Source organism: Microcoleus sp. PH2017_12_PCY_D_A, from assembly GCF_020738565.1.
GTDB lineage: Bacteria > Cyanobacteriota > Cyanobacteriia > Cyanobacteriales > Microcoleaceae > Microcoleus.
This window is the reverse complement of sequence record NZ_JAEQCI010000017.1, coordinates 1-57,671: the sequence shown is the minus strand read 5'-3', so window position 1 is coordinate 57,671 and position 57,671 is coordinate 1. Positions and strand designations below refer to the sequence as shown.

Genomic DNA, 57,671 nt, shown 5'->3' with positions numbered 1-57,671 from the left:
GGGCCTAGGGCATTGGGTAATTGGCAGGTTGTTATTTGTTAGTTGTTATTGGTTGGTGATAATTCCCCGCAAGGGCCAATGCCCTGGGCGGGCCTTCTTCCCAATGCCCTGGGCGGGCCTTCTTCCCTAGGCCTTCTTCCCTAGGCCTTCTTCCCAATTCCCAATTCCCTATCCCCAATAACTAATGACTGCTGACTAATGCCAGATTTTCTTCGGATTTTGTCAAAAAATTGTGAGCTTGCATAATCTCGTAAAGGTCAACATCTGTTTCTAACAAACAAGCATGACCGCTGTTAGCCAGCAGCACCATTTCAGCATTGGGAATTACCTTGACTAAAAGCTTCCCTTCTGCTATCGAAGGCAGCAGCCGATCGGCACCGCTAGCAATTACTAACGCCGGCTGTTCGATCGCACGCAACTTATTTTCATCAACATTGAACGATCGCACTAAGGCCAATCTCCACACAGATGTGTGTTGCGGTACCGCTTGCATCGCTTCCAGCAAAGCTCGCCGCTCGTCCCGCCCAATCTTTCCTAAGGATGCTAATATCGGCAACAGACCGATTACCGACAGCGGATAAAGATTCGCCGGCAGCCACTGAGTCAGGTAGGAACCCCACTGCACCCAAGGCTGTTGTCGGAAGGAAGAAGCTGGATTGACTAAAATTAGTCGATCGCACAATTGGGGAGCTTCTAAAACAACTTTGATCGCTAAACATCCCCCAAATGACTCGCCGCACAGATAAACCGGCCGCTGATTGGCTTTCTTTTCTGCTTCAATTAAGGCAATTGTTTCCTTAACCAGTACCTCCCAGCTAGCCATGTCGTCAGCCGGTATAGCTAAGCAGCGAATGTCGAAATGTGGAGCTAATTTAGGAATTTGCGATCGCAGCAGCAAACCTCCCCCGTCCATACCGGGCAGAAATACAAATAAAGGGCGATCGGCTTTCGGCGGTTTCGGGCTGAGAAAACGAACCTTATTGTTAGCAGTTGGCATGATTAAACTTAATCTGGTAATTGGTAATTGGTAATTGCTAATTGGTAATTGCTAATTGGTAGTTGGTAGTTGATAATTGGTAGTTGATAATTGGTCATCTTGCTAGCGAAGCCGAAGGGTGGCAATTGGCAATTTGTAATTGGTAATTTATTGCTCATTTTTACAACTGACTAATGACCACTGACTAATGACTAATGACCACTGACTAATGACTTCTTTACAAACACCCTCGATCGAGTAATTGTGCAATTTCCCGCTGACAGTGTTCTGTAAGTTCAGCAACAACCGCTTTGGCTTTTTTGCCTCGATATTGCTGCTGTCGATCGACTGTAACCCAGTAAGGGCGGCCGATTAAAACATTAACTCGTTGATAAACTATCACAGGATGCCACCCAGGGCGATCGAACAATGGTTCTGAAGGATCGAACAAACTCAACAACTTCAACGGTAAACCCGATCGCACCGACTCTTCTTTTATCGAAGCAATCGCCACCGGCAATACCGCCAAATCCCGTACCGGGGCCCGCAAAGCCAAATGAGCAAATCCCCGCTGAAATTTGCCCATGGTATCCGGTTGAGTAAATTTCACCATCGGTTCTGCACCCTCAGGAAACACCCCCACCATCTCCCTGCTTTGCAGCAGCGCCGTCGCTTGAGAGAAAAAATGCTGCTGTCTGTACTCCGGTGCTTCTAATGGAAAAGCGCCGAAAGTCGTGACAATTTCCCGAATTACCGGAACTTGACCCATGTAATGATGACATGCAAACCGGATCGATCGACCCAACGCCGCCGTCAACACGACAGGATCTAAGAAACTGCGGTGATTGCTCACCACCAGTACCGGACTTTCTTGCGGAATCCGCTGCTGGTGCTGTACAAACATCTGCGTTCCCAAACCAGCCAGGAAACAGCGCGAAATCATCAATGTGCGATCGAAAGACATGGGCTAAAACACAGGTAAAACGCTATAAACGTTGATTCCATACCCATGCAGCTTAACATTACTTTACAAAAATCGCGATCGGTCAAAAAGTAGACTTTCCCCTTGTACCTTTCTCTCGCAGTCATGCACGCACAGGGGATCAGAAACCGGGTTTTTGCCAAAATACACAGGTTACAGGCGCCAAAACAGTAAAAAACCCAGTTTCTTTGTCAGAGCGCCTAAGTCTGGTTTGAGCACAAATTCCCAGCCAAAAGCAAAAATTATAAAGTGTTGTTGCAAACTTCTATAAAAATGTTTAAAAGAACACCAAAACCAAGTCGCGGCAGCTAAAATTATAAATTTACAGTCAGCATTGACAGGCTGTCAAAGTATTTTTGGACAAGTCGTAATAGCAATCTCCCGAGGCATCAATGGATAACATTCACAACTATCGCCTTAAATGTACCCTCACCTTTGGCGACATTTACGGTCAAATCATTGTTTGGCTGATAGTCATCTTCCTGAGTCTAGCGTCCGCACTCGCCCTCTGGAGCAGCGCCCGCCAAATCTACGCCTTGGCTACAGTTGGCTTGATTTTAGTGCTGTCTCTGCCATTCTTGCTGTTTGCTTTCGTGACAACTCTGCTCAATAACATAGAAGTGCTTTCTGTAGACCCCACCACCGAAGATCAACCTTCTGCAACGGGAAATCAGTCCCATCAGAGGTCTGTCGAAAGCGTCGGCTAGTTCAATTTGAAATTTTAGACTTGGATTTTCAATTCAAATCAAAAGTTAAAAAACTTCCCGATGTTTTGGTAGGAAGTTTTTTTTTGCGTCACCATAAGTTGAGCAGAACACTCAAAATAATTCACAAAAATGCTAGAACACGACGTAATAATTGTAGGCGGCGGTTTAGCAGGTTGCCGCGCAGCCCTAGAAATTGCCCGGACTGACCCCAGTTTAAAGGTAGCAGTTGTTGCCAAAACTCACCCGATTCGATCGCACTCCGTCGCAGCCCAAGGCGGCATGGCCTCCAGCCTCCAAAACGTCGATCCCGATGACAGTTGGAAAGCCCACGCCTTCGACACAGTAAAAGGTTCAGACTATTTAGCAGACCAAGACGCCGTAGAAATCCTCACCCGCGAAGCACCCGGTGTCATCATCGATTTAGAACACATGGGCGTATTATTTTCTCGCCTCCCAGACGGCAGAATTGCCCAGCGCGCTTTCGGCGGACATTCCCACCGCCGCACCTGCTACGCCGCCGACAAAACCGGCCACGCCATCCTCCACGAATTAGTCAACAATCTGCGCCGCTGCGGAGTTCACATCTATCAGGAGTGGTACGTCACCCGCCTGATTTTAGAAGCAGGCCAAGCCAAGGGCGTAGTTATGTACCGCCTGTTAGACGGCGAAATTGCCGTCGTGCGCGCGAAGGCGGTGATGTTTGCTACGGGGGGTTACGGTCGGGTTTACAACACCACCTCGAACGATTACGCCTCGACTGGAGACGGTTTGGCGATGGCGGCGATGGCGGGATTGCCTTTGGAAGATATGGAGTTTGTGCAGTTTCACCCGACGGGTTTGTATCCGGTGGGAGTGTTGATTTCGGAGGCTGTGCGGGGCGAAGGGGCTTATTTGATTAATTCCGAGGGCGATCGATTTATGGCGAATTATGCCCCGTCGCGCATGGAATTAGCGCCCAGAGATATTACATCGCGATCGATTTCCTTAGAAATTCGTGCAGGTAGAGGAATTAATCTCGATGGTAGTGCAGGCGGCCCCTTTATCTACCTCGATTTGCGGCACATGGGACGCGAAAAAATCATGAGCAAAATACCTTTTGCTTGGGAAGAAGCCCACCGCTTACTAGGAATTGATTCTGTAAATCAGCCGATGCCCGTGCGTCCGACAGTGCATTATTCAATGGGCGGAATTCCGACTAATACAGGCGGACAAGTTCGCAGCAGTGCTGACAGTTTGGTAGACGGTTTCTTTGCGGCCGGCGAAGCAGCTTGCGTGTCAGTTCACGGCGCTAACCGTTTGGGCAGCAATTCGCTCTTAGAATGCGTAGTTTACGGCAAAGTTACTGGCGCAACCATAGCACAATTCGTGCAAAATCGCAAGTTACCCGCAGTAGACGAACAGCGTTACATCCAGGAAACCCAAGAGCAAATTCAAGCACTTGTAGACCGTCCCGGACAATACCGAATTAACCAAGTGCGCCAAAAGTTTCAAGATACCATGACTGAGTATTGCGGAGTATTTCGCAGCGCCGAATTGATGCAGGAAGGTTTGCATAAATTGGAGGAATTGGAAAAACAATATCAGGAAGTTTACTTGGATGACAAGGGTAAATCTTGGAATACGGAAATTGTGGAAGCTTTGGAATTGCGGAGTTTGATAATTGTCGGGAAAATGATTTTAACTTCCGCTTTGAATCGGCAGGAAAGTCGGGGAGCTCATTCGCGGGAAGATTTTAGCGATCGCGATGATGCAAATTTCTTGAAGCATACGCTGGCGTATTATTCGCCTGCGGGGATAGATTTGGCTTATATGCCGGTGGCGATTACGATGTTTGAGCCGCAGGAACGAAAGTATTGATTTTTCCGGACGCAATGTGCACCCAAGTCCTAGGTGTGCATTGCTTGCAAGTACCAGTCTACTCTTTTTTGCTGCGCCGATCGAGGTTAGCCTGGGTTCCCGATCGCTCTCTACCACGACGCACCCAAGCAATATCTCGCTCTGAATCCAGCGTCAGTTGGGTATCTCGCTCTACATCGCTTTGAAATCCACCACGGGTAGGAAATCCCACATTATTGCGAGGACTGGCGAACATATGATAAACAATAACTGCCTCAGTTCGCCCAAAAAGATACTGTTGTGCAAGGGTATCTGTACCTTTGGCATCCCCAACTACAAAACACTCATCTCGATCGATCGCGCGATCGAGCAAAGCACAGTAATATCTATCAAATTCTTCCTGAGTCAGGTCGATGTGTCCGCTAATAAAATTAACAACCTTTTTACTTGTCATAACCCCTAAAAAACTATGAGTAAAGCGATCGAGATATCTCAATTCCAGCAAGCTCTTGAAGCTGTAGAAATTTTATCATTTGCATTCTTTCTTAAAATTGGTGTTGGGAGCATCTCAGTTTTGCAATAAGCTTTTTTAAAGAGCGGACTGAAGTCCGTACTACGAACCTTTTTTGAGCGGGGGAAAGCACTATAAATGTAAAACTGAGGATCGAAAATTAAATAATTTGCACAAGTTTGTGGGATGGGCGTCCCGCCCGTCCTTTCTGTACGGGCGGGACGCCCATCCCACAAGAATCATCAAATTATAAGTTATTTAATTCTCATTCCTGAGATGCTCCCTTTGTGTCAACCAACCGTATTGAGATTGGTTGGGTTTAAAAATATTGAGAAACCCAGTTTTTTCACCAACCGGGTTTCTCAATGTTAGGTCAAATTGGGCGCATTAAATGCGCTGTGCTTTTTACTGGGAAAAAGTCACAAAATCCAGAGCAGTAATAGCATTATTAGCTCCCAAAATATTAGCCAAAACCTGGCCATTGGAGGCTATTTGCAGGACAGTGCCGTTGGCCGTGGAGTTAATTTGCAACTGATCGAAACTCAAGCCGCCAGCTAAAGCAAACTTGTCGCTTCCTACTTCAAAATTGAAGATTGTATCGATACCGCTGTTGCTGTCTAACACAAAGCGATCGCTCCCATTACCTCCAATTAAAGTATCTTCCCCGGCACCGCCAAACAGCCAGTCATCCCCTGCACCCCCGCTGAGAATGTCGTTATCTTGCCCTCCGTAGAGACTGTCGTTACCGTCATCGCCGTTGAGGGTATCTTGGCCTTCATTGCCATATAACAAGTCCTCGCCATTGCCGCCGTTCATGCACTCTTGCTGGCCGTTAGCACCCACCGAGACATCCTGGTTATCGTCGCGATCGCCATACATGGTATCGTTGCCATCCTCGCCGCACAAAATATCGCTGCCGCCATCGCCGTACATCAAGTCATCGCCGGCATCTCCGTGCAACAAATCGTCATCCTTGCCGCCGCGAACAGTATCGTTGCCAAAACCTCCGCCGAGAGAGTCGGAACTCTCACCGCCGTTGAGAAAGTCGTTACCGTTGCCCCCAAACAGCAAATCGCGGCCGTTGACATCGCTGACGAATTCATTTTGCAAGCCGCCGTAAAGCGAATCCTCTCCCTCGTCGCCGACAAGGGTGTCGGCACCGAGTTCGCCCCAAATCAAGTCATTGTCTTTGCCACCGTAAACTAAATCATCGCCTTTGCCGGCAAAAATGCTGTCGTTACCGCTGCCGCCGCCGATGATGTCGCCGCTATCGTTGCCGAAAATTAAGTCGCCTTCATCAGTAGCAATTGTGGTGCCAACAGCAGTACCGTAGTCGCCGACGAGGGTATCAGAACCTTGATTGCCGTAGAGAGTATCCGAGGCGGTTTCGCCAAAAATGCGATCGCCCCCTTTGCCTCCATAGGCCAAATCCCGGCCGTTGCCACCCAGCAAGGTATCGTCGCCTTCTTGGCCGAATAGTAAGTCATTGCCATTGCCTCCAAACAGCAAATCTTGCCCGTCTGGGTCGCTGTCGAAGGAGTTGAGGACGCCGCCGAACAGGGAATCGTTCCCGCTGTCGCCGTAGAGGGTGTCACGGCCCTTATCGCCAAAAATCGCGTCGTCCTCTTTGCCCCCGTAGGCGATGTCTGGGCCTTTGCCGGCGAAAACGATGTCTGGGCCTTGACTGCCAGCGATCGCGTCGCTTCCTTCGCCACCGAAAATCAGATCGGCCTCGTTACCAGTCAAGTCGATGTTGTTGCCGTTGTCGCCGACGATCGTATCCTCACCGCGATCGCCCGACAATAAGTCCGCACCGCGATCGCCAAAAATGCGATCGTTTTGTTTCCCTCCAAACACCACATCATTTTCTTTGCCCGCGTAAACGATGTCGTTGCCCTTATCCGCAGCGATGAAGTCTGCCCCTTGGTCTCCGAAGACGATATCGGCGCCGCTTTCACCTAAAACTATGTCATCCCCAGCTTCGGCAAGAAACAGTTCGTTAGTGTCGTTGCCGCTTAAAAAGTCGTCTTCGGGAGTGCCGAGGATCGTGTTTTGGATGTCGGTGAGTTCTACGGCGTTAGAGTCGAAGTTGAGTATTTGCCCTGCCTGCGGTTGGATAAATGTAATCGGAGGCACCAGGGGTAAGGGGGTGCAATCGCAGCCCGTATCAGGTTCCGGTACTGGCCCGAAAATAGGCGGGGGTGTGGGCGTCGGTGTTGGTGTCGGTGGCTGCGGGATTTCTGGTGTGGGCGTGGGCGTGAGTACCGGTGTGGGCGTGGGTGCCTGTATCGGCGTGGGTGTGGGCGTCGGTTGCCGAATTGGCGTGGGTGTGGGCGGTGTGGGTGTGGGCGGTGTGGGTGTGGGCGGGACCGGTACGGCCAAAATTGAGATAGTGGCAGCAGTGGGACTGTCTAGGCCGCGGCTGTCTTTGACGCCGTAGGTAAAGGTGGTACCGGTGAAGTTGCCCGATGCCTGGAAGAACAATTGGTTAATCGAAGCAGGCGTCAGGATCTGACCGATCGTAATTGCAACTCCGCCGCTGGCCGGATCGCCTAAGAACAGACGGCCTTGAGCTATTGGTGGCAGGGTTTCGATGTCGAAGGAGGCGATCGTATCGGTCGGATCTGGGTCTCGGCCGGCCAGTCCGGGCACGGTAATCGTGCTGCCCGGGGCTGCCGAGGTATTGGCATTAAACGGTACCGGCGGTTGGTTGAGTGCGATCGCCAGTGCGGAAACAGTAGCAACGGCAGGACTGCTAGCGCCGAGGTTGTCGGTGGCGCTGTAGGTGAAGTTTGCCCCTTTAAAATCGGTACCCGCCTGGAAGAACAACTGAGTAATTTGAGCAGGAGTCAGGACTTGACCGGCTGTAACTCGTACTCCCCCGTTGGCCGGATCGCCCAAGAACAGCACGCCTTCATTAGCTGGCGGCACAGTCTCAATTTTGAAGGAAACCACAGTGCCGTCGTCTGTGTCTCTTCCTCCGAGTCCGGGGATGTTGACAGCGCTACCGGGTAGCAAGCTGACGCTGGCGTTGTTAGCAACCGGGGGTAGGTTAACCGGAGGCGGGAACAGGGCGGCAGTAGCGGGGGCCGGACTGGGCAACCCGGTGGTGTCTGTCGCGCTGTAGGTAAAGTTTGCCCCTGTGAAAGCGCCTGTGGCCCGGAAGAATAGTTGGTTGATTTGCGTTGGGGTGAGGACTTGACCTGGTGTAACTGCCACTCCGCCGTTGGCCGGATCCCCCAAAAATAGGACGCCTTGGTCTGCAGGGGGCAGAGTGTCGATCTTGTAAGATGCGATCGGGCTATCCGGGTCGTTTGCGATCGGCCCCGTGAGGTTGATGGTGGCGTTCGGCGCCACAGGAGAGTTGGTATTAACTGGTACTGGCGGTTCCTTGAACTGCGGCGGAATTAGGGCAACAGTAGCTGCGGGACTGCGTGCTCCCGCATCGTCCGTGGTGCTGTAGGTAAAGTTTGCCCCTGTAAAAGTGCCTGTCGATCGGAAGAACAACTGGCTGATTTGAGCCGGCGTCAGGACTTGACCTGCTGTAACCGCTACTCCGCCGTTAGCCGGATCGCCCAAGAACAGTACGCCTTCATTAGCTGGAGGCAGGGTGTCGATCGTGAAAGACACCACAGTACCGTCTGTGTCTGTTCCTCCCAAGTTAGCGATCCTGGCAGCGCTGTTGCGCCCCAGAGTGAGGTTATCGTTGTTTGCTGTAGGGGGGGTGTTGCTGCGGGGCCTCGTGCTGACAGTGGTGGTCACGGTGGCATTAGGATCGGAACCGTTGTTGTTGCCCGGGGTGGGGTCAGGAGTGACTGAGCTGCTCCGAGCCGTGTTGCTGACGCTAGTCAGGGTAGCTGGGGCGACAAAGCCGATCGTCCGAGTGACTGTAAGGTTATTGGCGATCGCAATAGCAGGAAAGGTGACAATCCCTGTGGTTGGGTTGTAAATCCCGCCGTCGGATGCGGTGACTCCCGTCAAGCCGGGAATGATGCTGTCAGTAATCGTGACGCCTTCTGCGGGACTCGGGCCGTTGTTGCCGGTGCTAATTGTGTAGGTGACTGTGGTACCAGCGGTGGCGATCGTCTGCCCGCTTTTCTTAGTTACCACATCGGCAACAGCACCCAGCGCAGTGCTGACAGTGGCAGTAGGATCGGAACCGTCGTTGTTTCCCGGGGTGGGGTCAAGAGTCGTCGAGGTGCTTTTTGCGGTGTTTTTGACGCTAGTCAGGGTAGTTGGGGCGATAAAGCCGATCGTCCGATTGACTGTAATGCCATTGGCGATCGCAATAGCAGGAAAGCTGACAACCCCCGTAGCTGCGTTGTAGGTGCCGCCGTCCGATGCCGTGACTCCCGTCAAGCCGGGAATGATGCTGTCAGTAATCGTGACGCCTTCTGCCTGACTCGGGCCGTTGTTGGCCGTGCTAATTGTGTAGCTGACTGTGGTTCCAGGATTGGCGCTCGCGGGCCCACTTTTCCTAGTTACCACATCGGCCACAGCACCGATCGAAGTGCTGACAGTGGCATTCGGACTTGTGCCGTCGTTGTTACCAGGGGCTGGGTCTGGAGTCGTCGAGGTGCTTTTTGCCGTGTTTCTGACGCTAGTCAGGGTTGTTGGGGCGATAAAGCCGATCGTCCGAGTGACTGATACGCCACTGGCGATCGAAATACCCGGGAAAGTGACAATCCCTGTAGCCGCGTTGTAGGTGCCGCCGTCGGATACCGTGATTCCCGTCAAGCCGGGAATGATGCTGTCAGTAATCGTGACGCCTTCTGCCGGACTCGGGCCGTTGTTGGCTGTGGCGATCGTGTAGCTGACTGTGGCACCGGGAATCGCAAGTGCCGATCCGCTTTTGGTTGTCACCACATCAGCGCTGGGCGCGATGCTGGTGGCAACAGATGAGTTGGTGGGAGTGCCGTCTTGATTGGTAGTGCTGCCGTCGTTGTTGGTGCCGATCGGGTCGGGAGTCGTCGAGGTACTCCGAGCCGTGTTTCTGATTGAGGTCAGGGTACCTGGGGCGACAAAGCCGATCGTCCGACTGACTGATGCGCCACTGGCGAGTGCAATCCCGGGGAATGTGACAATCCCGGTAGCTGCGTTGTAGGTGCCGCCGTCGGAGGCCGTGACTCCCGTCAAACCGGGAATGATGCTGTCAGTAATCGTGACGCCTTCGGCCTGACTCGGACCGATGTTGGCTGTGCTAATTGTGTAGGTGATTGTGCGACCGGCCGTAGTAGCGGTGGGCCCGCTTTTGCTGGTAACAACATCGGCAATAGCTCCGAGCGTAGTGCTGACACGGGACTCAGGGTTTGTGCCGTCGTTGTTGCCTTGGGTGGGGTCGGGAGTGGCTGAGCTGCTCCGAGCCGTGTTGCTGATTGAGGGCAGGGTCGCTGGGGGTACAAAGCCGATCGTCCGATTGACTGTAATGCCACTGGCGATCGCCACAGCAGGGAATGTGACAATTCCGGTAGCTGCGTTGTAGCTGCCGCCGTCGGATGCCGTGACTCCCGTCAAACCGGGAATGATGCTGTCAGTAATCGTGACGCCATCTGCTTGGCTCGGGCCCTTGTTGGATGTGGTTATTATGTAGCTGACAGGGGTTCCGGGAGAGGCACCCGTCGGCCCGCTTTTGGTTGTTACCAGATCGGCGCTGGGCGTAATAGTCGTGAGGACGGTGGAATTCGTCGGAGTGCCGTCTTTATTGGTGGCGCTGCCGTCGTTGTTGAGGGGAAAGGGGTCGGGTGTGTCCGAGCTGCTGCGAGCCGTGTTGCTGACTGAAGTACGGGTCGGTGGAGCGACAAAACTGATGGTGCGGTTAACTGTACTGATGGCTAGGGATGGCAGCACCGGGAAGGTGACAATGCCTGTAACCGGATCGTAAGTGCCGCCGTCCGATGCGCTGACTCCAGTTAAACCAGGGACAATGCTGTCAGTGATAGTCGCGTTGAGAGCGGGGTCTGGCCCCAGGTTGGCTGTGGTCAGGGTATAGGTAATCGTTGACCCGGCAACAGAAGTGACGGGGCCGCTTTTGGTAGTAACGAGGTCGGCAACAGTAGGGCTCAGAGTAGTCTGTTGTTTGCCTAGGGGCCCTGAACCGTCGTTGTTGCGGAGGTCGGGGTCGAATGTCGCCGCACTGCTGAATGCCGAGTTGGTTAAAGTCCTACCACTAGCTAAACCTGCGGGTAAAGCAACTGACAAGGTGTAGGTGACGCTCTGATTGACATTGAGAACTGGAATTATCGGCCAGGTGACGTTCCGCGTCGTGGTTGAGTACAGGCCGCCGCCACTGATCTGGCGAGTGGGATCGGCTCCGCCTGCTGGAACGAGTTCCGGAGGCAATTCGTCTTGAACTAAAACATTTTGAGCCGGCGATGTCCCCTTGTTAGTAGTAGTGATGGTGTAGGTAATACTGCCAGCAGTTGGTTTGATGAACTGCGGGCCGCTTTTGATGGTGGCTACATCAGCAAAGCTGGTGGGAGTAGGATTGACTGTCTCCACTACCAGGTTTTGAAGTGCGTGAATGTTATTGGCTCTTCCTGTGGAACTGCCAAAACCAAATTTGAAAATTGTTGGTATTGGCCCATTCACGGCTGCCAGGTCAGTGATGCTGATCAGAGTAGTTTCGTAGATGCGGTCCAAATCCCGATCTAAGGCAACGATGAGACGATTTGGTGTTGCCGAATTAGACGGGTCTAATGTAATTTGAATCGCTCTTCTCGCTGAATTGCGATCCGTTGTGAACGTATTGCTGAAATTAAAAGCGGGGTTTCTAAAGTCAATACTCGTAGGAATGTTATCAATGCCTAATGGAGCGAAGGTCTGGCTTAACATCGGGTAATTATTACCTTCCCTACCTCTGAGCGTTACTGAATCAGGTCTGTATCCAATACGCTGACCCTCATTAGGATCGGGCGGAGGAACAGTGGGGTCAAAAGGAGATCCGGGAGGGGGACCAGGTTCGCCGGGAAAAGGAGGTGGAGTAGGACCCGATCTTCCTTCTGTGTCTGCTGAAAAATTCCCATACTCATCAAGTCCGATGCCTAAATAACCCCCACTAATACCAGGAATATTGTCACCGGGAAAAATGGGGCTAGGCGGCCGTATCAGAGGAGCATAACCGAGAGATCCACCGAATCCCCCAGCACTGGTTGGTGATGCCGTGCCGTCAATTAGAAAGAAACTAATGCCATCCCCAGGCTGCGGAGTAATAAAGGTTCCGCTTGGAGCGTTATTTTGCTCAGTTGAACCGTAGGAAAAAAAGTCAAACGTAACTTTGAGGCCGTCAGTGGAAGGAATAGGGTTGTTGTAGAGGACGAAAGCGTTTTTCTCTGCATCTGCTGGGGTTAACTGCAGAACGCCGTTTCCGGGAGTGTCGCCCCCCAAGGCTGGAATTATGCCCGATACAGTTCCGCCGGTGATGCCTGGAAGATTTTGTTGGGTAGGGGTAAATGGTAAACTTGGATCGTATACCCCGTTTTTTCCTCGGTAAGTCCAAGGCCCCCTGACTGTGGCGTTCCTAAATGTTTCGTTGACTAAGGTACCGAGGACTCCGCTGTATGCCTCCAGTACCTCTTGCTCAACGGCAATCCTCGCCCCTATTTCTCCTGTGGCAAATTCTAATTCCCAATTGCCACCGAGTGCCGCACTCCCTACCAAGCCTGTGGAAGCTGCAATATCTCTACCCGTAATTTCACTGAGTCGCCGCACGAAGGCTGCGCCGCTTTCCCCGGCTGCTGCACGGCAAGCCAATAATAAGATATTTCCTCTCTCGCTGAGGGAGTTTCCCCATTGCTGCAACAAATGGCTGTAGCTTTCTAAGTTGTCGCTGCACAGTTCTGCTGACCCCAGTTGTACTCTGGCTTCTTCACCGTGAGCAACTATTTGAACGCTGTCTAAATTGCTGCAATTAGTCAGAATTCTAGTAATTCGATCGACTCCATCCGCGATCGAGTCCAGTACAAATACCTCTGTACCCGCTGTTGCTCCTCTTGCCAAGCTGTCGCTATTCTCTACTTTGGCATCGATGAACAGTATATTTTTTACAGTTCGGGGGCCCACCGATTCGGTCGATCGCACCAATTCTCTCTCTAGGTGTTCAACTCCCGCGCCGCCACCGATTTTTGGGGACAGGAAAGACCAGTCTGCGTTTATTTTTTTTATTTGTTGTTGAGTATGAGTTGCTTTCGTTCGGGAATAATTCCCAGCAATGCTTGTGGTATCACCTGCTTTTTGTGGGTTCAGGAAAATTGGTTTGTTGCCAATGCTTTTCATGGTATGATTACCTCGCTGATTGTGTATAACATACCCATTTAAAGGTGATAATTATCACCTTTAAAAAAAGGTTTAATTGAGAGTTAGACGCTCTGTTTTTTGACTGTTAGAAAGCAAAACTGTTCAGCGATCGCTGTTTCTTACCCGGAGCTCCCTTGCAGCATCCCCATCATAGTTGGGGGACGAAAGAGAAGTTCTTTCCCTCCCTTTTTTTAAGGGGGGTTAGGGGAAGCTTTTTTAACTGAAACTGTATGGTGTTAGAAATAGCAACAGCCGGATTTTCCTCAGCAAAATTTTTGCTATCTTGCTATTGGATAGCATGGGAAATACAGCCGATTTAATGTCGATCGACTACACTTCGGAACCCGTCATTACCTGTACGGAGACACCGCCCAGGAGCGAAACCTGTTTTTTCTACTTCATTGACCAGCAAAAGTGCTGTATCGCCTGCGCGAGGGCTGGGACTGGACAGTTTAAACCCTCATAATCTATAGCGGTTATCAGAAAGATGAGGTATGTTGTTGGGATGCGAGCCCTGACAGCTTATATAACCCTTAAACCAATTCGTGTCATACCAATTTAATGGGGCGTTGCATATATTCCGATCCCCCTAAATTCCCCTGATTGTCGGGGGACTTTGAAATGACTCTTGTCCCCCCCTTATTAAGGGGGGTTAGGGGGGATCGGATTTCGGATTTCGGAATTCTATGCAGCCTCATAAAAAATTCGTGTCAGTCAATTTGAGATTTTAGACTTCGACTTCACTCCGTCGAACGATTTTAGATTTTAGATTGACTCTAAAGATGAATCTGGGAGCTTGAACTTTAGTCTAAAGTCTAAAATTTTGGGCTGCTCGCGACTTGAGTCGGGGGCTTGTCTGCATTGTTTTTGGGCGGTGTAATTTAATTGAAATCGGCATACCCTGTATCGACGAGGCGGATTAAAAATTTATGACTTGCAGTCTAGTTAGTGACAACAATCCAGGTTTGAGACTGCGTTCATCTGCGATCGCCAAAAATAGAATCTTGTCGCCCGCAAGCAACTTCTCAAAATTTCAATTTAGAGTCTTCGAGCGGATTTCTGTTTGAGGTAAATGCTGGAGACAATTGTTAGTGCTGAATTTTTCATGATGTTTTGGAGAAATCGATTTACAGATTTGCTGGTGAGCTACTTGCGATTTTCCTGGCTCTCCCTCAGTTACGCCCAAGAGAGTAGAAACCCGATTTATTCCTAGATTTTTTGCAACCCAACCAAGATTTACAATCTAAATCTGGTTTCCGAGCGCAAGTCCTCAACTAGAAAAACACCGATCGCCATCGGCTAGTTATGGCAAATTTAACCCAGCAATACTGCTCGATTAGGTTTTAATTGCTCCCTTTGGACGCGGCTCGTCCCCAAAAAGCTCCAACAACAACCCTTACACGTAAGTACATATTAACTGATGGATTACTACCTCAGCAAATCTTCGTAGATACAAGCCCCAATACAACCTATATCTTTTCACCGCGAACGTCAAGAGCTCGGGGTTGATAGTACCGACAATCTTGACAGGGCCCAGAAGGATTGACCGCGCAGCGGATGTAATTAGAGCGGGCGTTATACTCGCAAGTGATATCGCCGATCGGATAACCGAGGCCTTCTACGTAAGTGCGATCGCCCATTGCTAGTTGAGTAGGCAGGGGTCTATTTGCTACCGCCCGCCTGGCCGCTGCAATTCCCTCGCTAGCTTGCCTGCTTGCTGAGCGCATCACCCACAAAGACACTAGCGACGGAGCTAAACCTATGACAATAATCAGGAGAACTGTAAACACATTTTCAGAGCTTTTGTGAATAATCTTTTTTTTTATTTACATAATCCCGAAGCTAAAATCATCGGGCAACAGACGGTTTTAAATCAGGAAAGTTCCCAGTGAAATTTCAAACTATGCCGCCCGTGCGTTAACCGTTTGCTGGTAAGGTTCGTAGTGAGGACTTTAGTCCTCTCTAAATCAGAGGACTAAAGTCCTCACTACGAACGGGAGAGGGGTTACACTTGGGAGCATCTCATGTTTGTAAAAAGGATTTTTTTATTTGAGTGCTGTCCCCGCACAGCAAAGCGTGTATAAGCACGCGAGCTCGCGACAGCTCGCACTATAAATGCAAAACTGAGATACTCCCTTAAACTTTAGCAACCTGGGCCGCTAAATCCATCACCGCACTCGAAGCCTCCACCTTAGCAACATCAAGCAAAGTCTTCAACACCGAATCGGGATTCAAACTAATCGAATCAATTCCCAACTCAACCAAGAAGCGAGCAAACTCAGGATAATCGCTGGGCGCTTGGCCGCAAATGCCAATCTTGCGATCGTACTTCTTGGCAGCTTTAATGGCAATTTCCACCATCCGCTTCACAGCCTCATTGCGTTCGTCAAAGATGTGGGCGACTAAGGCAGAATCCCGGTCTAATCCTAATGTTAGCTGAGTTAAGTCGTTAGAGCCGATCGAGAATCCGTCAAAAACTTGGGCAAATTCGTCAGCAAATATCACATTGCTGGGCAATTCGCACATCACATAAACCTGCAAGCCATTTTCGCCCTTAACTAAACCGTGTTTTGCCATCTCGGCCAAGACTTTGCGCCCTTCCTCCGGCGTGCGGCAAAACGGAACCATCGGAATCACATTTGTCAAGCCCATTTCATCGCGAACTCGCTTCAAAGCAAGGCATTCCAAAGCGTAAGCTTCGCGGTAATTCGGGTCATAATAACGAGAAGCGCCGCGCCACCCGAGCATCGGGTTTTCTTCCTTCGGTTCAAACTGCCGCCCTCCCAGCAGATTAGCATATTCGTTGCTCTTGAAATCGCTCATCCGCACGATGACGGGATTGGGATAAAATGCGGCGGCGATGGTGGCAATTCCCCGCGCTAGTTTGTCGGTAAAGAAATCGGGTTTGTGTTCGTAAAGCGCTGTGAGTTTGGCAATTTGGCGCTTGACAGATTCGTCGGTCAATTCATCAAAGTGAATCAGTGCTAGGGGATGCGCTTTGATGTGGTTGGCGATGATGAATTCTAGCCGCGCTAACCCTAGGCCGTCGCAAGGAATTGCTGACAAACCAAAAGCTTCTTCTGGGTTGCCGACGTTCATTAAAATTTGAGTGCGGGTGCGGGGCAAATTGTCGATCGCAATTTCTTGAATTTCAAAAGGAACTAAACCGGAATAAACTTTGCCTTCGTCTCCTTCGGAACAAGAAACAGTGATTTCTTGATTGTTTTGCAAGACTTTGGTAGCGTCGCCGGTGCCGACAATGGCGGGGATTCCCATTTCCCGGGCAATGATCGCCGCGTGACAAGTGCGGCCGCCAGAATTGGTGACAATCGCCCTGGCTTTTTTCATGATCGGTTCCCAATCCGGGTCAGTTTTGTTGGTGACAAGAACTTCCCCTGCTTCAAAGTCAGCGATTTGGTGAACGTCTAAAATTACGCGGGCTTTACCTTGTCCGATGGCTTCGCCAACGGCGCGCCCTGTTGCCAAAATTGCGCTGGAACCTTGCAATTTGTAGTTCCGCAAAACTGTAGCGGATTTTTGTGATTGTACTGTTTCCGGCCGCGCTTGAACGATGAATAGTTCGCCTGTATTGCCATCTTTTGCCCACTCGATGTCCATTGGCGTGTAGGTGCCGCGGACTTGGGAGTAGTGTTCTTCTATTAATACTGCCCAACGTGCTAGTTGCAGAATTTCTTCATCGTTAAGGGCGTATTTAGCGCGTTCTATTGGCGCTACCGAGACGTTTTTGGTGTATTTGGAACCGCCGAGGTCGTACACCATTTTGATGTCTTTGGTGCCGAGGCGTTTGTCGAGAATTGGACGGAAACCTTGTTTTAATGTAGGTTTGAAAACTAGGTATTCGTCGGGGTTTACTGCTCCTTGAACGATGTTTTCTCCTAATCCGTAGGCGGCGGTGATTAAGGCGGCATTTTTGAAGCCGGTTTCGGTGTCGATGCTGAACATGACGCCGGAGGATGCTAAGTCCGATCGCACCATTTTTTGCACGCCGACGGATAAGGCGACTTCAAAGTGGTCGAAACCTCGCTGTTGGCGGTAAGAAATCGCTCTGTCGGTGAAGGTGGAGGCGAAGCATTTGTGGCAGCATTGGAGGACGCTGGTGCAGCCGTGGACGTTGAGGTAGGTTTCTTGCTGTCCGGCGAAACTGGCGTCTGGTAAGTCTTCGGCGGTGGCGGAGGAACGCACTGCTACGTCTGTATTGTCGCCTTCGCGATCGACTGTGCGATCGTAAGCGTGGGCGATCGCCGCTTGCAAGTCTCGCGGAAACGGTGTATTCAGAATCAATGCCCGTGCTTGCTTGCCTTTTTGTCGCAGGTTCTGGAGATCTTCTACGTCTAAATCTGCAAAAATTTCGCGCAATTTTGCTTCTAAACCCGCCGACTCGATGAAGTAGCGGTAAGCGTATGCTGTAGTTGCAAATCCATTGGGGACGCTGACTTTTTTGGAAGTTAACTGTTGGATCATTTCGCCCAATGAAGCATTCTTCCCGCCTACTAATGGGATGTCGTCGATGCCGACTTCATCAAACCACAACACCAAGGCTTTTTCTTTGGGAATTAAAACTTGTTTTTCTTGAATTGCTAATTTTTCGAGCATTGCTTTTTTCCTCTCAACTTCTGCTCAGTGCGGCCAGTCGATTTGAGATTTTAGCTTTGAGATTTACTCCACCACAGATGAATCTGCTAGCTTGAACTCTTAGTCTAATTTTTTGGGCTGCTGGCGACTCGTTTTGGGAGCTTGTCTCGGTTTTTGGGCTGGATCGAAGGACATTCAACAGTTGACAGTTGACAGTTGACCAGGGACAGTTTGAAGGCGACCTCTACCTAGAAGGAAGAGGATTAGAGTAATGAATAGTCTGATTTTAATTTCTCCCTCAAAGGCGGGCGGGCTTTCAACCAATTCTTTCTGGTAAACCCAGGAGGGTCATTTTTTTAATGTCGTTCTGTTGCGCCAATTATCGGATGTTTCCAGAGGCGGTCTCTACCCGAGTTTTTGATTGCCTCTATTTCAATATTATAACTTTTTTCCTAAATGGCAATACCCCGAGGGAAGATTTATTTAATTAATTGCAAATAGTAAAGAAATGGCAGCCTGGAGTTTTTGTAAGCTATCATACGAAAAACGAGTGGAAAGGTGAAGATCAAACATAATTCATACCCTTTTTTTGGGCGCGCAGCGGTGCGGGGATAGCGCTCGGATTGTGTTGGTACTGTAAAGGCAACCAAGGGGCCGTTGTCGGGGGCGATCGGCTGCCGGGGGCGATCGCCCAAAAAACACAACACAAAGCAGCTTCGTTTCCCTCAAAAAACCGAGCTGCTAAAAACCGTAAAAGTTTGACCTATAATTGAGTTTACCTACTTGCAGCAAAAACACAGCCGATGTAGAGTATTGTAGCTGTTGAACAAAAATATTTTATTTTTTGTAACCGACATTTTAGCGATTCAATTATTTATATGCTATAATAGTTAGCTCGACTGCCTTATGACAAAAAACAAGGTATATGATATCAGTTTTGAGCCCCACCGCAAAGCGAAACGGCTTTAAAGTTCTCCTGGTCGAAGACAATCAAGCCGAAGCCGATCTGATCGAAGAATTGTTATTAGAAACAAATGTCAGCAGAGCCGAGTCCCAAAGGCTGTCAGTAAGCCGTACAGAGCGTCTGAGTACAGCGCAGCAAATTTTGGTCGGCGAACATTTTGATGTGATTTTACTAGACCTTTCGCTGCCAGACAGCCAAGACTTAAGTACAATTGTCAAGATACAAGAATACAGCCTCAATACTCCGATCGTCGTCCTGACAGCCCGCAACGACGAACAACTCGCCGTGCAGTCAATCCAAGCCGGAGCTCAGGATTATCTAGTCAAGCGAAAAATCGACAGCGAAGTGTTAATGCGATCGCTCCGCTACGCAGTCGAGCGGCAGCACAACCAAGAAGCTTTGCAAAAAAGCGAAGAAAAATATCGCTCGGTAGTCGAGAATTCCCTCGTCGGAATTGCGATTATTGCTCCTCCAAATTCCCCCTCAGAACCCGAAAAATGCCAGTGGTTGGAAGTTAACGATGCTTTGTGCGATTTGCTCGGATACGATCGCCAAGAACTTTTGCACGGAAATTGGGAACAGTGGGGTTTTCCAGAAGACTGGCCCGCCAGTTTAGAGCAGTTAAATAAAATTTTGGCTGGGGAGAGCGAAGGCTATTTTTTAGATAAAAGGTGGCGCAGAAAAGACGGACAAATAGTTTATACTCGGGTTTCCATGCGCTGCATTCGCGGCCGGGATGGCTCGATCGACCGGATGATTAAAGTAGTCTTGGATGTGAGCGATCGCTACCGCTACGAAGCCGAATTAAAAGCATCAGAAGAGTTTTTAAATCACACGATTAATGCTACTCCCGACCCGATTTTTGTCAAGGACGAGCAGCACAGGTGGGTTGTATTAAACGATGCTTTTTGCGAATTGATGGGAAAAGGGCGATCGGAACTGATAGGGAAGTCGGGATATGAGTTTTTGCCCCCAGCACAAGCCGATTTTTTTAGACAACAAGACGAGCAAATATTGCAAACAAGCATCCCCGAGCAAACGGAAGAAACTTTTACAGTTGGCGGAGGTCAAGAAGGCATTATATCTACTAAAAAAACTGTTTTTAACAAACCCGACGGCACTAAAATGTTGGTGGGAATAATGCGAGATGTGACCGACTACAAGCGCCAGCAAATAGCGTTGCAGGAAAGCGAAGCTCGATTTCAAATAATCACCGCTAACGTGCCGGGAATGATTTATCAATATCGACTATCTGTTGATGGCAAAGCATCTTTTTCTTACGTTTCTTCTGGCAGTTGGCAGCTCTACAATTTACACCCAGAAGAAATAGAAGAAAATGCCGGCTTGGCTTTTGCTAAGGTTCACCCAGATGACATCTCAGACTTGCAGCGATCGATCGCAACTTCAGCGGCCACTCAGCAAGCTTGGCAACACCAGTGGCGGCAAGTTGTGGGAGAACGAGTGAAATGGCTCTCTGGCGCGTCGAGACCGCAAAAACAAGCCAACGGCGATATAATTTGGGACGGTTTGGTGATGGATGTCACCGAATTAAAACAAACCCAACAAGAGCGCGATCGATTTTTTAATATCTCGCTGGATTTACTTTGCATTGCAGGTTTTGACGGCTATTTCAAACGCTTAAACCCCGCTTGGTCTACTTTATTAGGTTACAGCAGAGCCGAACTTATAGCCCAACCTTTTCTAGAATTATTGCATCCAGAAGACCGAGCAAAAACTATAGCTGAATTAGAAAAAATCAAACAAGGCAACCCCGTTATTAACTTAGAAAACCGCTATCTTTGCCGAGATGGTACTTATAAATGGCTGTCGTGGACGGCATCGCCCTTTGCCGAAGAAAGTTTAATTTATGCAGTGGCCCGAGATATTACATTGAGCAAGCAAGCTGAAGCTGAATTGCGTAAAAGCGAAGCCACTAATCGCGCTCTTTTAAACGCGATACCCGATATGATATTTCGCTGTCGTGCCGACGGCACTTTTGTAGACTTCAAACCTGCAAAAGACCTCCAAACGCTTGTACCGGAAAACATATTTATTGGCAAAAAAGCACAAGACATATTACCTGCTGCTTTTGCTGAAAAAATCTTGTCCGGCAATCAACAAGCGAGCGACACCGGCGAAATTCAAGTTGTAGAATATCAACTGCAAATTAAGGAGGTACTGTGCGATTTTGAAGCGAGAATAGTCTTCTGCACGGATGACGAAATTATTGCGATCGTCCGCGACATCACCAGCCGCAAACGTTTTGAGTCAAAACTCCAGCGACAAGCAGTGGCAATGGCAAAAACTTCCGACGGTATCGCCATGCTCAATGCCGGCGGAGAAGTGATTTATGCCAACGCAGCCAGACTAAAAATCTACGGTTACGACTCTCTCGAAGAACTGTTAGGCAAAAGTTGGAAAGTATTCTACGAAGGTGCAGAATTGCAAAGGTTCGAGCAAGAAGTTGTGCCGGCTTTAGTGCAGAAAGGTTATTACATCACCGAAGCAGTAGGATGCCGCCGCGACGGCTCGAAAGTCCCTATAGATGTCTCGCTGACAATGCTACCAGACGGGGAAATCATTTGCATCGTTCGCGATATTGCTGCGAAAAAGAAAGCAGAAGCAGACTTGCAAGATAGCAAGCGGTTCGGCGATCGCATTGCTGAGGCAAGTCCTAATATTTTGTATGTTTACGACTTGATAGAACAAAAAAATATTTATGCGAATGCTTCTATCTCCCAGATTATTGGCTATACAGTAGATGAGATTGAGGCAATGGGGCCGTTGATGTCAACTTTAATGCACCCGGAAGATGCCCTCAAAATGCCTGATTATTTACAGCAAGTCGCAACGGGTACAGAAGGAGAGATCTTTGAAATTGAATACCGCGTCAGGCACAAGGATGGTTCTTGGCGCTGGATTGTCAGCCGAGATACTGTATTTGCCAAAACAGCAGACGGCAAGTTAAAACAAATTCTCGGCACGGGAACTGATATTACAGAAAGCAAGCAAGCAGAAGATGAAATTAAGCTGTTGCTGGCAGCAACTCAAGCCATTAGTCAGTCGGTTGATTTTCACAGCGCTCTCCCTGATATCCTGCGGTTGCTGTGCACTGCGATCGGCTGGGATTTTGCGGAAGCTTGGATGCCCGCTGCTAACGGTACTGTTTTGGAACACAGCGAAAGTTGGTATGCTAGCGATCGCGATTTAGATAGGTTTGGCCGCGAAAGTAAGAAAATTAGATTCGCGCCCGGATTGGGAGTGCCGGGACGGATTTGGTCAACCAGAAAGGTAGAATGGATTGAAGATGTTTCTGTAGTCAATTATTCATTTTTTGCCCGATCGCAAATGGCGGCAGCAGTCGGATTGAAAGCTTGTTTCGGAGTGCCAATCCGCGCTAAGAAAGAGGTTCTGGCAGTTTTACTGTTCTGCAAGCGCGAGCGATCGATTATGGAACCGCGTATAGTAGAGTTGGTCAAGGCGGTGGCGACTCAGTTGGGTTCTCACATTCAGCGCAAACAAGCCGAAGAAGAATTGCGTAAAAGCGAAGAACGCTGGCAGTTAGTTCTTAAAGGCAATCAAGACGGAATTTGGGACTTGAATCTTCAAACAGATGAAGCTTTTAGATCGGCCCGCTGGCAAGAAATTATCGGTTACGCAGAGGGCGAAATCGACAGCAGCAACAGCGAATGGATCGATCGCATCCATCCAGACGATCGCGATCGAGTGCAAGCCACAATCCAAGATTATCTCGATCGCCAAACCCCCCATTATGCCGCCGAATACCGCTTGCAATCCAAAGACGGCAGTTACAAGTGGGTGCTCGCCCGCGCTCAAGCAGTCTGGGACGAAGCCGGAAACCCCCTGCGGATGGTGGGTTCGATGACTGATATCAGCGATCGCAAAGCAGCAGAATTAGCTTTGCTGCGGGTCACTCAAGCCGTCGAAAGTACCAGCGACGCGATCGCGATCGCCGACTTGAAAGGGCGGTCTATTTACCACAATCAAGCCTTTATTCAGCGTTACGGCTACACGGTGGAAGAACTCAACGAGCTAGGCGATAGCGCCGCCCTTTACGTCCGGCCTAAAAGTTACAAGAAAATCTATAAAAACATTCGCAAAGGTCGCTCTTGGTGCGGCGAAGTTGCCCTCCGAACCAAGAGCGATGAAGCTGTTACCGCTCTGGTGCGAGCCGACAGCATTAAAGAGATAAATGGCAATTCAATCGGCTTAATTGCCGTGATTACCGACATCACAAGACGCAAAGAATCTGAAGCACTTTTGCGCCAGCAATTAAAGCGCGAACAGTTGGCAGTAGCCATGCTGGAACGCATTCGCTCTTCTCTCAATTTAGAAGAAATTCTCACCAAAGCAGTCGAAGAAGTGCGGCATTTTTTGCAAGTAGACCGCACTGTAATTTACCAATTCAAGCCGGATTGGAGCGGGTTTATCGCTGTCGAGTCGGTTGACGAAAATTCCCTATCAATTATAGGAATGGAAATTTACGACCCCTGTTTTGGGGAAGCCTACGTTCCTCTTTACCAAGATGGCAGAATTAGAGCCACAGAAGATGTTTACAATGCCGGCATCGCCGACTGTTACTTGAGTTTGTTGACTCGCCTCCAAGTGAGAGCGAGTCTGGTAGTGCCGATTTTGCAAGGCGAAAACTTGTGGGGGCTGTTGATAGCCCACCACTGCACGGGCCCGCGTCCCTGGCAGAGATTGGAGGCAGAGTGCCTGAAACAATTGGGGGTGCAGTTGGCGATCGCCATTGTGCAATCGACGCTGTTTGAACAAGCACAAACCGAAATTGCCGATCGAAAACAAGCCGAAGCCGCCCTGCAATTAGCCAAAGAAGCCGCCGAATCTGCCAACCGCGCTAAAAGCGACTTTCTCGCCAACATGAGCCACGAATTGCGGACGCCTTTGAACGGGATTTTAGGATACATTCAACTGCTCAAACCGGATAAGAATTTAACTGCGGAGCAGCAGGAAAGTCTCAACAACGTTCACCAGTGCGGCAACCACCTGCTAACCCTGATTAATGACGTTTTAGACCTCTCGAAAATCGAAGCTAGCAAAATGGAACTGTCACCGACAAACCTGCATTTTCCCAGCTTTGTTAAAAGTATTGTCAATCTGTTCCAGATGCGATCGCATCAAAAAGGAATTGCTTTTAATTACGAGCAGGTGTCGGCGCTGCCCGACTACGTTTTTGTTGATGAAATCAGGTTGCGCCAAGTTTTGATTAATTTGCTCAGCAATGCGGTTAAGTTTACCCAGAGCGGTGGCGTGACATTCAAAGTCGGTTACGCAGAAAATTATCCTCAAACCCACTGGGCGAAGTCTAATTTGACAGCAGAAGTTGCTACTCAAACAATCAATTTGACGGCCAATTTAGACGCTCCGAAAAAGTCGAGAGCGCCCCAAACCGCAGAAGCGCCCGAGGCGATAACAGCAACAAAAGTCGAGAGCGCCCCAACCGCTAAAATTCGCTTTCAAATCGAAGATACCGGCATCGGCATCCCGCAAAATAAATTAGAAGAAATATTTTTGCCTTTTCATCAAGTGGGCGATCGTAACAATTTCGTCGAAGGTACCGGACTAGGACTTTCCATCAGCCAAAAATTAGTCAAAATAATGGGCAGCCAAATTCACGTCCAAAGTACCCCCGGCAAAGGCAGCATATTTTGGTTGGATATAGACTTGCCCGCAGTCGCAGAATATTCTGAAACCCCCTCCACACAAGAAAAACGCCGGCTTATCGGTTTTAGAGGCAGCCAGCGGAAAATCCTGCTCGTGGACGATCACGAAGTAAATCGTGCCATGCTGCACAGGCTGCTTTCTCGTTTGGGCTTTGAAATTGCAGAAGCCACAGACGGCGAAGACTGCTTGCACAAAGCACAGGCATTTCTACCGGATCTAATTTTAATGGATTTGCTGATGCCCGTAATGGACGGCTGGGAAGCTACCAGGCGGCTGCGACAGTTGCCAGAATTAAAAGATGCGGTTATCCTTGCTTTGTCGGCTAGCGTTTACGAGGCTACCAAGCAAAAAAGCATACTTGCAGGTTGCGATCATTTTCTCACCAAACCGATTCAAACTAACGAGCTTTTAGAATTATTGCGCCTGCATTTGAGACTAGAATGGATTTACGAAGAAGGATCGGAAACCAAAAAACGCAAAGCTCAAACTCCCAAATCATTATCGGACATTGCGATTGCTGACTCAACAATAGTGTCTCCTGGTTCAGAGTCAGTCTTTGTCTTGTTAAGATTGGCTGCTATGGGCGATATTGAGGCTATTCTGGAGGAAACTGCTAAACTAGAAAATTCTGACCCGACATTAGTCCCTTTCGTTCAGCACGTTCGCCAACTTGCTAAAGGATTTCAGCTCAAGCAAATTCGAGATTTTTTGAAGCAACATTTGCCCTAAAATTGATGGTAGCTAACCGATAAATTAAAATCAGTTAAATCTCACGCCCCGAGCATCATTGTCAATAACGCAATACGCTTGGATTAAACCCGATCCCCCCGAATTCTTGCCCCCTACTCCCCCCTTAAAAGGGGGGGGACAGGATTCTTCTCAAAGTCCCCCGACTATACGGGGGATTTAGGGGGATCTCCGGAAAATAAACACTGTTAACCCAACAGTATTGCCCTAAAAGAGGTTATTGCAAATAGAAGCATCTACGAAGCAACCGGGTTTCTAGAGCCGCAGAAAATAGCTTGAATCCGATATGAATTCACAACCGACAACTCACAACTCAAAAAATTGAATTTTTCCCTTGAATATGAACGATAAGAATTCCGAAAGAAGCATCATACTAATTGTCGATGACAACCAAACAAATCTTGACGTACTTTTCGAGCTGTTAAGGAATTACGGCTTTAAGGTATTAGTGGCTCTAGACGGCGAAAGTGCGATCGAGCAAATTGAATACATCCATCCCGACTTGATTCTTTTGGATATCATGATGCCCGGAATTGACGGCTTTGAAACTTGCCTGCGTTTGAAAGCAGACCCGTCAACCCGAGACATTCCCATCATCTTCATGAGCGCCCTTTCCGAGACGCTTGATAAAGTAAAAGGCTTTCAGACAGGAGCCGTTGACTACATCACCAAGCCTTTCCAGCACGAAGAAGTGTTGAGCCGCATTCAAACTCACTTGACAATCCGCAACTTGCAACAAAAACTCGAAGAAAAAAACCTCGAACTAGCCCACCTCAACCAAAACCTGGAAAGACTTGTCGAACAAAAAACCAAGCAATTGATCGACCAGGAAAAAACAGCCATCATCGGACGTTTGACCCAGGGAATGGTGCACAACCTCAAAAGTCCGCTGCAAGTGATCCAGACAAGCGTCGATTTGATTGAAACAAAAGCCACAAAAATTCAAGAAGACACTTTTTTAAATTATACCAAGTATATTTTTCAAGCTGTCACAAAAATCAATCAGATCATGGATACTCTGATGATGAAAAGTAGGAAAGAACAAAACCAAGATTTGCATCCTGTGAATATCAACGATTTAGTGCAGCGAGAAATTCAGCTCTTGGAAGGCAATCTTTATTTTAAGAATAAAATTAGAAAAAAATACTTTTATGACGAGAAAATTGAAAGTATTCCCTTAATTTATTCCTATATTTCTCAAGTATTTTATAACTTAATAAATAATGCAATGGATGCGATGTGGGAAAGAAAAAGTAGGGAACTAACAATCGTGACTCGGCAAGACGACTCGAACATATACATGGATATTGCAGATACGGGATGCGGCATAGCACCTGAAGATTTGTCAAAACTTTTTGACCCTTTTTATACGTCAAAGCCGCCTAAAGGTGAAGAAAAAATAGAAGGGGAACCAACAGGAACTGGTCTCGGGCTTTATACTTGTATTGAACTTTTAAAACCTTTTAGTGGTGAGATTGCTATTAGCAGTAATCTCGGAGAAGGCAGCGTATTTACAGTTGTTTTACCCAAGCAGCCGAAAAATTAATTGACTCAACAAAGTAAAATCATGTCCAATTAAACAACCATAATTAAGTTCACAATCAGGTTCGATCGTTCGGACTTTAGTCCTTTCTTTGAGTTCGAGAACGACTCAAGTCTTCACTACGAACCAAAGCTAATTGTTAGTTCCGATTAAACAACCATAATTAAGTTCATAATTAGGTTCGTACTGAGGACTTTAGTCCTTTCTTTGAGATAAAGAAGGACTAAAGTCCTCACTACGAACCAAAGCTAGTTTTCAGTAATTCAACGGATACAATCTCCTAGGGCGTTCCGTAAATTCACTGTAGTTTCCCTAGGTTTGGAGTCAGGACTCAAAGTTTTTCTAGAGCCACAGTCTTTTGCCTTGCCCCTTGCTATTTCCCTGCCAAAGGTTGTAAATTTAAAATACAGGGGAGTTGCAATATCGGAAAGAGTATTATTTTGGGCCACTAGGTTTGGGGCGAGACGGACAACTTGCAGCGAACAACTCAATTCTACAAATAAATCTGGGGCGTCTGCAAGCACCCAGCGCACCCTAAAGCCTGTGGTTCAAGTTCCCCAAAAATGAGCTAGGTAGCTGCATCCGCTGCTGCGATTTTTTCTTTAGTAAAAAATAGCAAAATGAAATCTGTTTTTGCATCAACTTTAACGCCTGCTTGCTTGAAAGTTCTTTTAGTAGAAGACTGTGCAGAAGATGTAGAATTTATTCAAGAACTGCTGTCTGAGTGCCGACTGGGACAATTAATTGAGACGACCAATGTGGTTCGCCTCCGGGAAGCTATAGAAATTTTAAGCCGCGAGATTTTTGATGTAATTTTATTAGATCTTTCACTTCCTGACAGTCAAAAATTTAATTCTTTTTTCCGGCTGCAAGATTTCGGGATAAATATTCCCATCGTCATTCTGACAGCCGCCGATGACGAAGAAGTGGCCGTCGAGTTAATTGCTGCCGGCGCCCAAGATTATCTGGTGAAAAGCCAAGTAGACAGCCGGCTGCTGGTGCGGACGCTCAAGTGCGCGATCGCCCGCCAGAAACGGCAAGCAGAATGGCAAAAAAGTCAAGAAAAATACCCGCAGGTTGTTGACAATATCAAAGAAGTAGTTTTTGATACAAATATTGCGGGCAAGTGGACTTTTCTGAATCCGGCTTGGACGAAAATTACCGGATTTACGGTTGATGAAAGTTTAGGAAATTCCTGTTTGAGTTACATTCATGCTGACGACCAACACCAATATTTAAATTTGTTTAGAAGCCCGCTCGAAAATCAAGAAACATCTTGCTGCTATCAAATTCGATATCTTACCAAAAATGGCGAAATTCGCTGGGTAGAAGTTCAGGAATTTTTGATTTTTGGCGAAAACGGCGCGGCGCAGGGAACTACTGGAACTATCAACGATATTACGGAGAAAGTTTTAGCACTCTCAGAACTGGAAGCCAGTAAAAAGTTTTTGAATTGTACAATAAATGCAGTGGCTGACCCAATTTTTCTCAAGAACGAGGAGCGCCGCTGGATACTGTTAAATGATGCTTGTTGCAAGCTGCTCGGCAAGCCGCGCGAGGAACTGCTAGGTATGTCGGATTACGAGTTTTTCCCCAAAGAAGAAGCTGATTTTTTTTGGGAGAAAGACGAACAAGTGTTTAGCACGGGGGAAGAAAACGAAACAGAGGAATTTTTTACGGATGCCAGCGGTGCAAAGCACATTCTGTCTACTAAAAAAACTGTGTTTGACAATCCCGATGGTAGTAAGATTTTGGTAGGGATAATTCGAGATATCACAGAGGATAAGCGGAAACAATTAGCGCTGCAAGAAACCCAAGCTAGATTGCAGCAAATTGCTGCTAATTTGCCTGGAATAATTTATCAATTTCGGCTGGCGTCCGACGGCAAAAGATATTTTCCTTACATTTCTTCTGGCAGCCGCGATTTATATGAATTGGAACCCGAAACTATTCAGCAGAATCCCGAACTTATGTTCAGTTGCATTCATCCAGACGACCTCCCAAAAATTCAAGAATCTATTGTTTTTTCTGCGGCAAATATGCAGCCCTGGCAGCAGGAATGGCGCGCGATTGTGCCGTCGGGAAAACTTAAGTGGATGCGAGGAGTTTCGAGACCGCAACGACTTGATTGTCCGACGGTGATAGGGCCCGAAGGGGATATAGTTTGGGAAGGCATAGTGCTGGATATTACTGATTTAAAACAGGCGGAAGCAGCTTTGCGGGAGAGCGAAGCCAGATTTCGATCGCTAATTGAGAATATTCCCGGCGCTATCTGCCGCAGCTTGTACGATGCTGATTGGACGATGTTGTTTGTGAGTGACGAACTTGAGGCAATTAGCGGCTATGCTGCTGGGGATTTTATTCACAACAACCGCTTGAGTTTTGCTAGCATCATCGATAAGGCGGACAGGGAAATGGTCGATCGCACAGTCCGGGCAGCGGTAGACTCGAAACAGCCGTATCATGTAGAATACCGGATTGTGCGGGCTGACGGGGCGGTGCGCTGGGTGTCCCAAAGGGGTAGGGCGACTTACAATCCAGAAGGGTTGGTTTTGTGGCTTGACGGAGCGATTTTTGATATTACCCCTCGCAAAGGCGCCGAAATGACTCTGTGCTTGGTAACTCAAGCCGTAGACAGCGCTAGCGATGCGATCGCGATCGCAGATTTGGACGGGTGTTCAATTTATCACAATCAAGCATTTATTCAGCGCTACGGCTATACAGTTGAGGAACTAAATAATGCCGGCGGCCCAGCAGTAATGTACGCCAAATCTCAAGAATTGAGAAAGTTATTTAAAGTCCTGCGGAAAGGTTTGTCCTGGAGCAGTGAAATTGATCTAAAGGCTAAAAATGGCGAAATTATCGAAACTCAATTGCGAGCTGACTGCATTAAAGATAGCGCCGGTCAACAAATAGGAATGATGGCGATTATTGCCGACCTCACAGAACTCAAACGCGCCGAATCGGCATTGAAATTCAGTCAAGAGCGATTGCAGTTAGCGGTTTCAGGCAGCTCTTTGGGGCTGTGGGATTGGAATATCGCGACTGGCGAAACTTATTTTGACTCGCAGTGGAAATTAATGCTCGGTTACGCAGACAATGAAATTGAAAACAACTTCCAAGGTTGGGAAAATTTACTGCATCCCGAAGACAGAATGAAGGCAATAGAATCGTTAAATTTATATTTTGAAGGTGGCATCAAGATCTATGAATTTGAATTTAGGATGCTCAACAAAGCTGGAAATTGGCAGTGGATTTTGGGGATGGGCAAGGTAGTCGAGTACGACGAATGGGGGGCGCCGTTGCGGATGACGGGTACTCACAAAGATATCAGCGCCCGCGTGGCAGCCGAAGCCGAAAAAACACAGTTCATCGAATCTTTGCAACAACTGACCGAGCAGTTGCAAGCAGCGCAAAAAATTGCCCGCATGGGGAATTGGGAATTCGATATTGAGGCAGGAATTATTACTTGGTCGGCCCAAGTGTTTCGAGTTTACGGTAGAGAATTGAATCGGCCGCCGACAATGGAAGAAATTTTAGAGCAAATTCATGCCGATGACCGAGAAAGGGTGACAAAAGCTTTGCAAAAATCCGTGACTGAAGGGATAGCTTTCGACATCGACCACCGCATCTATTTTTCACCAGCAGAAATCCGGTACGTTAATTGTAAAGGTCAAGCTGTTAAAAACGAGTTGGGCAAAGTAGTGCGGCTTTTTGGCACGGAAATGGATATTACCGATCGCAAAAAATCAGAAATTGCTTTGCAAGAAAGCGAACAGCGATTTCGAGCTGTATTTGAACAAGCGGCAATTGGCATTGTTAAAGTGTCGCCCGACGGTCATTTTTTGAAGGTCAATCAAGGCTTTTGCAAGATTGTCGGATACTCAGAATTGGAACTGAAAGCACGAAATGTTTGGGAGATTTCTCACCCGGAAGATGTAGCAGCAGATGTCGAGTCGCGCCAAAGACTGTTAGCTGGGGAAATTTTGAATTATTCACTTGAGAAACGCTTTGTTCGCAAAGACTTTTCGTTTGTCTGGACTAACGTGACTGTATCTTTGGTGCGGGATGGGTTTGGGGAGCCGAGCTACTTAATTGGTGTGATTGAAGATATTAGCGATCGCAAACTTGCCGAGGCGATATTGCGCCAGCAATTAAAGCGAGAACGCTTGGTGGTAGGGATGCTGGAACGCATTCGCTCTTCTCTCAATTTAGAAGAAATATTGACAAAAGCTGTTGCTGAAGTACGGCATTTCTTGCAAACAGACCGGACAGTTATTTATCGTTTTAATCTTGATTGGAGCGGTTGTGTAGCTGTTGAGTCTGTGGATGAAAGTTGGCGGTCACTTCAGGGAATGACTATTAGCGATTCTTGCTTTAAAGACAGCTATGCTTCTGCTTACGAAAAAGGTCGCACTGTAGCTGTGGATGATATTTACAAAGCAGGTCTTTCTGAGTGCTACATTAATTTGTTAAGTCAATTTCAGGTGCGAGCTAATTTGGTAGTGCCGATTTTGCAAGGCGAGAAGTTGTGGGGATTGTTGATTGCTCACGAGTGCGCGAGCCGCCGCCGCTGGCTGGAAATTGAGGTGGAGTGTCTCAAACAAATTAGCGTGCAGTTGGCGATCGCGATCCAGCAATCGACGCTGTTCGAGCAAGCACAAACTGAAATTGCCGATCGCAAACAAGCCGAGTCAGCTTTGCAGGAATCGGAAGCGCGAGAACGTTCAAAAGCGCTAGAGTTGGAAGCAGCTATTAACAAACTCAGAACCACTCAAGCTCAGCTCGTTCAAAATGAAAAAATGGTGAGTTTGGGTCAGTTAGTTGCTGGTGTCGCTCACGAAATTAATAACCCAGTTAGCTTTATTCACGGCAATCTCAGTCCGGCTAGACGTTACAGTTTAGACTTGCTGGAATTGATTAAAGTTTATCAGGATTACTGTCCTAATCCTCCGACCCAAGTGTGGGATAAAATTGATGAAATAGATTTGGATTATATTGCTCAGGATTTCCCAAAATTGTTTAGTTCGATGCAAGTAGGAACGGAGCGAATTGTCGAGATTGTCAAATCCTTGCGTAATTTTTCCCGGTTGGACGAGTCGGCTGGGAAGTCGGCGAACATTCACGAGGGAATTGACAGCACTTTGATGATTTTGCAAAATCGCTTGAAATCTCACAGCAGCCGTCCGGCGATTGAGATAGTTAAAGATTACCAGTTATTGCCGCGGGTTGAATGTTTTCCGGGCGAGTTGAATCAGGTATTTATGAATATTTTGATTAATGCGATCGATGCTTTGGAAGAACGGGACAAGGGGCGGACGATCGAGGAGTGCGATCGGCATCCCAGTACGATCGCGATTCGCACTTATGAGACTGCTGGGGGCTTCGTAGCGGTATCTATTGCGGACAACGGGCGGGGGATACCGGAGTCGGTGCGATCGAGGCTGTTTGACCCGTTTTTCACGACTAAGCCTGTGGGCAAGGGCACGGGTTTGGGACTGTCGATTTCTCACTCGATTGTAGTCGATCGCCACGGCGGCAGATTGAGCTGTATTTCGACACTGGGAGAGGGATCGGAGTTTTTGATTGAAATTCCCGTGCGATCGAATTTAAGTGGTACGAGTTCAAATAACAGTTGACAGTTGACAGTTGACAGTTGACAGTTGAGGGTTGTTATTGGTTATTGGTTATTTGTTATTTGTTATTTGTGAGATCGCAAATTAAAGAATTTACACTCGCCGATTGTGGAATGGGCGGGGGAGCCCGTTCTTTATGGACGGGCTCCCCCGCCCATCCCACAAGAACAATAAAGATTGTAAGTTATTTAATTCTCATTCCTGAGTTGGTATCAATGCCCAATGCCCAATTACCAATTCCCTCTTCCTTCTTCCTTCTTCCTTCTTCCTTCTTCCTTCACATCAAAATCGGGGAAGATTCCGACTTGTTGCTGGCGTGACAAATACGATTTTTGCCTTCGGTTTTGGCTTGATAAAGGGCGCTGTCAGCACTGCGAATTAGGCTGTCAGGAGATTGCTGGGGAGAAGGAATCGCTGTGGCAATGCCGCAACTGAGGGTAACGCAGGAGTTAATTGACGATCGCGCGTGGGGCAGTTGCAAGCTGGCGATGCGATCGAAAATTTTCCGGGCGACAATGTTTGCCCCTTCAGCGCTGGTGTTGGGCAGCACTACGGCAAATTCTTCGCCGCCGTAGCGGGCTGCCAAATCCCCAGCCCGCTTGGCACAAGAGGCGATCGCCCCGGCAACTTGACGCAAACAATCGTCGCCGCCGAGGTGCCCGTAAAAGTCGTTATAAAGTTTAAAAAAGTCGATGTCAAACATAATTAAAGACAGCGGCAGTTCCTCTCTTGCCAATCTGCGCCACTCTAACATCAAAACGCGATCGAACTGGCGGCGGTTGGCAATGCCCGTCAGTCCGTCAGTAGTTGCCAGTTCCTGCAATTTTTGATTGGCTATTGCTAGCTGGCGGTAAAGTTGAGATTGTTCGATCGCGATCGCCACTTGATTCGCCAAGTGCTGTAAAAAATCTATTTCCCACTGCTGCCATTCTCTCGCCTCGCTGCAATTGTATGCTGTCAGCATTCCCCACAAACTATTGCGATTTTCACTTACCAAATCCGGCGCACTTTTTCCCTGCGCCTGCGGTTTGCCAACAGCCGGCAGCGAGATATAATTTTCGGCTGCATCTTGATTTTTTTCGGCTTCCCAAACAGGGCATTGTAGTCTTTTGTTTACCGTTTCCCAGTCGCCAGATTGCCAAATTGGCACGCTTAAAACTGCTGCAATTTCACAATCTGCCAGCAATTCTTTGCAACTGCCAGATAAGGCGGCAGTGCTGACATCTGCTATTGCTTGTACCGACTGGGATTCTACCAAAACAAAGCATGACACCGCCAAAGCAGCACTAATATTTTGGTTGTCAATATAACCGTCTGGCAAACCGTCACCTGCAACGATCGCACCTTTTTGGTCTTCCCCGTCAAATTGAGACGCCCAATCCTGACAGCGATAAATTAAAACCCGGTCTGTTTTGAGAAATTGGCGCACTTCTGCGACGGTACTTTGGAGAATGCTGGAGGCGTCTATGGACGATCGAATATGTTCGATCATTTGTCCCAACAGCCGCTCTCGGATCGCCTGCTGCCGCAATTTTTCTTCGACTTGCTGCCGTTCGATCGCGTAATGGATTGCGCGCACCAGCAGAGTTCTCTGAAATCTTCCCTTTACCAAACAATCCTGAGCGCCCGAGCGCAATACCGACAGCGCCGTATTTTCATCGTTGATATCCGTCAGCACCACAACCGGCACTGTGGGCGATCGGGCTTTCAAGACGGCGAGATCCTCACTTCCCCCCAAGCTGTCTGACACTGACAAATCTAACAGTACGGCGTCAAACTTTTCTGCTTCCAGACACGCGAGTCCCATCTCCAGAGACTTAACAGTTTCGAGGCGAAACATAGACTCGCTGAATGACCCTAAAAGGTCTTCGATCAGCGTCGCATCTGCCAGATCGTCCTCAACTAACAAAATTTTCAGAGATTGGTTACGTGTTAACACAACTATAGCGTTGGGAGCGGGTTGAAGGAAACTTTTTGGTTTTGAGAGCGATATGGGCGATCGGCACTAAACAACAATAATATCTTCTAGCGGCGGGTTTAACCCGGATCTTTAACTAGCAGCCAGTGGAGCGCTGCTCTCGCCCACCCTCCCCATCAGCCAGTTTATTTGTACATACCTACTTATTTGCGATCGGGCTAATATGTCCCAATACGCGATTATTAACACTATTTATTCCCCGGAGATACCCCTAAATCCCCCTTAAGAAGGGGGACGAAAAAGAATATTCTTGTCCCCCCCTTAAGAAGGGGGGTTAGGGGGGATCGGGCTAATATGTCGGTCTATCAAATTCAGTTTACACTCAAACTATCGATCTAGCCATCAATTAAAGCTTACAGATCCGCGGGCGGGAGCGAAACGATTTCAAACCAATACTGGCATAAAGTCTTCATTACTTCAACCAATCCTTGAAAAGTGACTGGTTTAGATATAAAAGAATTCGCGCCCAACCGATAGCAAAGCAAGATATCTCCGCTGCGGTGCGACGTTGTGAGAATCACCACCGGAATTTGTTGAAACTGGGGGTCAGATCTGATCGAAATTAGTGCTTCTCGCCCGTCAAGCCTCGGCATATTCAGATCCAAAAGTATCAGGTCTGGTCGCTGCCAACTGCTGCCACCAGCATATTGACCGCGACGGTACAAATAGTCTAACACTTGTTCTCCATTTTCTACAAATTCGCTTCTAATTGCTAATCGAACTTCTCCCAGTGCTTCCTCCACCAAAAAGCGCGTGTCCTCGTCATCGTTTGCTATTAAAAGAGTAAATTTCTTCGGAGAAGTTTTATTTGGATAATTCACGGCTTTGTCTCACTACCAACGGATTTTGTGAGGCGGCGGGACTTGGAGCAGTGTCGGATTGCAAGCATTGCATCTGTTGCCATCATCCGGCAAATCATGCCGACCGCACTGAATTTGTGTTGCAGAAATTTGCGGTTTTGCATGATTCGCATAGGTTTGCGAATCATACTTGTTTCACTTGGCAGTTTGTCCGAGAACCTGCAAGCTGCAAACACATCACAAATGCTTGCGGGCGAACTACTAAGGAAACTACAGCATCCCAAAGCAAGATGCTCTGGATAAAGTTGAAACAAACTGACAAGTCGGGCGCACCGCTGATTTTTAATTTGTATAGAGATCGAGGTAATAGATTTATACTGATGGATTTTTAGCTCGATGTCATCAGTGAATATGCTACACTTTCTGAGGATGCGTGTAAAGAAACGATAAAGATATTTATAGTTTAAGTAAATGACTGGTGACTGCTCCATGCCGACTGCTGACTTCACTGTGCAACAGGAATAGAAAAATAAAAAGTCGAGCCTCTATCGGGTGCTGATTCTACCCAAAGGCGGCCGCCGTGCCGATCGACAATTCTTTGACAAATCGCTAAACCGATACCTGTTCCAGAATACTCTGTTTGGGTGTGCAAGCGTTGAAAAATCTGAAAAATACGCGAATGGTACTGTTCGGCAATGCCAATACCGTTGTCCTGCACCGAAAACACCCAGTTATCCCCCTGACGCGCAGCGCCCACCTGCACCACCGGCGCGGAGCTGCTGCGGTATTTAATGGCATTGCCAATTAAATTTTGAAACAGTTGCAGCAGTTGAAAACTGTCACCTGTTACCCTGGGCAAATCGCCCCTAGTTACAGAAGCTTGATTCTTGCCAATAGCCAACTGCAAATTAGCGCAAGCATCCTCAAAAACCTGATTGCAATCTATCAGCTCAAAAGGTTTCTGGCTCCGACCGACTCGCGAATACTCCAGCAAGTCATCAATCAGCGCCTGCATCCGCACGCAAGAATTAACAATATTGGCGGCAAATTTATTCCCCAGGGCATCAAGTTGCTTGTGAGAGCGCCGTTCTAATAGTTGAGCGTAGCCCGCAATCGTACCCAAAGGTGCTTGCAAATCGTGAGAAGCCACGTAGGCAAACTGTTCGAGTTCGGCATTAGAACGAGTCAGTTCTAAAGCATAACGGGTTTGAGTTTCTAAACTCGCTTGCAGCAATTCTTGTACCAACTTGCGCTCGGAAATATCCTCGATCGCACAAATCAAATATTGCGCGGTTCCCCCAGCATCGCGCATTACCGAAACAGTAACATTCGCCCAGCACACTTCCCGATCTTTGCAGATCAAACGCTTTTCCCGAGAAAAAGTTTGAATTTCCCCGGATAGCAGCAACCGCACGCATTCTAGGCCAGCTTCGATGTCATCCGGGTGAGTAATTGCCTGCCAATCAAGCTGCAACAATTCCGATTCTGCATAGCGGACAATTTGGCAAAAGCCGGGATTTACTCGCAAAAATTCACCCAAAAGAGTGGTTTTAGCGATGCCGACTGCTGCTTGCTCGAATATCGCGCGGAAACGTTCCTCGCTTTCTCGCAGGGCAATTTCTGCTCGTTTGCGATCGGTGATATTGCGAAATGTGACTGCCAGACCGTCGTTTAATTTAACCGCGACAATGTGCAGCCAAGCACTTGTATCTCGATCGTGTTCGTAATAAAATTCTTGGTCTACAGTTTCCCCGGTTTCTACCACAGAAACGTACAAATCAAATAACCCATTATTGCGAATTTCGGGAATTTCTGCCAACAAATGATTGCCAACTCTCGCATTTAATGGCCTACCCGAAATATTGTTGGCAGCAGGGTTGACTAACAGCCACTGGAAATCTACAATCTTTCCCTGACTGTTGCGGAGGGCAGAATAAGCCACCACACCGTCTAAGGAACTATTTAAGATGCTAGCAAGCAGCGACTGCGACTGTTGCAGTTGAGTGTTTTGCTCTTTTAGTTGCTGTTGCAGTTTTTGCAAGCAGACTTGCTTGTCGATGCGCGCTAAAACTTCTTCTACTTGAAATGGCTTGAGAATATAGTCGGCGCCGCCCACTCGAAAAGCTTGTAATTTATCATTAATCTCATCTAATACACTTAAAAAAATCACCGGAATTTGTTCAGTTTTCGGTGTCGCTTTCAGTCTCCGACAAACTTCATAACCGTTCATTTCCGGCATTCTGATGTCGAGCAAAATTAAATCGGGGCAATGGGCGATCGCAGCCTTCAACGCCAGTTTACCGCAAATAGCCCGACAAACTTGATACCCCTGGCCTGTTAGCAGCTCGGATAAGAACCGCAGATTGCTCGGTTGGTCGTCAACCACCAATACTTTAATTCCGCTATTATCCATTTATTGTAAAATCGATTGAGTTAAATCCATTATCCTGTCGAGTCGGTAATCTGCCAGCAAATCTTTTAAAGCCTCAGCTAAAGTTGGATGAGTTTCCGAAATGCGATCGACAATTTGAATCGCCAGCTCTTCATCCACATCATTAACTGCATCGTAGAGTTCCTGCACCCAACTTCGAGGCATCTGAGCCAGCAGCGGCGAGAAAAATGAATCTGGTTTTTCGCTCACAAAATAACGCCGTAAAGCCCCCACAGGAAGCGCGGGCAATTCTTGATAAATATAGCGCACTCCCAAGTAAGAAGCCATCTTATCAAAGAGGAGTTGTTCTTGAAAAGGTTTCCGCACAAAATCGTCGCAACCTGCAGCGATAATTTCGCCTTTTCTTTCCTCAAAAGTGCTAGCAGTCAGAGCAATAATTACAGTTCGCCGCCCAGTTTGTTTCTCTTTAGCTCTAATTTGTCTGACAGCTTCAAAACCGTCCATTACAGGCATTCGCGTATCCAGCCAAATTAAATCAGGGTGCCAACTTTCCCAAAGTTCAACAGCTTGGAGGCCGTTTTCGGCTTCTCGGACTTCAAAACCAATTGGTTGCAGCATTTTCACCAGCAGCAGCCGATTTTCTTGATTGTCGTCAACTGCTAAAATCCGATAAACCGGTTGATCTGGTTCTAGTGCGATCGCCCGCTGCAATGTCACCACTGTTATTTCAGACGAAGTAGCGGGAAATACGCGGATATTAAATTTAAAACTGGTTCCCTCACCTAAAACACTGTCTACCTCAATATCTCCGCCCATTATCTCTACATATTTTTTAGTAATTGTCAAACCCAATCCCGTACCGTCAGCCGCTTGTTTGCCCGCTTCTGTTTGCACGAAAGCCTCAAATAACTTCTCAATTTCTGCTGTTGCTATGCCAACTCCCCTGTCTTCAACTTCAAACAAAATAAAATAGGAATCGTCCGAGGGAGAATTAGGATTAATCTCCGATTGGGCGGGCTGCTGGTTGGCTTGCACGCTGGCGCGCAGCCAAATACTGCCGCAGTTTGGTGTAAACTTTATGGCATTTCCCAGCAAATTAATCAAACATACGCGCAGCTTTTTTTCATCAGTTTTGATGTATTGGGGAACATTCGGCTGCACGGAAAATCTTAGTTGCAAATTTTTGGTTTCAGCTTTGATTTGAAACATCTCTTCGAGAGTGTCGAGGACTTGATAAAGGTCAAAGCTGCGTTCATCTAAGCCAATGATCCCGGCTTCTATTTTGGACAAATCTAAAACATCGTTAATTAATTCCAGCAAATGTTGACCGCTGCGGTTGATAATTCGGAGATTTTCAATATTTTCGTGGCCCAGGGAAGAGTCGCGGCTCATGACTTGGGTAAAACCCAGGATGGCGTTCAGGGGAGTCCGCAATTCGTGGCTCATGTTGGCAACGAATTGACTTTTTGCGAGCGATGCAGCGGCTGCGGCTTCTTCGGCTTTTTTGCGTTCTATGATTTCTTGTTGCAGTTCGGTATTGCGATCGATCAATTGTTTTTTCAGTCTTTGGATAGTCAGTTGATGTTCGAGTCTGGCTAAAACTTCTGCTACATGAAACGGTTTTGTGATAAAGTCTACTCCTCCTACTTTAAAGGCGGTTACTTTGTCCAATACTTCATCTAAAGCGCTAATAAAAATAACGGGAATTTCTGATGTTTTCGGATCGACCTTGAGCTGCGTGCAGACTTCGTAGCCGTCCATTTCCGGCATTTTGATGTCGAGCAAAATCAAATCGGGAGAACCCGAGCGCGCGGCTCTGATTGCCATTTTGCCGTTAATTACGCCCCGGACTTTGTAGCCGCGATCCGACAGCGTTGCTGATAAAACTTGCAAATTTTCGGGAGTGTCATCAACAATTAATATGTTGCCTTTATTCTCTTCTGTTTGATTGGTGGTCATTGATGGCTATTTTTTGTTAAATTGATAATTGCTGAAATTATGAAAACCGATTAACTGGTTATTATAGCACTCGCTCCTGAATCAACTACTTGTATATTTACAGAACTTACGCACACAAACCCAATAAACCGGGTTTTTGTAAGCGGATAGGACTAAGATCAAAAAGTGGTTTGACGCGCAGATTTGAGCGGTAAGGTGCGCATTGCGCACCCTACATAGGTAAGGTGCGCATTGCGCACCCTACATAATACCGGTTCTACGTCCAAGACTGAAATAGTCGATCGACCTCAACCATCAACAATCCCCAACCCGCCCCTCTCCCCTCTTCCTTCTTCCTTCTTCCTTCTTCCTTCTTCCTTCTTCTTCACACATTTCTAAATTCCTCAATCAAATCAATAATTCGATCGCACCGGAAGTTATTCGCCAAATCCGCGATCGCGCTGCGGTAAGGAGCATCAACAGGAGGCACCGACAACAGCAGCCGAAAAATCTCCTCATTATCAACCGAATCCGCCGCATCGTACAACTCATCAACCCATTGGGGCGGCATAGTTTCAAAAAATGAAGCATTCAGCGCAACAGGCAAAGAGGCCGTCACAGTCGGCGCCGAAACATCACCACCAGCCACAGCATCAGAACTCGGCGAAGCTTCTCGATCGTAAACATAGCGGACACCCAGATACTTAGCCATCTTTTCCAGAATGACTTGTTCCCGAAAAGGCTTCGCCACAAAATCATCGCACCCAGCAGACAAAATCACCGATCGCTCCTCATCAAAAGCACTCGCCGTCAGAGCAATAATCACCGTTGCTTGACCCTTCAAATGCGCTTTAATCTGTTTAGTAGCTTCGTAGCCATCCATCACCGGCATCCGCATATCCATCCAAATCAAATGAGGTTCCCAACTCGACCACACGGACAAAGCTTCAACGCCATTTTCAGCCTGCCGCACAGTAAAACCGAGAGATGACAGCATTCTCACCAGCAACAAACGGCTTTCTTCGCGATCGTCCACAGCTAAAATGCGGTATTGCGGCTGTCCCGGTTCCAAACCCACAACGCGGCGAGTTGTTTGAGCCACCTGAATTTCCACTGCATTAGGGAGCGAAACTTTAACATCAAATCTAAAAATGCTGCCCTTACCGACGCTGCTTGTCACCGTCATTTCTCCTCCCATTAACTCAACGAACTGTTTGCTAATCGGCAAGCCTAAACCAGTTCCTTCATGAGCTTTTCTCCCGCTTTCTGTCTGAGCAAAAGGCTTAAACAAATTGTCCATTTCTTGGGCAGAAATTCCCGCCCCCGTGTCTTCCACTTCAAAGAGCAAGCTGCAATTTGCGATCGGCGGAATCTCTCCGTTATTTCTGTTTGACAACAGCTCATGTTTGATTCTCAAATTAACACCACCTTCCGCCGTAAACTTAATCGCATTTCCCACCACATTAATCAATACTTGGCGCAACTTGCTTTCATCGGTTTCTACATATTGAGGGAGGTTGAGCGTGGTATCACAAATTAACTGCAACCCTTTTTTTTCTGCTTGCAGCTTCAGCATCTCTTCAGTATTCTTTAGCATTGTATGCAAGTCGAAAGTGCTGTTATTGAGTGTCACCAGCCCGACTTCTATTTTGGACATTTGCAGAATATTGTTGATCAGATCGAGCAAATGTTCCCCGCTGCGGCTAATAATTCCTAAATATTGCTGTTGGTCAGCACCGAGGGCTGCAGATCTGGCCAGCAGTTGAGTGAAACCCAGAATCGCGTTGAGGGGAGTTCGCAATTCGTGGCTCATATTCGAGAGAAATTCACTTTTCGCCCTGTTGGCTCTGTCGGCTTCTTCTTTGGCTTTTTGCAGCGCTATTTCTGCTTGTTTGCGCTCAGTAATATCGCTGGCTGTGCCTGTGGTGCCGGTGATATTTCCTGCTGCATCCAATCGCGCGATCGCCTTTGTATTGACATCTATCAGCCTGCCGTCTTTCCCTAATACTATACTTTCGTACTGAAAAACAGCATCTCCCGTCAGCAAGTGCTGCTGAAGTTCTCGATTCCGGTCTATTTGTGCTGGCGCTAAGAAATCGCTAAAAGAATAGCCGAGCATTTCTTCCGGATCGTAACCGTAGATTTGTTTGACAGCTTGGTTGACAAAAGTCAGGTGTCCTTGGGCATCGCAAGACCAGATAATATCTTGAGAAGTTTCAACTAAATGACGGTATTTTTCTTCACTTTCTGCTAATGCTATTTCCGCCAGCTTGCGGGGAGTAATATCCATCAAAGTTGTGAAGAGTTTAGTCACTTGCCCTTGTTGGTTGACAACTACTTCTCCTCTGGATTCGATGTAGCGGATGAAGCCACCTTCACTTGTCTGTGACGGGCAATTATCCGCAGCAATTGTCGATTCCGGGCGGAGGATGCGATATTCCAAACTGTAGGATTGCCCGCTAGCAATAGTAGCGTCGATCGCAGTTTGCCATTTTTCGCGATCGTCCGGATGCACGTATTGCACAAACTCACTTAGTGTTGGCGCAGCCTCGGTTGCATCGAGACCGAAAATATGAGATAATTCTTCCGACCAAGTAGTTGTATTGGCCGAAAAATCGCATTCCCAATTGCCGATGCGGGCGATTCTCTGCGCTGCTGCTAAAGATGCAGCTACAGCCCGGAGTTTTTCTTCAGCCAATTTGCGATCGCTAATATCTTGAATCACAGAAATCACGCAGGTTTCGCCGTGAATGTCAATGATCTCAGCAGACACCAGCCCGGTTCGGAGTTCCCAAGTTTTAGTGCGCCAATCAAATTCGTAGTTGCGAACAATTTTTTGTTCGTCTAACATTGCAAACAACTTGGCGCGGGCTGGTTTGCTTTCCCAAAGATTGAAATCCAGCGCCGTGCGATCGATAATTTCTGCTGCCGAATAACCAATTGTCTGACAAAAAGCCTCATTCACTTCTAAATAACGACCGTCTTTAAGTCTAGTAATAGTAATCGGGTTGGGAGAAGAACGAAAAGCTTTAGCAAACTTTTCCTCAGACAAGCGCAATTGTGCAGTCCGCTCCTCAACTAAAGTTTCCAATTCTTGATTCAGCTTTTGGAGTTGAGCATTTTGTTCCCCTAATTGCTTCTCCATAAAATAGCTGTTGACCGCTTCTTTTAAGGTCAACTTCAAATCTTCTGACTGCCAAGGCTTAGATATGTAGCGGTACAATTTAGCATATTTAATAGTATTCGCCACAGCTTCGAGGTCTGCTTGCCCCGTCAGCATGATTTTGATAGTTTTTGGGGAAATTATGTGAATCTGCTTCAGCAATTCGTCCCCTTTGATATTCGGCATCAGGTAGTCGGAAATCACAGCCACGATTTCGCAACCCTCTTCCAACAATTCATCTATCAACTCTAAAGCCTCTTCGCCGCCTTCCGCAGTTTCTAATAAATGTTCTTCTCCCAGGGCTTTTTTTAACTCAATCTTCAAACTTTCAAGAATGATCGGTTCGTCATCCACGCAAATAATCACAGGTTTATTGTTCATATTTTTTGCAAACCAGATTTTATAGTTTCTACTAATTCTTGGCCGTCCCACGGCTTGTACAAACAGCGGTGCAAGTTTGCCTGCTTTTTTACCCGTTCTATTGCTATTTCGTCAGCTTGCCCGGTCAGCATAACTTTCACAATATTGGGATATTTTTGGTGAACCCGGATCAAAAATTCATCTCCTTTAATACCCGGCATTAACCAGTCAGATACTATGACCAAAATATCGCTTTCATCTTCTTCTTGAATTTCCTCGATAATTTCGAGAGCTTCATCGGCATTTTCTGCTACTTCATAGAGGTAAGCATCACCAAATTCTTTTTTGAGTTGGATTTTCAAACTGTTTAAGATAACGACTTCATCGTCAACGCACAAAATCACGGGTTTCGGCATAAAATTTTACTTTTTTTGGATGTTAAAATTGGGGGGCGTCTCGCCCCAGGTTTTTAATTGCCCTCAGTGATTTCGATAGTCCTGGACGCACTCCATGGCTCAAATGCCGATCCCCCCTAACCCCCCTTAAAAAGGGGGGAACCTGAAAGCCCCCTTTTTTAACCCCCTTTTTTAAGGGGGGAACCTGAAAGCCCCCTTTTTTAAGGGGGGAACCTGAAAGCCCCCCTTTTTTAAGGGGGGAACCTGAAAGCCCCCCTTTTTAAGGGGGGTTGGGGGGATCGATGCGTAAATCCTGTTCTAGGGGCAAGAATACAGTAAATTGGGTTTGACCTGGCACGCTTTCTACTTGCAGTTTACCTTGGTGTTTTTTAATGATTTTATGAACGATATCCAATCCCAAACCGCTGCCTTCTCCAGGAGGTTTAGTAGTGAAAAATGGCTCAAAAATTCTGGGCATAATCTCTGGAGGAATGCCGGGGCCGCTGTCGGTAATACAGACTGATATTGCGTTATCTTCGTGTTTGACATCAATTTTTAACACTCCTTTGTTGCCCATCGCTTGTAAAGCATTATGAAGCAAATTTGTCCAAACTTGATTGAGTTCATCAGGATAGCATAGCACAGAGGGCAAATCATTACCATAATTTCTGACGACTTCCACACCGTGTTTGATTTGGTAGTGGTAAAGCGTTAAAACAGTATCAATTCCGTCGGTAATATTGGCGATCGCCTTGGAACCAGACTGGTCGTAACGAGAGTAGCTTTTCAATGCAAAAACGATTTTGGCTGCCCTATCTGTCGCAGTAACAATATTTTTAGTGCTTTTTTGTACCGTAGCAAATTCGTAGGCGATTTTTAAAATATTTGGACTTGTGCTGTCTTTCAACAAAGGTAAAAAAGATTCGAGATTATTACTGGAAATACCAATATCTAACAAGGTACAAGCAAGGCTGTCAGCGTCGTCAATTTTTTCTGATTCTAATTGCCGCTGCAAAAGTTTTTTCAACTGACGTTTTTCTTTACTAGATAAGTTGTCTGTTTCCGTACTTGAGTTGTACAGCAGGGCAAAGAAATCGTGCTGCCGTTCCGGGGAGAGTTGCTGGAAAAATATCGGCAACTGCTGCAATTGTTCGGCCCAGAAGTCGGCGATGTTCTGCACCGAGGAGCGAATCGCCCCTAAAGGAGAATTGATTTCGTGGGCAACTCCGGCAATTAACTGTCCGAGGGCTGCCATTTTTTCTGATTGAATCAGCTCTTGTTGAGTGCGCTTTAGTTCTTCCAGGGTATGAGCTAATTCTGCATTTTTTTGGGACAGCGCTGACTCTGCTAGTTTGCGGGCGCTGATGTTGCGGGCTACCCAAATCACAGCATCTTTTGAGAACAAAGAAATGCAGGCATAAAACCAAATTTCGCGGTCGCCAACTGTTAAGCTGTAGTCGAAATTGACCGTTTGTTGCGTCTCTAACACTTGCAGAACTAGCATCCACCAATCATCGGGGTTGTCGTCGTCAAAAAAATGTTCTACCGTCAAGCTGACTAAATCGCAATCCGGCTCATAAACCGCTGCTGTATTGGTTGGCAAAACCTCTATATTGCCCTGACTGTCTAGCACCATAACGATGTCTGTCATTGCTTCAAAAACTGCACGGACTTTGCTTTCAGAAAAGTGCAATTTTTCTTCTAGCAATTGGCGATCGCTAATTTCTTGCTGCAATTCTTGGTTGCTGGCTGCTAGTTGAACCGTGCGCTCTAGAACTCGCTGTTCGAGTTCGGTGTTGAGGCGGCGAACTTCAGCTTCAGCGGTGGCGCGGTCTTGTATTTCCTTCTTTAACTGACTGTTTGTGTTAATTAATTCTAAAGTACGCAGCTTAATTTGCTCTTCTAAATTTTCATTTAATAACCGCAACTGTTCCTCTATTTCGGTTCTCCGAAGCGCTTCTTTTTGCAATTGTTCGTTCACTTTTTTTAACTCCAGGAGATTTTCGGCAACTGTTTCCTGCAAAAGCTCGACATTCGCGTGCATTTCTACCGGATCTAAGGCGTGCAGCAGGGTACTTTGGGTGACAATTCCGGCTAAATATCCTCCCTCGTCTACGACCACCAAGCGCCGGATGCGGTGTTCCTGCATGAATTGGTGAGCCTCCCACAATGTAGCTTTTGCCTGCAAAGGCATCAGGGGAAAACTCATCGCGGCGGCGGCGCGAGTGCCAGCGAAATCGAGTCCGGCAGCTTGGAATTTAACAATGTCCCGTTCTGTAATTATGCCCACAGGTTTCTGATTGTTGTTGTCGCACTCATTGCAAATGACTATGCAGCTTTTGCGCTGAGTTGCCATCTGTTTTGCGACTTCTAAAACTGAGGTGTTAGTTGAGGCAACTATTACTTCTGCGGTCATAATTTCTTCGGCGCGCCGCATTTGCAGCAAGTCGCCCGGTTTCAGGATTTGACGGATGCTTTCTCCGGTGATGGCGCCGAGCAAGTTTCCGCTGTTGTCTGTGACGGGTAAGTGACGGATTTTTGCCGATCGCAATATACTCAATATTTTGAAGATATTCCCCGCATTATCCAGAGAAATGGCGATCGGGTTTTGGGTCATTACCTCAGCAATTGCCATCCCTGCTAGCGGTATTTCGCTCGCAGTTATTTTCACAACATCGCGCTCTGTAAAAATTCCGATCAGTTGCCGATCGAACGCGATTAAAATGCAACTAGCCCTCGCCTCAGTCATCGCAGCGATCGCGACTTTCAAGGGTGTATCTGGAGGGAGTACCGGCGGTTTGGCGATCGCCTGTTCTAAGAAGCTTTGGCTATCAGAAACTGTTATTGACATGGGCAAATCAAGGGGGATAGATGCAGGCGGAACCCGCAATTAATAGCTGGTAAAACTATAGTCATTTATTGCAATGACATGGGAGGCGTCAGCCCCTCCCCTTTCCGTTTTACTTTGAGCGGATTAACCCGCCTCGGCCCAAGTACGCAGCTCCCTATCCCATTGCTGAACGCATTTGGGATTGCTTTTCTGAGGATATTGTACGCTGCATTCACATCGGAATTAATTAGCTGACCAACCGATGTTTTGTACAAACCCCGCTTAATCCGCCCCCCTGTAAACACAGGCTCTTTTTCAGTTTTTCCATAAACAGGAATGGGGTCTAAACCTAAAAAACTGGAGCGGGATGTGTAGGATTCTTCCTGCACAATTACATTGATTCCCGCCAACCGAGCTTTGTACTCCAACATTTCAATTAATCGAGAGTGAGGAATACTAACAAAGTTTTGATTGGTTTGCGAACCGAGATCAATTTCTGTTTTCCACTGCGCGTTCTTGCCAATTACTAGCGTCCCAATCTGCTTGGTGAGCAAAAGGTTAATAATTAGACGGCTAGCATGATGTAAGTAATTGTCAACTTTCTGATTCCGACAGCGAGTTAAGCGCTGAATGCGAGGCGAAGTTTTTCGACCTCTTTTTAATTTAGATTGTAATTGTGAAGAGCGTTTGTTATAAAACTGATTGATAGATTTCAGTGGTCGCCCGTTAATCAGGAGCGGGGTAAAACCCGGCTGATTTGAAGTTAACGCCACCAAGTTATCTAGTCCTAAATCAATGCTAGCCACAAAATTATCGTCGCTGGCGGTGGACTCTTGTTCATTGTAAATGACCTCAATTACATACGAATCGCATTTGGGAACCAACCTAACTTGGCAAATACGATCGGGATTTACTTTGGTTTTGATTAAAATTTCCGTACCCGAAAGCTTGATGATTCCTTTCTTCAACTGCGTGCTGCTAATTGCTTGAATCGTGTACACGAGAATGTTTCGCCCTTTGACCTTATCTTTGTACTTCGGCAGTTTTGGGCGACCAGTAAATTTAGATGGATCAGTTTTGTAAGCTTTAACCGCTTCAAAAAATGATTTCCAATTCTTGTCCAATATCATCAAGATTTGCTGACTGACTTTGGCAGGCAATGCCTTGTATGCTTGATGAGACTTCATCAAACGATTCATTTCGTTGTAATTGATGTAACTCCATCCATAAACAAAACTCTGACGAATGGCGTAGTTAGCAGCATTGTAGAGATTCTTGGATTTAAAAGCTAATTCATCAATTTGGGCGAAACGGTGTTCTGTAGATTTAATGATATGCCTCTCTGCTAGTTGCATTCAGTGCCTCCATCTTTTAACGAGAGCAACATTTCCTTGTGAGACTTTCTTGACTATATGATACTACTATTGTTTATTGATGCTTACAAACTTAATGAAGTTTTATGATACCATTTTAGATTTGAGATTTCACAATCGCGGCACACTGACCGCCATCGAGGTCTAACATCGGTCTAAAGTTGTATTTTTGGTCGCGCCTCGGTATAAAGTATAAATTTTAGTGCTATGGCGCTAAACGGCGATCGGAATTGACACCATAAAGCTCGTTTGACCGATCGCGGATGTTACTTCTATATTACCCGAATGTTTTTCGACAATTTTCTTAACAATATCCAGTCCCAAGCCGCTACCTTCTCCGGCGGGTTTTGTGGTAAAGAACGGCTCAAATATGCGCGGCAAAATCTCCGGGGGAATTCCCTTGCCGCTATCCGTAACGCCCACCAACAAAATCTGATTTTCTACTCTCACATCTACTGTTAAAACTCCGCAATTGTTCATTGCTTGTAAAGCATTGTGAATCAGATTTGTCCAAACTTGATTTAGTTCGTCTGGATAGCACAGCAATTCAGGCAGTCCATCTTGATAATTCCTGACAACTTCTACTCCCTGTTTGAGTTGGTTGTAATAAAGAGTCAAAATAGTTTCAATACCCTCAGTAATATTAGCATTTACCTTTTCTCCCGTAGAGTTAGATCTAGAATATGCTTTTAAAGCAAAAACTACTTTTGCAGCTCTATCTGTAGCTGTGATAATAGTATTCGTACTTCTTTGCAAAGCAGTAAATTGATAGGCTTGCTGTAAAATATGCGAGCTAGTGGGGTCTTGCAACAAAGGCAAAATTGATTCGATATTGTCGTAAATGCCGATATCAACTAAAGTGTCGGCTACTGTTTCAGAATTTGCCACAGAATTGTTTGATAGCTGCTGAACCAAAGCTCTTTTAAACTGACGTTTTTCTCGGTTGGAAAAGCCGATCGCCCGCGACTGGTATTTGGGTAGCAGCGTCAATAAATCCGAGTAACCTTCTGGGGACATTTTGTGGAAAAAATCAGCGATTTCCGCCAGATTTTGATTGAAAAAATCGGCTAAATTCTCGACAGACGATCGGATCGCACCCAGGGGAGTATTGATTTCGTGAGCGACACCGGCAACAAGCTGTCCCAATGCTGCCATTTTTTCGGATTGAATGAGCTCTCGCTGCGTTGCTTGCAGGTTTTGCAGGGCTTCCGAGAGTTCGCTGGTGCGATCGGCTACTTGCATTTCCAAGGTTCTGTTGTACTCTGCTACCAGTTTGTCAGCTTGTTTGCGATCGGTGATATCGCTGAAAGCAGTAATCGCATAGACAATATTTTTTTTGTTGTCAAAAATCGGTTGCGAGTGCATTTCCAAAGGCACAATCTTCCCATCTCTGCGGACTTCTAAATTATCGGCGATCGCACTTTCACCATAGAGAGCTCGCCAAGCCGGCAGTTGTTGCTCAGAACAGGGGCTTTCCCTTCCTGATATATAAATTTGAGAAGCTGAGACCAACTCTTCACCTGTAGCTGACGGCGCCAAAAATTGACCCAGCAACCGCTGTCCAGTTTCATTGATGTAGGATACCTCACCCTGGGGATTATGGACAGTTATTCCCACAGGTAAAGCTTCTAAAAACTGCGTCAACTTGCTTTGACTTTCCCGCACTTCTGCGTAAAGTTTCGCATTAGCAATCGAAACAGCAGCCTGCGTCGATAACAGTTGCAAAACCTCTACCCTATCATCAGTAAAAGCACTCGTAGTGAGATTGTTCTCTAAATAAACAATCCCAATTAATTGACCTTGATTCAGCAATGGTGCACACAATATAGATTGAGAATGATGTTTTATAATATACGGATCGCGCGTGAAATTGCCTTTGCGATAGGCGCAATCTTCTACAACACTTTCTTTGGTACGGGCGACATAATTAATAATGGAAACTGGCAAGCATTTTTCGGCGGGAATTGACTGCAAAACATCGACGCGATCGCCATCTACTTTCCCCGCAGCTTCCACCAGCAACTCACCTCGGTTTTCCAAAATCAAAAAACCCTTTTGGGCCCCCGCATTTTGCAGCATAATTCTCATCAACTTCGCCAGTAACTTGTCCAGCACAATCTCGCTAGCGATCGCACCAGAAGCTTTCATCACTGCCGCCAAATCAAAAGTTTGGCCCGAATCGCGGCTGTTGGAAATATTAGTAATTGTAGCGCAGTCCCTCGTCATGCTAGTTGCTGCGGGAATTCCGATCAAAAGTTGCGGATATTTTTTTTCCAAATCCTCCACTTTAGCTCGAGCTCCCCAGTGAGTGTAACAGTAGTGAGCGTCAGCCAAATAAACTCGCGCAATCTTATCTTTTCCCCAACCGATATAGAACTTAGCTGCAAGTTCGTTAGCGAGAGCTTCTTCGTTAAGATATTCGTTTTGCTTCGCTAAACCAATCGCGCGATCGTACTCTTCCATTGCCTGAAAATTATCGCCCAAAACCCGATATTTCTCAGCCTCAACCAGATGAAATTTGTGCAAGTGATTCATGGGGGCGTGTGCGGCCCATTTATGCATTTTCTTTTGGTTTTCTCCTACTCTTTCGAGCAGAATCTCTCGCTCCAATACATCCGCCTCCGAATAGGCAGCTAGTGCAGCCAAAGAATCATAAAAATGGAACACCGGCACAGTTAAAAAACCAGTTCCTCCCGTTAAACCTTGTCTAAATTTACCTGCATTTTCCAGTGCTTGGCACAAATCCCCGAATAAATAACACAGTATGAGCTTGTGCAAATAAAAGTAATGTATTCCCGTGCGATCGTTCGCTGTCGCCAGCAACAGCAGCAGATACTCTTCTTCGCAAGCTGTCCCCGATAAATTGCAGGGATTCTCTGCTTCACCCAGCAAGTTAAGCACCGCTTGATGAAATATTTGATTGCACTGCAAGTTGATTGATTGCTTGAGTTGAGCCAGCAGGTTGCTAGATTCAGCAATTTCGAGTTTGAGATTTGTAAGTTCTTGCCCGACCAAATAAGCATATTGAGATTTTTGTTTGGCACAATAAGCGACAAACTCAAAATCTCCATTTTTGAGTGCAGTTTGATAGCTTTCTCGGAACATTGGCAGGGTTTCCCTGACATGATATTTGCTGTGAGCGATACAAGCTGCTACTATATATAATATCTTACTTTTGAGGCTTTTTGCATTGAGCATTGATGCTAAGTTTAAAGCCAATTCACCTAGTTTATTTGCCGAGTCAATGTCTTGAAATTCGTAGTTCATAATTACGCCCCAAGCTGCGTAGAAAAAGGCAGAAAGCGGTGAATTTCCATACTGAATACATGAATTAATCTGTGACAAAACCAGCGGAGCTAATAGTTGAGGAGCGCAGTGAAATGCCGCAGGAACTATGCTTGCTGCGATCCGCCTTGCTGCTAGTTGTTCGGGAGATGTCATCAAAGGCAGATTAATTAAGTCTTCGATCTTCTTTCCGGCTAATTTTGCCGCTGTCTGCTCTAATTCCCGCTGAATGCTTAACTCGCTAGGATTCTCTGGAAAAGTTACGCCAAATTGTGCTAGGACTTCTCGGGCGATCGCGATCGCTTCTGGCTGTCTCCTCTGCACGATATAAGCTTGAATTTTTACCTCATAAACTTTGATTTTGTCCAGCAGAGTTCTCCCTTGCAGCAGCACAGTCCCAGCTAACTGTTCCATCAGCTCAAATGCGCCGCTAAAATACGCCACCTCAACGGATTCTATATAAATATTTAAAGTTAACTCGTACTGATTTTCCCAGCCCGAATCTGCCAGCAACCGACGGCTGACAGTTAAATACATCACCGCATCAGCATAAGCGGCAGCCGCCTTAGCTTTTTTGCCAGCAATCAAATTCAAATTAGCGATTTGCTCTCGCTCTTCCTGCGTAAAAATCGCTGTTAAATCTAAACCATTTTCTATGCCAATGTTAATATGAGCGACTATTTTAAAGATATCATCGGTCAGCCAATATCTCTCCGTATTTTTCCCTAAAAAGCAACCTATTTGCCAGTGAACTATTTTTTTATGCCGGTCATCAATCAAAGCATAAGCGGCTTGCTGTACTCGATCGTGCAAAAACTTAAAATTCACAATTAACAGCTCGGCATTTACCTCAGAAACTGCTAAAATCAAATTAGATGCCAGTGCTGCCTGGAGGTCAGCAAACACTAATTGGGGAGATTTTTCGCAGATCGCAGACAGCACGTGCAAGTCAAAATCTCTTCCCACGCAAGCTGCCAAGCGTAAAATTTGCTGCGTTGACTCTGGCAGTTTTTGCAATTTGCCAATCATCAACTCCACCACATTATCAGTAATTTTAATCTCCTCAATTTGAGCTAGATCCCACTGCCAGCCTGCTTGAAATTCGGCGCAATTATTGACAGAATTTGATACCAAAGTTGCGAATGAGGTAGCATCAAAAGTCAACTGGGGACAGCTAGGAAAACTAAAAGTTATTAAGTTTTCCGAGTGCAGCATTTTCAGGAATTCGCTAACAAAGAAAGGATTGCCCCCTGTTTTTCGCTTCACCAATGCTGCTAGGGGTGTTACTAATTTTTTGTCGCTGCGTAATGTGTCCGCAATCAAATTAGTAATATCTGCTATTTCCAACGGAGGTAAGGTAATTTGATTTACCGTTGCTCCCTGTTTTCGCAATTCGGCCGCAGCCACCATCAAAGGATGAATAGGACTGACATCTTTGTCGCAATATGCTCCAACAATCAATAAATATTCTGGCTGTACCAGAGATAAATTCTCAAGGGTTATTGGTTGGGAAATTTCAATATTTTCGGGGTTTGGGCTTGTCATTGGGCCCGCCACCATTAGTTGAATTAATTTGAGGCTAGCGGAGTCGGCCCACTGCAAATCGTCTAGAAAAATAACTAGGGGATGTTTTTCGGAAGAAAATACCCGCAGAAATTGGATAAATACTAAGTTAAAACGATTGGTAGCCTCATTTGTTTCTAACTCTGGTACAGCAGGTTGTTTGCCGACAATTAATTCTAATTCCGGCATCACATCAATAATTACTTGAGCATTTGGTGCGAGAGCAGCTAAGAGTTAGGCGCGCCAGTGTTGAAATCTATCTTCGCTTTCGGCGAGAATTTGTTGGAGCAGTTCTTCGCAAGCTTTGACGATGGCTCTGTAAGGAATTTTTGGCTGCGATTTGTCGAATTTTCCGGCGATTGAATAGCCCTGCTTTTCGATAATTGGCTGGTAAATCTCTTGTACCAGCGATGACTTTCCTGTACCGAAATCACCTGCTACTAACATCATTTCTACTCGTTTTTGCCCTGGAGGGCGGGGGTTATTGTCGGTGACTCGCTGAAATGCTGCTAGTAATGTTTGAATTTGTGTTTCGCGTCCGTACAGTTTTTGCGGAATTTGAAATTTATCGGAAATATCTTGACTTGCTAGGGAGATTTGTGATATTTTACCGTGGGTGTTTAATTGGTTGAAGCATTCTTCTAAGTCTGCTTTGATGCCCCAAGCGCTTTGGTAGCGATCGTCTGCATTTTTAGCTAATAATTTGGCGATAATATTGGAAACTGCTGCGGGAATTTGTCGATCGACTTCGGCGGCCGGTTTGGGCTGTTTGGCAATGTGGCAATGTACTAATTCTAGGGCGCTACTGGTTTCAAACGGCAGTTGGCGTGTCAGCATTTCATAGAGAGTTGCGCCGAGAGAGTAATAGTCGGTGCGATAATCTAGGCTGCGGTTCATTCTGCCAGTTTGTTCTGGAGAGATATAGGCGAGAGTGCCTTCTAAAACATGGGAATTTTTGGGGGCGGGCGGTTCGTCGGTTAATTTTTCCGGCGCGCAGACGCTAGCAATTCCAAAGTCAATGATTTTGAGTTGGTTGGTGCTGCGATTGCAAACTATGTTGGCGGGGTTGATATCTTTGTGTATGATATTTGCAGCGTGAAGCTCGCCTAAAATCTCCGCTATTTCAATGGCGAAGCTGAGAGATTCCGATAAGGTAAAAAGCCTAGACTGCATCAACCTTTTGAGAGATTCGCCTCCGAAGTCTTCTAGTACGATCGCCAAAGTGCGATCGTACTGTTCTAAGCTGTAAGCTTTGACGATTCCTGGGTGATTTAAGCTGCGGATGATGTCATATTCTTGCTTGTGACGGGCGAGTGCTGCCGGAGTGGGGTACTCTTGCTTGAGTATTTTGAAGATGACGCGCTGGCCGTCGGTCGATCGCACGCCCCGGTAAACTAGAGATCGATCGCTTTCATAGATTTTTCTGAAAATTTTGTAGCCGGGAAAGTGGAGCATAACCGCAGAATCTTAGAGAGCAGCAGCGTTTATCCTAGTGTAGCCACTGATATGTGTTCGCAGCTACCGCCACCAATATTCTCAGAATTGCCTGTAAGCTTGAAACCACGAGATCGATCGCAAATCTTCATTCTAAAATCTAAAATCTAAAATCTAAAATCATATAACCCTGCCTTTGTGCACAAGCATTCAAAGCAGGGTTATTATGGAGTATTCGGAATTCTGAGCCAGTAGTCCATTGCCCGCGAAGCCGGATTCGACTGCCGAGCGGTGAACTACTCGCCCAATCGAGTTATTTTAGAGCTACGTTCGGCCAACATCAGCACTATATAAATAGTCATTACATAACCGGCGGCCAGAATGGGAATAATTAGAGGAATATCGCGATAAATCATAATTAGAACCAAAAGTCAAGGACGAGGAGGAGGAGGGGACAAGTTCAAGACCTGCTACATTAAGTCAGCACGCAAGACCGTGCCTTGGTTCTGAAGGCTGCTTTTCCATATCAAGCCCACGGGAACATTTAGCCGTCCCTGGTCAGTCGATTGTAGATTGTAGATTTTAGATTTTAGATTCACTCCACAGATGAATCTGGGAGCTGTTTCTTCGATCTAAAATTTTGATCTCTCCACGACGATTTTCGGAGAGTTGTACCCGTTTTTGGGCAGGGTCGGTCATGATTTACTGCTTTACAGATGCTAGAACAGCGTAAAACCATCCACTTTAGCTACTTTGAGCTACCGTGCACATCTCATGCGCTAGTCTTAACTCCTGAAAATTTTTAGCCACAAGGAACTAAAAATCTGTCCCAGAAATTTTCGCTGCGATCGACTAACAAGGCTGGCTCTACGAAACTATTACAGGCATCTGAAAGCTACCTGCCAGCCAGGCTCAATTACAGCCTGTACTTAATGTATAGAATTGTTTAAATCCTTAATACCTATAATAACACAGGGTTTCTGGGATTTACCTATTTTTTGGCAGTGTGCTTAACAATTCTGCACAATGAGTGAAATTTATTATTAAAAAACGGCCTCGGTGGCCGCTTCAACTATTTTAGCGCTTGGTGGAGTTCTCTAAACACCAAATCTGCGAGCTTGCGACAGGTTGCGTTACGCGCGTCGGCCAGATTGCGCCCGCGCTTTTTCGCACCCCTGGCGTCGCGCGAACGCTCCAGAAAAAATTGTTTCAGTTCTTGCTGCAAGGGGGAGTAGCTCTTGTTTTTATTGGGTTCAATGCGGGTGTAGCAGTAAGTCCACAGCACCGATCGCGTATTTGAGCACCCCGTCCACTTTCCGCCACCCTTACCCGCTGCGATTTGGCCGCTGGATTTCTCAACTTTGCCCAGGCCGCAAGCTTGCCGGAACCTCCGCAGAGCCGCCTTTTTCGGCATGCACAGGAATGAATCAAAGGGGAAAATTCTAGATAAAATCCATCCCCGCTCGATCGGTCCAAATCCGAATCTCTCAAAAACTTCATGGTATTTTACAAAATCTTCGAGTTTTAGCAACTCAACGAGTTGGTTTTGGATAACTGCCTTTGACGAGTGCAAGTCGCAAATTTGCGCTGCAAACTGGCGCGTCAGCGAACTGACGTTTGCCCGATCGGCTTTGACTTCCTTGGTGTAATGATTCTCGAACCGCGATCGCGGATTTGCCGAAATCATATCCCCCCGGCCAGCCAGCCAAGCCCAGAAGCCCGGTGGACTGTCGGGTTCGAGTTCGCCGTGCCGCTTGCTCTGGATTTTCGCTCTCGCTGGGTACTCAAAAGCCAAGCGGCTCTTGACGGTGTTGATGAATGCAGTTTGTTTTTTTACAGTGGTTTTTAGATCCAGCAGACACCGCTTTATCTGCTTAATTTCAGTTGGGCGATCGGACACCCAGAAGCGGCGATCGTAAATTTCTAAATAGTGCCGTACATAGAGCGCAACCATTACCAGCGCGTCAAAGGCATCATCTTTGTTGTCTGTGCCGCCTAGACTGCGGCGCGTAGATTTTACCATGCCCCGATCGGCAACCAATACGGTGATTCCCCGCGCTCGAAATTGCTGCTTCCAGAAGTAAGAGTAGGTGCCCGTACTTTCGAACACGGCGACGCAGTTACTCGTCTCATCAGGAGCAATGAAATTGAGTAGCTTTTCAACTTCCTCCGATTTCCAAACAGAATGCACGGCTTTAAAATCATCAGATTTGTAAAAGTCCCGAAGTGCAATTTTGGGCAGGCCATCCATCACTATAGCACTTCTCAGTTGGGGGATTGGAGGATTGGAGGATTGGGCGATTCGGGGATTTTGTAATTTTGTAATTTTGTAATTGCTAATGAATTGGTGAATACCTCATCTTTCCGACAACCGCTATACAACATCAACTCGATTCAACGATATGTCAATTCCGATAATCTTCAAGTTTTCAAGGTTCTCCCCACGACAAAACTCTTACGTAACCCATGAATCACCCAAGGGGATAAACCGAATTCTGCACCGGGGCTTAGGAGTTTGAAAGCTAGGAAGTTGTGGAGGCTTCCTAACCGTGCGATTAATTTGACGTTCCCACGAGTTGTTAGAGCCATACCGTGAAAGCCCACTTCGATACTAAAGAACTAAAATTAATGCGAGGGCGCAACCCTTTTCCGCGACCCCCTTTTTAAGGGGGTTTCGACTGTCAGGGCAAACAGCCATCGTCAGGCGGATTTGATGCAGTTGAGGGATACTAGGGCTATGTAAGCGTAGAGCGTTTTTGAATGTTTGAGAGAGTCGCTCAATAATTCTTCTGATTGACAGATTCTCAACAACTGGTTTGCTACGTTCACGGTATCTGCGAAACAGCAACTCGGAAGCCTATCAACTCCAAGAAAACCTTTAGCTTTTGCTTCTTGGAGGATGACAAAAGAGTTCCTTAGTTCATACTGGCTGAAATTGTCGCCCAAGTATGTTTTGCAGTCGAGTATTAGCTGTTGGACTGAGCTGTTGCGCCTGCTATTTGTTTTCATGATATTGTGGGTATCTAAGTTTGCACTGGCAGCGATTGATGTCTTTCTCAATCGCTTCTGATTTTAGGTTTCGATTTCGGCTATGAAAATATGATCGCTCGGTTTTTCCCGAGCTGCTTCGGTTAACTGTTCGAGAAACTGTTCTATTTTTTCGAGAGACATTTCTCCAAATTGATTCTGAGATTTGTGTCGAATTAGGGTTGCAGCGTCGGGAAAGTCGAGATCGAAAATATCAGCTAGCATCTCGATTGCCACTGTGGAAGTCATAGCGGTAGAAACAATTATTTGCTTCTCAGTTCTGGGTAAGTCAGTTAACCCGATCGCCCTCGGTGGCACTTCGCCGTCGGGAATGATGCCAATAGAGTGCAAATTCATTTTGCAACTGTTTAGACTGTCAGCAAGGGTTTCTGCTAGCTCGGAAAGTGCGCGGTAGTTGCCCTGAAATTTCAAAATCAAGTTCGCTACATTGAAGTCGATTTCGGCAATTTCCGATTTCATCTCATCAGTTATCGGCGGCATCTCTGAATGCCGGTAAGTGAAAGTATTTGGACTATCCATTGTTATTTAGGGCTTGCCGAAAAAGCCTAAAACCTTTACAGAGAAAGACTTTGACTGGTTTGAACGCTCCGCGTGTGCAAGCTTATGAGCTAAAATCTGT

General features: G+C 46.9%; 25 protein-coding genes and 1 pseudogene. 5 read left to right on the top strand and 21 right to left on the bottom strand.

The genetic code is table 11. From position 1 onward, the window contains the following. Positions 1 to 181: 181 nt before the first annotated feature. Genes JGK39_RS03650 through JGK39_RS03640 form a run of 3 tightly spaced genes read right to left on the bottom strand, consistent with a single transcriptional unit; the run spans position 182 to position 1,940 of the window. The gene (locus tag JGK39_RS03650; RefSeq protein ID WP_293258106.1) at positions 182 to 997 is read right to left on the bottom strand and encodes an alpha/beta hydrolase; all 816 of its coding nucleotides are present in this window, start codon (positions 995 to 997) and stop codon (positions 182 to 184) included. Positions 998 to 1,005: 8 nt separating this feature from the next. After that, positions 1,006 to 1,155: a hypothetical protein gene (locus JGK39_RS03645; RefSeq protein ID WP_293258108.1), complete on the bottom strand. Its 150-nt coding sequence runs from the start codon at positions 1,153 to 1,155 to the stop codon at positions 1,006 to 1,008. A gap of 59 nt (positions 1,156 to 1,214) precedes the next feature. Next, positions 1,215 to 1,940, bottom strand: a complete 726-nt coding sequence (locus JGK39_RS03640) for a lysophospholipid acyltransferase family protein (RefSeq protein WP_293258110.1) — start codon at positions 1,938 to 1,940, stop codon at positions 1,215 to 1,217. Positions 1,941 to 2,350: 410 nt separating this feature from the next. Here JGK39_RS03640 and JGK39_RS03635 point away from each other — a divergent pair, with 410 nt between their 5' ends. Together JGK39_RS03635 and JGK39_RS03630 are read left to right on the top strand one after the other, a co-directional pair. Continuing rightward, the gene (locus tag JGK39_RS03635; protein WP_293258112.1) at positions 2,351 to 2,665 is read left to right on the top strand and encodes a hypothetical protein; all 315 of its coding nucleotides are present in this window, start codon (positions 2,351 to 2,353) and stop codon (positions 2,663 to 2,665) included. A gap of 129 nt (positions 2,666 to 2,794) precedes the next feature. Beyond that, entirely contained in the window at positions 2,795 to 4,522 is a 1,728-nt protein-coding gene (locus JGK39_RS03630; RefSeq protein ID WP_293258114.1) for a succinate dehydrogenase/fumarate reductase flavoprotein subunit, read from the top strand. A gap of 58 nt (positions 4,523 to 4,580) precedes the next feature. On the opposite strand, the gene JGK39_RS03625 is transcribed toward JGK39_RS03630, so the two are convergent. The 5 genes from JGK39_RS03625 to JGK39_RS03605 all read right to left on the bottom strand — a co-directional run bounded on the left by JGK39_RS03625 (position 4,581) and on the right by JGK39_RS03605 (position 18,606). Further along, on the bottom strand, positions 4,581 to 4,955 hold the full coding sequence (locus tag JGK39_RS03625) for a hypothetical protein (protein ID WP_293258116.1): 375 nt from the start codon (positions 4,953 to 4,955) through the stop codon (positions 4,581 to 4,583). 462 nt (positions 4,956 to 5,417) lie between these two features. After that, positions 5,418 to 13,283 (bottom strand): DUF4347 domain-containing protein, encoded by a 7,866-nt coding sequence (locus JGK39_RS03620; RefSeq protein ID WP_293249483.1) that lies wholly within the window; start codon positions 13,281 to 13,283, stop codon positions 5,418 to 5,420. Positions 13,284 to 14,773: 1,490 nt separating this feature from the next. Then, positions 14,774 to 15,094: a DUF6464 family protein gene (locus JGK39_RS03615; RefSeq protein WP_293249486.1), complete on the bottom strand. Its 321-nt coding sequence runs from the start codon at positions 15,092 to 15,094 to the stop codon at positions 14,774 to 14,776. 346 nt (positions 15,095 to 15,440) lie between these two features. After that, a complete protein-coding gene (gene ppsA / locus JGK39_RS03610; RefSeq protein WP_293249489.1) occupies positions 15,441 to 17,918 on the bottom strand; it encodes a phosphoenolpyruvate synthase in 2,478 nt (825 codons plus the stop codon). Positions 17,919 to 18,462: 544 nt separating this feature from the next. After that, complete coding sequence (locus JGK39_RS03605; RefSeq protein ID WP_293249492.1) at positions 18,463 to 18,606, bottom strand: hypothetical protein; 144 nt, start codon at positions 18,604 to 18,606, stop codon at positions 18,463 to 18,465. Positions 18,607 to 18,822: 216 nt separating this feature from the next. Between JGK39_RS03605 and JGK39_RS03600 the strand changes: the two genes are divergently transcribed. From JGK39_RS03600 to JGK39_RS03590, 3 genes are all read left to right on the top strand, one after another. Beyond that, positions 18,823 to 25,296: a PAS domain S-box protein gene (locus tag JGK39_RS03600; protein ID WP_293249495.1), complete on the top strand. Its 6,474-nt coding sequence runs from the start codon at positions 18,823 to 18,825 to the stop codon at positions 25,294 to 25,296. Between the two features lie 358 nt (positions 25,297 to 25,654). Continuing rightward, positions 25,655 to 26,860, top strand: a complete 1,206-nt coding sequence (locus tag JGK39_RS03595; RefSeq protein ID WP_293249498.1) for a response regulator — start codon at positions 25,655 to 25,657, stop codon at positions 26,858 to 26,860. Between the two features lie 617 nt (positions 26,861 to 27,477). Further along, positions 27,478 to 32,496: a PAS domain S-box protein gene (locus tag JGK39_RS03590; RefSeq protein WP_293249501.1), complete on the top strand. Its 5,019-nt coding sequence runs from the start codon at positions 27,478 to 27,480 to the stop codon at positions 32,494 to 32,496. Positions 32,497 to 32,770: 274 nt separating this feature from the next. On the opposite strand, the gene JGK39_RS03585 is transcribed toward JGK39_RS03590, so the two are convergent. The 13 genes and pseudogenes from JGK39_RS03585 to JGK39_RS03525 all read right to left on the bottom strand — a co-directional run bounded on the left by JGK39_RS03585 (position 32,771) and on the right by JGK39_RS03525 (position 57,571). Next, complete coding sequence (locus tag JGK39_RS03585; protein WP_293249504.1) at positions 32,771 to 34,432, bottom strand: diguanylate cyclase; 1,662 nt, start codon at positions 34,430 to 34,432, stop codon at positions 32,771 to 32,773. 392 nt (positions 34,433 to 34,824) lie between these two features. Beyond that, positions 34,825 to 35,292 carry a response regulator gene (locus JGK39_RS03580; protein WP_293249507.1) on the bottom strand — a complete coding sequence of 156 codons (468 nt, stop codon included), beginning with the start codon at positions 35,290 to 35,292 and terminating at the stop codon, positions 34,825 to 34,827. A 484-nt stretch (positions 35,293 to 35,776) separates the two neighbouring features. Beyond that, a complete protein-coding gene (locus JGK39_RS03575) occupies positions 35,777 to 37,684 on the bottom strand; it encodes an ATP-binding protein (protein WP_293249510.1) in 1,908 nt (635 codons plus the stop codon). Further along, complete coding sequence (locus JGK39_RS03570) at positions 37,685 to 39,622, bottom strand: response regulator (protein ID WP_293249513.1); 1,938 nt, start codon at positions 39,620 to 39,622, stop codon at positions 37,685 to 37,687. 364 nt (positions 39,623 to 39,986) lie between these two features. Next, positions 39,987 to 43,145 (bottom strand): PAS domain S-box protein, encoded by a 3,159-nt coding sequence (locus JGK39_RS03565; protein WP_293249516.1) that lies wholly within the window; start codon positions 43,143 to 43,145, stop codon positions 39,987 to 39,989. Continuing rightward, positions 43,142 to 43,540 (bottom strand): response regulator, encoded by a 399-nt coding sequence (locus tag JGK39_RS03560; RefSeq protein ID WP_293295827.1) that lies wholly within the window; start codon positions 43,538 to 43,540, stop codon positions 43,142 to 43,144. Before JGK39_RS03560 ends, JGK39_RS03565 begins: the two co-directional genes overlap by 4 nt. Positions 43,541 to 43,799: 259 nt before the next feature. Then, a complete protein-coding gene (locus tag JGK39_RS03555; protein ID WP_293249522.1) occupies positions 43,800 to 46,370 on the bottom strand; it encodes a CBS domain-containing protein in 2,571 nt (856 codons plus the stop codon). Positions 46,371 to 46,435: 65 nt separating this feature from the next. Further along, positions 46,436 to 47,704, bottom strand: a complete 1,269-nt coding sequence (locus tag JGK39_RS03550) for a transposase (RefSeq protein ID WP_293295825.1) — start codon at positions 47,702 to 47,704, stop codon at positions 46,436 to 46,438. 231 nt (positions 47,705 to 47,935) lie between these two features. Next, positions 47,936 to 48,739, bottom strand: coding sequence for an ATP-binding protein (locus JGK39_RS03545; RefSeq protein ID WP_293295836.1), 804 nt, complete (start codon positions 48,737 to 48,739; stop codon positions 47,936 to 47,938). Positions 48,740 to 49,009: 270 nt separating this feature from the next. After that, a pseudogene (locus JGK39_RS03540) lies at positions 49,010 to 54,025 on the bottom strand (AAA family ATPase); the annotation flags it as partial. 1,051 nt (positions 54,026 to 55,076) lie between these two features. Further along, complete coding sequence (locus JGK39_RS03535; RefSeq protein WP_293249531.1) at positions 55,077 to 56,255, bottom strand: IS110 family transposase; 1,179 nt, start codon at positions 56,253 to 56,255, stop codon at positions 55,077 to 55,079. A gap of 449 nt (positions 56,256 to 56,704) precedes the next feature. Next, entirely contained in the window at positions 56,705 to 57,013 is a 309-nt protein-coding gene (locus JGK39_RS03530; protein WP_293249534.1) for a hypothetical protein, read from the bottom strand. Positions 57,014 to 57,076: 63 nt separating this feature from the next. Then, on the bottom strand, positions 57,077 to 57,571 hold the full coding sequence (locus JGK39_RS03525) for a hypothetical protein (RefSeq protein ID WP_293249536.1): 495 nt from the start codon (positions 57,569 to 57,571) through the stop codon (positions 57,077 to 57,079). Positions 57,572 to 57,671 lie beyond the last annotated feature (100 nt).

Coding starts and splice junctions, on each gene's coding strand:
- JGK39_RS03650 (WP_293258106.1), bottom strand. CDS start 997: ATGCCAACTGCTAACAATAAGGTTCGTTTTCTCAGCCCGAAACCGCCG.
- JGK39_RS03645 (WP_293258108.1), bottom strand. CDS start 1,155: ATGAGCAATAAATTACCAATTACAAATTGCCAATTGCCACCCTTCGGC.
- JGK39_RS03640 (WP_293258110.1), bottom strand. CDS start 1,940: ATGTCTTTCGATCGCACATTGATGATTTCGCGCTGTTTCCTGGCTGGT.
- JGK39_RS03635 (WP_293258112.1), top strand. CDS start 2,351: ATGGATAACATTCACAACTATCGCCTTAAATGTACCCTCACCTTTGGC.
- JGK39_RS03630 (WP_293258114.1), top strand. CDS start 2,795: ATGCTAGAACACGACGTAATAATTGTAGGCGGCGGTTTAGCAGGTTGC.
- JGK39_RS03625 (WP_293258116.1), bottom strand. CDS start 4,955: ATGACAAGTAAAAAGGTTGTTAATTTTATTAGCGGACACATCGACCTG.
- JGK39_RS03620 (WP_293249483.1), bottom strand. CDS start 13,283: ATGAAAAGCATTGGCAACAAACCAATTTTCCTGAACCCACAAAAAGCA.
- ppsA (WP_293249489.1), bottom strand. CDS start 17,918: ATGCTCGAAAAATTAGCAATTCAAGAAAAACAAGTTTTAATTCCCAAA.
- JGK39_RS03600 (WP_293249495.1), top strand. CDS start 18,823: ATGATATCAGTTTTGAGCCCCACCGCAAAGCGAAACGGCTTTAAAGTT.
- JGK39_RS03595 (WP_293249498.1), top strand. CDS start 25,655: ATGAACGATAAGAATTCCGAAAGAAGCATCATACTAATTGTCGATGAC.
- JGK39_RS03590 (WP_293249501.1), top strand. CDS start 27,478: ATGAAATCTGTTTTTGCATCAACTTTAACGCCTGCTTGCTTGAAAGTT.
- JGK39_RS03575 (WP_293249510.1), bottom strand. CDS start 37,684: ATGGATAATAGCGGAATTAAAGTATTGGTGGTTGACGACCAACCGAGC.
- JGK39_RS03570 (WP_293249513.1), bottom strand. CDS start 39,622: ATGACCACCAATCAAACAGAAGAGAATAAAGGCAACATATTAATTGTT.
- JGK39_RS03565 (WP_293249516.1), bottom strand. CDS start 43,145: ATGAACAATAAACCTGTGATTATTTGCGTGGATGACGAACCGATCATT.
- JGK39_RS03560 (WP_293295827.1), bottom strand. CDS start 43,540: ATGCCGAAACCCGTGATTTTGTGCGTTGACGATGAAGTCGTTATCTTA.
- JGK39_RS03555 (WP_293249522.1), bottom strand. CDS start 46,370: ATGTCAATAACAGTTTCTGATAGCCAAAGCTTCTTAGAACAGGCGATC.
- JGK39_RS03550 (WP_293295825.1), bottom strand. CDS start 47,704: ATGCAACTAGCAGAGAGGCATATCATTAAATCTACAGAACACCGTTTC.
- JGK39_RS03545 (WP_293295836.1), bottom strand. CDS start 48,739: ATGTCCCCAGAAGGTTACTCGGATTTATTGACGCTGCTACCCAAATAC.
- JGK39_RS03535 (WP_293249531.1), bottom strand. CDS start 56,255: ATGGATGGCCTGCCCAAAATTGCACTTCGGGACTTTTACAAATCTGAT.
- JGK39_RS03530 (WP_293249534.1), bottom strand. CDS start 57,013: ATGAAAACAAATAGCAGGCGCAACAGCTCAGTCCAACAGCTAATACTC.
- JGK39_RS03525 (WP_293249536.1), bottom strand. CDS start 57,571: ATGGATAGTCCAAATACTTTCACTTACCGGCATTCAGAGATGCCGCCG.